A 44480-nucleotide genomic window follows, 5' to 3' on the forward strand; every position below is an offset into this window, starting at 1 on the left:
GCGTTCGTCGCGGGCAAACTCCACAACTACCGACAACGACTCCTGCGCGCCGCCCGCGACAACACCAGAACACGCCAAACCCGCCTGCGCGACACCACCGAACACCACGCCACCGCCCTCACCCGACTCGAACACACCCGCGGCCTCGACGAATTCCTCGGCATCGAAGGAAACGCCACCCGCGAGTACTTCCAAGCCCTCGACCACCTCGCCCCCGGCACCGCACCCGGCCGCTCCCGACGACCACCCACCGACCCAGTCAACTGCCTGCTGTCCTTCGGATACGGCATGCTCCGCGTCGCCGTCCACGGCGCCCTCGAACACGTCGGCCTCGACCCCTACCTCGACTACCTCCACGGCATCCGACCCGCCAAACCCGCCCTCGCACTCGACCTCATGGAAGAACTACGCCCCCTGCTCGTCGACCACCTCGTCCTCACCCTCCACAACCGAGGCCAACTCCTGCCCCGCCACACCGAACAACTCCCCGGCGGCGCCGTCCACCTCACCGACCACGGCCGCAAGTTCTTCCTCGAACACTGGTCCACAGCCAGAGAACGCACCTGGCACCACGCCACCCTCGACCGCGACATCCCCGCCGCCCTACTCCCCCTCATCCAAGCCCGCCTCCTCGCCCGACACCTCCGCGGCGACACCGACACCTACCAACCCTGGACGCTCACCTGATGGAACTCCTCGTCACCTACGACGTCGACACCACCACTCCCGCAGGCCAACGCCGACTCCGCAAAGTAGCCAAAGCTTGCGAAGGAATCGGACACCGAGTCCAACAATCCGTATTCGAAGTCGTCTGCGACCCCACCCAACGCCTCCGCCTCGAAGCCACCCTCACCGACCTCATCGACCCCCACCTCGACTCCATCCGCATCTACCAACTCACCAAAGGAACTTTCACCACAACAAGACACCTCGGCGCCGCAATCAACCCAGGCCACCATGACCCCCTCATCATCTGAGCAGCCACACGCACATCACGAAACCGGGCAGTTTCAAATCAGTTCATTGCCGCCAGCCTGCGCCCGACGCGGTTGTGGAGTCCCATCGTTGCGATCCTTGCTGGTCCCCGAGGGCCAGCGCTGCGTGCGCTCCGCAGATTCCGGCCACGGTCGGGTAGCCGTTGCGATCCTCGCTGGTCCCGGAGGGCCAGCGCCGCCCTGATTCCGCAGCCATCTCGACCTGTCACACGTAGTTGCGATCTTCGCCGGTCCCGGAGGGCCAGCGCTGCTCGCCCCGTGCTCGGGCGATGACGTAGTCCCAGGGGTTGCGATCCTCGCTGGTCCCGGAGGGCCAGCGCTGCCGCGGACAGCACCGCGGGCACGTCCATGCGCCCCTTGGGGTTGCGATCCTCGCTGGTCCCGGAGGGCCAGCGCTGCCCGGTCCACCACGTACGGCAGCTCGTGAGGGCGGACGAAGTTGCGATCCTCGCTGGTCCCGGAAGGCCAGCGCTGCCCGAAATGCTCGTACTCGAGGCGGACATCCAGAGGGTTGCGATCCTCGCTGGTCCCGGAGGGCCAGCGCTGCCTGGCCGGGCCGCATGTCCCCGCGGGTCATCAAGAAGTTGCGATCCTCGCTGGTCCCGGAGGGCCAGCGCTGCCCACGAGCCCTTCGCGTAAACGAGTCGGTTGCCGTAGTTGCGATCCTCGCTGGTCCCGGAGGGCCAGCGCTGCCGCCGCCCGGACCACCATGCCGCCGGGCTCGTACCCGTTGCGATCCTCGCTGGTCCCGGAGGGCCAGCGCTGCCCTGCTTGAACAGGCTATATGCGGTGACCAACAGCCGGGCACACCATCGGGTTCCCATTGGCTGGGACGACACGCAACCCCGAGGTTCGGAACGTCCCGGCGTGTCGTACGGCGCTGGGGGTTCCGAACCCGAGGACGACAGTGTCTCCAAGCCGTCAACACACCAGATGAGGTTGAAGTGAAGACGCACCAAGGAACGAACTGGGCTCCGCTAACAGCTACACGTGGTCATGATGAAACGAAGGTGAAAGATCACCTGCCGAGAGATCACCGATTCGAACTCTCCTGTGCCGCCGTGCGCTGCGATGACCGCGCTGGCCATCGACGAGGTCCCACCCCACCTGAGGAACATCGTGGCCTTCGGTGACTGCACCGGCTGATACGACCCGCGGCCGAACGAGGCCGGGCGTAAAACTGCACTTCTGACTACACGAGACCTGTCGCGAGGCGTTGACCGTCGCCGGGGTTAAGGGCGTGCTCCTCTGCCTCTGCAAGACCGCGTCGGTGGTTCATGAGGGCTGCGATACTGCGAACGTCGACGATTGGCCGGACTTTGACGGCCTTTGTGGGATCAAGGAGGGACTGCGTGGACAGGCGAGAACCTAATGGAAGCGACATAGACAGGGTCGCGTCGTTGATGATCGGCCCATGGGCGGGCTTCCTGCCGCCTGGGGCGTCGGAAATTCTCGGGACGTTCTGCTCGTTCCGCCGTCCAACGCAACTGGAGATCGTGCGCGGGGTAGACGAGGGCGCGTTCGAGTGGGGGCAGATCGAGTTGTTCACCGCCGAGGAGTATCAGGAGTTGCTCGATAGCTCGCCCCTCGACGCTGCGGCGGGACTCAGCCTGGATGAGATCAACGAGGAAACCACCGCACTGCACCACCAGCGGTTGGCGCGCGTGGCGAGCTACGCCCGCCAGCTGAACCTTCCCCCACCGGACACGATCATCGGGTGTCTCGACTACCTCGTCTCGGCCGGTCTGCTGGACCGCTCCGGCCTCGGCCCAGAAGCCTCGTACTGGCTTCACCCCGACCCGCTGAGCCCTCGCGCGGTCTTCGAACTCGACGAGCGCGACCAGACGTCACTGAAAGCCGCCGAGGTCCACCATCACTGGAGCCTCTCCGCTGCCATCATCGAGTTGACCTCCTACAGCGCGGAGCTGCACGGCGAACCCATCACGATCCCCGGCCTGGCCCGCCGCCTCCACACCGACGCGTCCTCCACGCGCGCCGCTCTCGAGATCCTTCGCCTCGACCCCGACCTGGCCCTCACCGAAGACCTAGACGCCGAGACGGTCCATGTCAAACACCTCAAGGTGCGGTCCTGGCCAAGCTCCTGACGACCTCAAGTGTGAGCTTCACGCGGACGAATCTTGACCGACGCCGGATACACGCCCAGCATGAGATGCAAGATCGCAATGTGCTTGGCCTCGACCGGCCGCGCCTGGGGCCTTCATCTACGTCCGCTGCGGGCGGTGAGCGCGCTGCAAAGGCCGAGGTGGGTGGTCCGTCGGCGAGAACGAGTTTGCCGTCGGCTTGGATATGGGCGGTGTGCTGGACGCCGGTGTGGGGGCCGGTTCCAGACGAACTCGCCTTAGATCCTCGGGCATCACCGACCTCCTCAACGTCTCGCTGCTCCACCCAGGGTGACGTCAACCCTGTCGATCGGGGTGATCTGCCGGTCGGGTTTGACGAGGGTTAGCACGACGTCACCGGTGTGGTGCTCGGCCGATGATTGTTGAGTAGCCAGGTTCCGGTGAACAGTGCCACGTCGTCGTTGGCTGGGTCGGGGTCGGTATAAAGGTCGGCCGCCTGTGAGTAGCGCCCAGGGGTTGTCAGGGGTGGACATCGGGGCGGGGATGGTCGCGAGGATGAGAATGATCGTGTCGGGGCAAAGGCCCCAGCGTGGGGTGGTGGTCGTGAGAGGGCGTGGTCGGCTTCCGCCAGGACGAAGGCGGGGTGGTCACATCTCGAAGGTATGGGCGAAGATCGCTGAGCCTTGGGCGGTGACGAGGGGGACGCCGTGGGTGGCGAGTTCGGTTTCGATCTCGAGTCGGCGTGGGGTGTGGCGGGGTAGGTAGGTGATGTCGGCGCAGGCGATGGCGTCGAAGTCGCGGGTGGGATCGGCTGCGCGTTCGACGAGGTCTGCCAGGCCGAGTTGGTGGCATGGTTGGCGGGAGGGTTGGCTGCGGTGTAGACGAGCACCATGTTGATGCCGAGGCTTTCCGGCAGGGTCTGCAAGGTGTTGCTGCGAGTCGGGATTCCGAACTCGTCTGATACCTGCTCGATCAGCGAGGCGGGCAGATCCGGGTAGTCCATGCTGAGCACGATCACGGTCGACTCGGTGGCGCGGACCGCCTTCACCATGTCGACCAGCCCACCGCTGACGGTGAACCCACTGATCAAGGGACATGTGGCGGGCGCGGGCAGCAGGTCGGCGTAGGCGTCGCCGATGTTGAACATCGACTGGCGAAGGCTGCGCAGCAGGGACCAGTGTTGTTCGAGTCTGGAGATGCCGTGGTCCGCTGTCATGTCGGCCCATCCGTAGAGGACACCCGGGAACCTGGATGTGGTCGTGTTGTTCATTGCCCGAACCCCGTTCGCTTTGATGATTGGTGGTTCCATGAACGCGTCAACCAGCTAGGAGAGCAAGGGGCGTCGGGAATCTGCCCCGATCGGGTCATGACGCGGGTGTGCCAGGCCAGGGCGAAACGCAGGCAGTTGGACTCGGTGCGGTGCCCGGGAGCGCAGCCGGGTTCGTAGCGTCCGGCGAGGCTCCACGCCACCGAGTCACTGGAACGATGACGTCGCGGTAGCGGGACAGGCCGAGGACCTTGGCGCCGAAGGTGTGCAGGCGCAGGCCGCGGTTGGTCAACGAGTGGACGACGTGGTCGACCTCGGTGGTGTGTGGGCGGCGGCAGACGCTGCCGATGCCCACCACAGGCAGCGACGGTTGCGATCCTCGCCGGCCCCGTAGGGCCAGCGCTGCCCAAGTCGCTGCAGCTCGGGTCGCGGGCCTACGAGGAGTTGCGATCCTCGCTGGCCCCGGAGGGCCAGCGCTGCCCCCGGCAAGCCGACCGACCCCGGAAGGCTCACGCAGTTGCGATCCTCGCTGGTCCCAGAGGGCCAGCGCTGCCCAGGTTGATGCGGTCCTGGGTGTCGATCATCGCGTGGTTGCGATCCTCGCTGGCCCCGGAGGGCCAGCGCTGCGCTCATCGGGAGTCCTGATCGTCGAGGTCGGACAGGGTTACGATCCTCGCTGGTCCCGGAGGGCCAGCGCTGCTCGTTGAGGGTGTTCGCGATCTGCCAGCCCACACGGTTGCGATCCTCGCTGGTCCCGGAGGGCCAGCGCTGCTGGGCCGCGGCGAACGCCTTCGCGCCACTGGGGGAGTTGCGATCCTCGCTGGTCCCGGAGGGCCAGCGCTGCGGTTGAACAGCGTGGCGGTGGTCTCGTCACCGCGCAGGTTGCGATCCTCGCTGGTCCCGGAGGGCCAGCGCTGCGTAGCCCGCCAGCGCGTCGGTGTAGTTGTCCGGGCGGTTGCGATCCTCGCTGGTCCCGGAGGGCCAGCGCTGCGAGGCTGCCACGTTCGGCAGCGGGTGCTTGCCGGCGTTGCGATCCTCGCTGGTCCCGGAGGGCCAGCGCTGCCACCGCCACGCCACGGCGCGTCCCGATCACTCGACAGTTGCGATCCTCGCTGGTCCCGGAGGGCCAGCGCTGCCCTGATCCGCACGCATACTGACCTCAGTAACTCAGTAGTTGCGATCCTCGCTGGTCCCGGAGGGCCAGCGCTGCCCTGCTTGAACAGGCTATATGCGATGACCGGTAGTCGATACGCCATCACATTCCCACTAACTGGGATGACACGCGCCCCCGAGGTTCGGAACGTCCCGGCGTGTCGTGCGACGCTGGGGGTTCCGAACCTGACGTTGACAACGGCTCCAAGCAGTCGACGCGCTGGGAGTGAGTCCAAGGCGCACTACAACGCGAACTCGGCCCCTAACAGCAGTGCGTGCATCCGTACCCAGATGAAGAATGACGAGTAAAAGCGTCAGATGAGGCAAACGTGGAGTAAGGACCTACGGAGAAGATAACCAACGAGGCCCAAACGCACTACAATGCGATTAACTGCACCCTTGGCCAGGATGTCCTCATTCCGCAGATCGATGCCTTGAATAGTTCGGGCTGGCGGTGCAAGCCAGTCCCCGCCCCACAAATTTAGCGCCTTTCAGGTTCTTTCGCTGCCCCGGCGGGGGTGACCGATCAACTCAAATTCGCGATCGTCGAGCAGGGCTGTTAGCCCAACCTGCGTACGGCACCGATGCGAGACAAGTGCCGGTCGAACTTGTCTGCGAGTTCGATCAGATGTGCGTCGGAGAAGTCTCCGCTGCTTCCATCGGTGCATGGCCGTATTGGTGAAGCCGGATGGTGGTTGCGACAGTTTTTGCCACAGCCAGGGGCCAGGTATTGGTCAGGTTCTGCCAGGTACCCGCGAGCTGCCATTGGCCGTCGTGGGCGACGAGCACCTCGATGTCGACGCCGTCGTGGAGCTGGGTGGGCCTCTTGGATTCGGTCAGCGTGATCACGGTGTCGCCGTCGTGGGCGGCGGCCGGGGGTTTTTCGGGTAGCCAGGTTCCGGCGAACAGGGCCACGTCTTGGTCTGGGGTGGCGTGGAGGTCAACGGCGAGCACGAGGAACGCCCAGGTGTTGTCGGGGGTCCTCATCGGGGTGGTGGTTGTCGAGGGAATGAGGATGATCGCGTCGGGGCTCAGACCCCAGTGCGATGGTGGGAGGTGGTGGTTGTCCGGGGTTGCGTTGAATGCGTAGTTCTTCATCGGTTTCAGTTCCTGTCGGTGCCGTGGGATGGTCGGGTGTAGAGGGTGTGGGCGAAGACTGCTGATCCGAGGGCGGTGACCACCGGTATGCCGTTGGTGGCCAGTTCGGTCTCGATCTTGAGGCGGTGCAGGGTGTTGGAGGACAGGTAGGTGATGTCGGCGCAGGCGATGGCGTCAAAATCGCGGTCAGGGTTGGTGGATTGGTCGATGAGGTGGGTGAGGCCGCCTGTGATGGTGTGGGGTCCGATGGGCAGGACTGCTTGGGGGGTGTTGTCGAGTTGGTTGTTGGCAAAGCAGCGGGTGATGGCGGCTTTGCGGTGGATGGCGTCGGCGACGAGGTCGTATTGCTGTCGCAGCAGGTGCATGGCGTGTTCGGTGCCTGGGCATGATCCGTAGAAGGCGATGCGGATGGCGGGGTTGGGGGCGGTGGGTGGGGAGAGGGCGGGCCAAGTGGTCAGGGGTGGGACTGTGCCGGTGCGTGCCTGCGCGAGGGCTTCGGTGATGGCGCATTCGGCGCACAGGGGCAGGCAGCGGTCGGGGATGGCGTGGGATGTGTCCGGATACTTGGGCAGCCGCCCTGCGCAGCGGGGACAGAGTCCTGTGGTCACCAAGGACGCCACGGCCTCGAAGCGGTGTTGTAGTTGGGCGTCGATGAGTGGGTTTGCGCCGTTCGCGAGGGCGGCCAGGACGCAATGGTCGTGCATGGTCCATCTCCTGGGGGGTGGTTAGCCGTCTGCTGGTTCGAAGGGCTGGTTCTCGTCGTTGCGGAACAGCCACACGCTGATCTGCAGGTCGTCCATCAGCGACTGCAATGTGGTGTCGCGGATCGTGACCCCGAACTCGTGCGCCACGTGGTCGAGCAAGGTGCGGGGGAGATCGGTGTAGTCGAGACTGCACACGACGGTGTGGCGTGGTCCCGGTCGGCGGGCGGCCTTCACCAGGTCGACCAGTCCCCCGGTGATGGTGCGGCCTGCGAGGGTCGCGGGGTTCCCGGCCTCGAGCGCGGGGCAGAAGTCTGCGTAGGCGTCGCCGACGTCGAGCAGGGAGTGCTGGACGGTCTCGAGCGACGACCAGTGCTGTTCCAATCGCAGAAGCGAGTGCTCGTCGGTGGCGTCAGCCCACCCGTAGGAGACCGCGGTGAACCTGACTTGGCTTTCCTCATGCATATGGCCCCTTGTTCCTCTCACTGGGTTCGGTCGACATGTTCATGGACCCGTCAATCCCCCCCAGAGAGCAAGGGATGGCCGGTGGTCTGGCCCCGATCGGGTCACGCCACGTCGAACAACCCCGGCGACGGCGCCGCTGCCGACCGGTCGATGCGAGGCAGAGGCGGTGTGGTGATGCGCTGGAGGACACGCCTGTGCCAGGCGAGGGCGAAGCGTAGGCAGTTGGACTCGGTGCGGTGTCCGGGCGCGCAGCCGGGTTCGTAGCGTCCGGCGTAACTCCAGGCGAGGGAATCGCTGGAGGTGATGACGTCGCCGTAACGGGACAGGCCGAGGATCTTGGCGCCGAAGGTGTGCAGTGCCAGGCCGCGTATGACCAGAGAGTGGACGATGCGGTCGACCTCGGTGGTGTGTTGGCGGCGACAGACGCTGCCGATGCCGACGACCGGCAAGGTGGTCAGGTCGACGTTGTGGTGTTCGTAGAGGTCTGCGCAGCGGTGGTAGTCGTCGAGGGTTTGGCCTTGTAGGACGGGGATGAAGGGTAGGTCGGGGGCGAGGTCGCGTAGGGCGAGGTAGTTGTGCACGGTGCGGTGTTGGTGGGTGCGCAGGGTCAGGCCGGTGCGGGCCAGGACGTGGTCCTCGGTCATCCAGTCCTGAGGTGCGGCGAACTCGGGGCGGCCGATCTCGTCGGTGTAGCGGCGGACGTGGGCGGCGTAGTGGGCTGGGGTGGTGGTCCAGGCGCCGTGGAGGGAGAGTTCGGTGAAGCCGCCGGAGTCCAGGGCCCAGGGGCTGGTGGCGCGGGGGAAGGTGCGGCGGTGGGCGAGGCGGCGATGGCTGACGAGCAGTGGGACTCGCAGGTTCTTGCCGAGCCAGGAGGGTTGGTGTGTGCCGAGGTAGAACCTCATCGCCGACCACTCCGCCCGAGCATGGGCAGGACGAGGACGGTCGCGGCCGTCTTGCCCAGGAGTTGTCCCGGAAGTAGCGCCCAGCTGCCGAAGGCGAGCGGGACGAAGACGAGGGTGTCGATGAGCGCGCCAACGAGGTTGGAGGCCGCAGCGGCGCAGATTCGGGTCCGGTGGCGCAGCCGGGTGTAGATGGCGGTGTCGGTGGTCTCGGCGAGGAGGAAGGCGAGCGTGCTGGCGAGGGCAATGCGCGGGGTGGCGGCGAACCAGCACAACACGGTGCCAATGCCGATGGCCGCGGCGATACCGCGTACGCCGAGGACCTCGTGCAGCACGTCGCGGACAGCCAGGGCCGCTCCGGCGAACACGGTCCCGGCCGGGACGAGGACCCCGAAGGCGACGAGCGGGGGCAGGTGGGCGGAGGCGGTGGCGGCGGTGACGACCGTCGCCNGTAGGCGGTCGTCACCGCCGCCCCTGCCATCGTGTGCCCGCTGGACGCGGGCGGGATCATGCCGCCTCGTCCCCGCTGACTGGTTCGCCGGAGCGGCACGACCACGGCGAGCACCCGTCGGGGTCGCCATCCTCGGTGGCGGTGACCAATCGCAGGTGGCGTTTGGTGCGCGGTGGGGTGTTGAGGTCGGCTTGGTCGAGTGGGACGCGGGAGCGGTGCAGGAAGTACTGCCCGCGCAGCGGAACGCCGTCGGTGGTGGCGCGCGGGTAGCCGTGGCGGATGGCTTTATCGAACTCGACGGCCTCGGCCCAGCCTTGGGGGTCGTTGTCACGGACCCAGCGCCATCCGGCGTTGCCGTGGAACGGGCAGCCGACACAGGCGGACTTGACGGTGTCGCCGTAGCCGCGCTCGGCCAGGTAGGTCTGGCAGGCGGCTCGGTCGAGGCCGAGGTCGAGCAGGGGGAAGACGTTGCGCAGGAAGCGTAGGCCGGAGTCCTTGGCGCGGGTGACCTCGTCGGTGCTGATGCCGATGGCCTGTTCGGCATAGACCCCGTTCGGGACCCGCTGGGGGTGGGGATAGCCGAGCATCTCCCGGGCGGCCCGTTTGAGTGGGACGAGCTTGTACTCCTTGGTGCACTGGCGGCGGGCGAGGCCGTGGGAACCGTCGGGGTTGAGGGTGTGCAGGGGCATGGACACGAACCGGTGGGCGGGGTCGAGGGCGTCGGTGCGGATGTTTCCGACGGAGACTCGGCGCACGGGGATACCAGCCTTGGCGGCGGTCGTGCGGAGGCGGTCGAGGTTGGCGTAGACGGCCTGGGGTTCCCAGCCGGTGTCGGCGAACAGGGCAGCGTCGAAGGGTGGGATCTCGCCCTCGCAGGCGAGCAACAGGACAGCGGTGCTCTGCACCCCAGCGCCCAGCGACAGCAGGCGCAGCGTCGGAGCGGGGTCGACGAGTGAGAGTCGGGTGGTCATGCGGCGTTCGCCTCCCGGGACGGTGTGGCGGTGGCGTGCAGGAGGGTGTTGAGGTCGTGCAGCAGCAGCGACACGGCGTGGGCGGCTTGCTGTGGGACGACGCCGTTGCCCAGGGCGCGCAGCTGTGCGGTGCGGGGCAGCGGGAGGTCGGTGACCCATCCGGCGGGCAGGCCCATGAGGTGCTCGACAAAGGCGGGGGCGAGCACCGGACGTCCGTGGGCACCGGGTTGCGTCGGGTACGGCACTGGGCGTCCGAGCACGCGCTCCCAGCGAGTGATGGCGGTCCGGTAGTCGCCCCAGTCGACCTCGGCGGCTATGCCGTGTCGTGGTTCGGCGGCAGCAGTCGGATCACCGCCGAGGGCAGCATCAGGTCGCCCTTGGTCCCGCGCTGTGCCGGGCAGCCCTTCGTCCCGTCGGTCGCTCGCGGTGTGGGCAGCAGTGTGCTTTGCCGGGTGACCAGCGGGATGACTTGCTGCGACAGCGGTGGCCAGAATCCCTCCCCCGCGTGCCTGCCCGGTGTGCCTGTGTCGGAGGCCCTGGGCGTTGGGAGCAGCGAGTCGGCGGGCGCGGGTGTGGCGGGGCCAGGCGAGCAGGAAGACGCGTTCGCGGCGGTGGGCGGCGCCGATGTCGCAGGCCCGCACGCAACGCCAGAGCGCGTCGTACCCTGCTTCGGCCAGGTCGCCGAGTACACGGTGGAGGCCGCCGTTGCGCCAGCGAAGCGCGGCGACGTTCTCCACGATGAGCAGCGCTGGTCGTAGTAGGCGAACGCCCGCCACGATGTCGGTCCACAGGCCACTGCGCGTCCCCTTCTCGATGCCCGCGCGCTTGCCCGCGGCGGAGATGTCCTGGCACGGGAACCCGGCGACGAGCACGTCCACCGGGTCGACTGCGGCCCAGTCCACGAAGCGCAGGTCGCCCAGGTTCGGTGTTCCGGGCAGGCGGGCGGCGAGCAGTTGGCGGATGTGTGGGTCGGGGTCGGCCACCCACGCGATCCGCCCGCCGCCGAGCGCGGTCAGCACGCCCATGTCGAGTCCGCCGGAGCCCGTGCACAGCGACCCGATCACCGGCGTCATGCCGCCTTCTTGGTCAGGGCGGTGCGGAAGACGAGGACGTCCTCGTGGGCAATCAGGTGCAGCGGGAGCCCGGCCTCGCGCTGCTTGCGGATGAAGTCGCGTTGGAAGAACGAACCGCGGGCCACGAGGTCGGTGTCGGCGGCGCGGGCGAGCAGGGCGACGTCACGTTCGACCGGGACCAGTCCGGCGGCGCGGCCGCAGGCCAGTACCTGGGAGGGCAGGTCGATGAGCTCGGAGTGCTCGCGCCAGGGGCGGATGGTGATGGCGATGTGCCCGCCGGGGCGCAGGAAGGTGCGCAGCCCGGCAAGGATGCGAGTGAACCCGGACAGCAGGCGGTGGTGACCGATGTTGGCGAGGTTGCCGCGATCGAGCACGTTGCCGTAGCGGTGGGAGTATTTCTGCACCCCCTCCCCCGGGACGGTCGACACCTGCCCATGCGTCGAGGGGCCGTAAGGCGGAGAGGTGACCACCAGCGCGGCTTGCCCGACGTACTGCGGTGGCAGCAGCGTCACCACCTGGCGGGCGTCACCCTCGTAGACGTTCGCGTCGATGTCGAGGCTGTCCTGGCGGGCGAGGTCCAGGTTCGCGCGGGCGACCTGCGCCCAGTGCGGCTCGTACTCGATGCCCACCGCGCGGCGCCCCAGGCGCACGGCCTCGACGAGGGTGGTGCCGATCCCGCACATCGGGTCGAGCACCAGTTCGCCCGGCGCCGTGTAGTGGGCGACGGCGTGGCGGACGACCTCGGGCAGCATCTTGGCTGGGTGCGCGGTGGACTCCGGCAAGTACCAGCCCTTGCGCTGCGCGACCGGGGACTTCTGCGCGGTCGTCCACACCGACGGGTCCTGGGGTGCGGGCGTGTTGGCGTCGGCGTTCATCGACGGCCTCCCTCGTGCGGCTGGGCGAAGACCTGGATGTCGGAGTGGATGCGCCGGTGCGGTGCGGGCAGGCCGCGCACGACCGCGCGGTGCCGTGTGCGGGCCTCGTCCTGGGAGCCGTCGTCGAGGGGGAACCGGCCGTCCTTGACCGGTGTGTGCACCGCGACGACGTGCTGCAGGTAGAGCAGGTCGGCGTTCTGCCCGGCGGCGACCACGGCACCGGTCGGGTCAACCAACTCACCACCGGACCAGTCACAGTGCGTGAACACCACGAGGATGCCGCCGACCCGCAGAAGACGTGCCGCGAACAACGCGACCTGGTCGGCGGCGCGGTCGCCGGAGACCAGCGGACGCAGGCTCGTGATGACCAGGTCCGCGTCACCAGCGATGTCGTCGGTATCGGCCGCGGGCGCGCGCTCGATGACCGCCGCGGGGATGGATCGAGGGTTGTCGACGAGGTCGGCCCAGAACGGTCGCGTGGTCGGCGCCGTGGTGTCGGGGTCGACCGCGAGGTGTTCGACGCGTGCTGTGCGGCCGAGCCGTTCGACCGTGTGCACGGCGTCGTCCAACTCCGGGCCGGGCTCGGCGCCGGGTGCGTGCTCGATGACCCCGTGAGCGCCGATCGGTGCGTGGGTGGGCGGGCTCGGCCAAGGCAGGAGCACCACCCGCGCGTCGGGTTCGCTGAACGAGGTGACGATCCGCTCGACGAACGCGCCCGGCCAGCTCGCGTCGAGGTCGACCGGTTCGTTGACCGTCCACACCGTCGCGGGTGTCGGCGTCGAGGCGGCGGGGCGCGGTCGGGTCTTGGCACCCGGCCTGGCGGGGCTGACCTTGGTGGTGGTCGGGGCGGTCGGCCACGGGCGGCGGTCGCCGCCGCGGCGCGTCTTGGGACGGGCGGTCCTCGCTGGCTGATGTGCGCGGGAGCGGCGTGCTCCGCGGTCGTCGGGCTGGGTCATGGAGTCCCCTTCGGGCAGACCGGGCGCGCCCTGTGCTGCGAGGCGCTGATGACGGCCCTGAACTCCGTTTCGACAGGCATCGGGGGACACACTCGGTTGAAATCGCAAAGCGAGTTGCGATGAATTCCCAGCCACCGGATTCGCCCCTGACGCTGCGGATCTTCAGCGCCGGTACTAGGCCCGTACCTGCACGGACACACTTCGGTACCAGCGCGGAAAGAGTCCGGTACCACCCGACGTGACTTCCTGGTCGAGCCGTTCACGACGTCTCACCAGGAGTGATCCCATGGGCTCACAACACGCATTCCCCAAGTCCGGTTTCGACCGCGGCTCCATGCCGCTGGACGCCGCGAGGTCGTCATTCCAGTGGCTGGTCACCGGGCCCGAGCCGCTGTCGGTCGACGGGCGGACGTTCCCCGGCCTCCCGGACCGGTCGGTGCCGCTGGACGAGGTGCGCGACCGCCTGCTTCGCCGTCAGACCTCCCAGGCCACGCGCGACCGGGTGTGGGCGCACCTGGTGTTGCGCAGCCGCACCGACGGTGGCGCGTGGACGGTCGGCGCGGTCGGTGTCGCGCTGCCCGCGCTGCTGTCCATCGCGTCCACGTTGACTGCCAGGTTCGCCAACGACCCGAGCGACATCCACGCCGCGGTGCTCACCGGTTTCGTCGCCGCGCTCGGCGAGGCCGACCTGCGTCGGCCGCGCATCATGCTGCGCCTGCGATGGGCCGCGTACCGAGCCGGGCACGCCGCGGTGCGCGAGGCGCTCGACGCCCCCGTGCCCACCGGACACGGCCTGCGCGCCTCGACCGCGCCGCCCCCGACTGGGCACCCGGACTTCGTCCTCGCCCGCGCGATCGCCGAGGGCGCCATCACCGCGACCGAGGCCGAACTCATCGGCGTTACCCGCCTCGAGGGCGCGTCCCTGGCGGCCGCCGCGGCCGACCGGAACCTGTCGTACGAGGCCGCGAAGAAGGCGCGTCAGCGCGCCGAGCACCGGCTCGTCGCCTACCTCCTCGACACCGACGACAGCGAAGCCGATGGGCACGACCTGTCCGCCCAGGTGGCCGACACGGTCACCGTCACCAACGCCGCGCACCTCCCATTTCTGTCACGCAGCGTCACTCCCCTGGTGGCGCGGAAGGGCAGCCGGCGTGTGTCCCCCACACCCCGGCTCGACGGAGTTCAGGGTCGCGGGCGGCGTTCTGCTCCCGCGTCCACCACCTCGTCGTCCCGGTCGCCGCGGCGGCCGACGGACTCGACCTCGGGAGAGTCGCGATGCGCTTGACCCACTCTGTCCACCACCGCGCCTTCGCCCGGTGCCTGACTTTCGCGGGCGTGCTCGCGTTGACACTGCTGTCGTCCGCGGCGATCGCGCACGCTGACACCGTGGTGCTCGCGATCGCGGGCAGCGTCGACGAAGTCCTCACCAACATCCGCAACTGGTTGATGGGCATCCTCGCCGCGTTGGCGACCGTGTTCCTGACCATCGGCGGCGTCCGCCGAGTGTTCGGCGGTGGTGACCCGGGCGAGCAGGAGAAGTCGAAGGAGGCGTTCAAGGCCTCCGGGATCGGCTACGCCCTCGCCGCGCTCGCGCCGCTCGTCGTCACCGTCCTCAAGGGCATCGTGGGGGCCTGACCCATGCGCACCCTCCTGGCCGTCATCCTGGGTCTCGCCATCCTGTCCGGTGGCGCGATCACCGCGGTGGCGCTCGCACCGTCCGCCGTGGCGCAACCACCAGCGCCCGCGCCTCCGCTGCCCACTGTCGAACCGGCGCCGTGCGCGCCGGGGTCGCCGCTGCCGATGTGTGGCCTGCCCACACCGATAACAACACCGCCGCCACCGCCGTGCTCCGGTGTCGGCTGCATCCCGCAGCCCGGCACGACCGCACCGGCACCGTCCACACCCGGCACGGGCACCCCCGGCGACGGGGAGGGGCCCGAGGCCGACGACTGCGGGATCACCGACATCGGCGCCTGTGTCACCGGGGCCATCGACACGTTCTTCCGAGGCATCGTCAGCGAAGCGCTCAACCCGCTGCTGGACCTGCTGTCCACCACGTTGCTAACCACACCGACACCGACCTCGCTGCCGCGGGTCGCCGAACTGTGGGACAACTCGTGGCAGATCCTGCTCGTCTCCTACGGGCTGCTCGTCGTCATCGCAGGTGTCATCGGCATGGGCTATCAGACACTGCAGACCCGCCACTCCATCAAGGAGCTCGCGCCCCGCCTGGTCGTCGGCTTCCTGGCGGGAGCGTTGTCGCTATGGGCGGCGACGATGGGCATCGAGATCGCCAACGCGCTCGTCACCGCGATCATGGACGGCGGCGTCGACGCCGACAGCGCGGGCCGGGCGTTGAGCGAGCTCACGCTGGGCAGCCTCAACGGCGGCATCTGGATCGCGATCGTCGGCCTCGTCCTCGCGGGAATGCTGGTCGCCCTGCTCGTGACCTACGTGGTGCGGGTCGCGGCGACCATCATCCTCGTCGCCGGGGCGCCGCTGGCGCTGATGTTCCACGCACTGCCGCAGACCGAGGGCATCGCCTACTGGTGGTGGAAGGCCTACGCCGGTTGCCTGGGCATCCAACTGGGCCAGTCGCTGACCCTGATCACCGCCCTGAAGGTGTTCCTGGCACCCGGTGGGTTCGGTCTCTTCGGCCCGACCATGCCCGGTCTGGTCAACCTGCTGGTCGCGATCGCGCTGATCTTCATCCTGCTGAAGATCCCGGGCTGGGTGCTGTCCTCCGTGCGCGGCGGCGGGGGTGGGCGGGGGATGGTCGGGTCCGTCGTGCGCGGGTTCATCGCCTACAAGACCCTCGGCATGCTCGGTGGCCGCGGCGGTGGCAAGGGCGCGGTCACGCCACCGGTGCTTGGCGCGAGCCCAGGTGCCGGGAACGCCACCAAGCCAGGCCCCCTTGCCGGAACACGTGCGTTGCCGGATGGCCAGTACATGCTGCCGCTGCCCGGCGTGCGGCGAACCCGCGCCTCGGCCAAGGCCGCGCCCAAGGCGGCGGCGCCGAAGGCCGGTCCGCAGGCGCGACAGCTGGCGCTCCCGTTGGGCGAGGACTGGCCGGAGAACAAGCCGGTCCTCGGCCGTGACGGGCAGTACCGGCTCCCGCTTGACGGAGTGCGGCGCGTGCCCCGCCCGGCCAACTCGACGCCACCGACACCCCGTCCGTCCGTGCGGCGCGCGACGCAACTCGAACTGCCGCTCGACCCGTACAAGGGCAACCGGGCAACCAGGGACGGGCAATACCCCCTGCCACTGGACGGACTCCGACGAACCCCGGCACCCGCTCCCCCGACGCCACCGGCAACACCGCCGCCGCGCCCGAGCAACCAACTGCGACTGCCGCTGGACCTGCCCAAGCGCACACCACCACCCGCACGACCGACACCGCGAGGAGTGAAGTCGTGACCGCACCCGTCCGCATCCCAGCCGACGTCGACATGCACGACCGCGTGCTCGGTCCGCTGACCGCGCGCCAGGTGGCGATCCTGGCCACCGCCGCCGCGCTGCTATACCTGCTCTGGCTCGGCACCCGTTCCTTCCTGCCGTTGCCGGTCTACCTCGTCGTGGCCGGGCCGTCCGGTGTCCTGTCGGCCGTGCTCGCCCTGGGCACCCGAGACGGCGTCCCCATGGACCGGCTCGCGCTGGCCGCCTTCCGCCAACGCCTCGCGCCGCGCCACCACGTCGCCGCACCCGAGGGTGTGCGCCCCGCACCCGCCTGGCTCACCACCGACGTCGACCAGCCCGACCAGCAGGCGGCGTCCGCGCTGCGACTGCCCGCCGAGGCGGTGACCGACACCGGGGTCGTGGACCTGGGCGAGGACGGTCTGGCGGTCATCGCGGCGGCGTCCACGGTGAACTTCGCGCTGCGCACACCGGCCGAGCAGGAGGCGCTGGTCGCGTCGTTCGGCCGCTACCTGCACTCGCTGACCGCGCCGGTGCAGGTGCTGGTGCGCACCGAGCAACTGGACCTCTCGACGCAGGTCGCGGAGCTGCGTAACCGGGCAGGCGGTCTGGCGCACCCCGCGCTGGAAGCCGCCGCGACCGAGCACGCCGACTTCCTCGTGCGGCTCGGCGAACAATCCGACCTGCTGCGCCGCCAGATCCTGCTCGTCCTGCGCGAGCCCACAGCGGTCGCCCCGCCCGACGGGCTCGGCGGAGCTGGTCCGCTCGCCCTGCTCAGGGGCAAGCGGGGGCGGCAAGCCGATCCAGGTGCCAGACGGGCAGCCGAAGCGCGGCTCGTGCGTCGCCTCGGTGAGGCGGTCGACCTGCTATCCCCGGCGGGCGTCGTCGTCACACCGCTCGACGCGGGCCAGGCCACGGCGGTGCTGTCGTCCGCGTGCGACCCCGACAGCCTCCTGCCGCCGTCGCCGGGGTTGGCCGGTGCGGACGAGGTCATCACCAGCGCCCTCGACCCCGGCTGGGGCGATCAGGACGAGAGGGACCTGTCATGAGCTCACGTCTGCGCCGCGACCACGACTCGACGGCGTTCACGCCCGACGCGCTGTCGGTGGGCATCCGGCACCTTGAGGTGGGTGGCGAGTGGGTCGCCTCGTTCGCGGTGGTGGGGTTCCCCCGCGAGGTGCACCCCGGCTGGCTGGCGCCGCTGCTGACCTACCCCGGCCGCCTCGACGTCTCCGTCCACGTCGAGCCGATCGACCCCGCCACCTCCGCGACCCGGCTCAAGAAGCAACTGGCCAAGCTGGAAGCCGGGCGCCGGCACACCGCCGCGCACGGCCGCCTGTTCGACCCCCAGGTCGAGGCCGCGACCGAGGACGCCTACGACCTGTCCTCCCGGGTGGCCCGCGGCGAGGGCAAGCTGTTCCGCACCGGCCTGTACCTGACCATCCACGCCGCGTCGGAGGAGGCGCTCGCCGACGAGGTCGCCGCCGTGCGGGCCCTGTGCGCGAGCCTGCTGCTCGACGCCAAGCCCACCACCTACCGCAGCCTGCAGGGCTGGGTGACCACGCTGCCGATGGGCCTGGACCTCATCGGCATGCGCCGCACCTTCGACACCAGCGCGCTCGCGGCGGCGTTCCCTTTCACCAGCCCCGACCTGCCCGCCCCCGACCCGACCAGTGTGGCGGCGCCGACCGGCGTCCTCTACGGCTACAACATCGGCTCGCAGGGCCTGGTGCACTGGGACCGGTTCGGCGAGGGGATGCACAACCACAACTCGGTCATCCTAGGCCGCTCCGGCGCGGGCAAGTCCTACCTGGCCAAGCTCGAACTGCTGCGCAACCTGTACCGGGGCATCGAGATCGCCGTCATCGACCCCGAGGACGAGTACGCCCGCCTGTCCGCCGCGGTCGGCGGCACCTATATCCACCTCGGTGCGAACGGCGTCCGGCTCAACCCGTTCGACCTGCCCATCCAGACCCGCGCCGACGGTCGGCGCAGCGCCCCGAAGGACGCCCTGATCCGCCGGTCGCTGTTCCTGCACACGGTCATCGCCGTCCTCATCGGCACAGAGTTGCATGCGGCCGAGCGGGCAGCCCTGGACCAGGCGATCGCCGCGACCTATCGCAGCGTGGGCATCACCGACGACGCCCGCACCTGGACCCGACCATCACCCACCCTCCGCACGCTGCGAGACCAGCTCGCGACCGCGGGCAAAGCGGGTGACCGGGCCGCGGGCGATCTCGCGGCGCGGCTGCACCCCTTCGTCGAGGGCGCGTTCTCTTCTCTGTTCGACGGGCCCAGCAGCATCCGCCCCGAGGGGCACCTGGTCGTGTTCAGCCTCCGCGACCTGCCCGACGAGCTCAAAGGGATCGGCACCCTACTGACCCTGGACTCGGTCTGGCGGCGAGTGTCCAACCCAGCGATCCGCCGCCCCCGCCTGGTCGTGGTCGACGAGGCCTGGCTGCTGATGAAAGAGAAGGCCGGGGCCGAGTTCCTGTTCCGCATGGCCAAGGCATCCCGCAAACACTGGGCCGGACTAACCGTCGCCACCCAGGACACCGCCGACGTCCTCGGCAGCAACCTGGGCAAGGCGGTCGTGGCCAACGCCGCGACCCAGGTGCTGCTGCGCCAGGCGTCTCAGGCCATCGACGAGATCACCCGGACCTTCGACCTGTCCGCCGGTGAGCGGGCGTTCCTGCTCTCGGCCGACCGGGGCCAAGGGCTGCTGTCCGCGGGCACCCAGCGAGTCGCGTTCCAAAGCATCGCCTCACCAACCGAGCACCAACTGGTCACCAGCGATCCGGAGTTCCTGGCGTCACTGCCGGATGTGGACGCGAGCCCCGAATGGGAAGACCTGCCATGACCACGCCAACCCCGGGAACACACATGAGGTCTGCCTCAGGACCCGGCTCCCCCGGGAACCCTGTCCGGCTCGGCGCCCAGAACGTCAGTCTGGTCGATCCACTCAATGGCAGCGACGATCTCGACGCGGGCCTGCACCTGCCGGGCCTCGCCGACCGCTCGGTCGCGCGCCTGCTCGACCAGCACAGGCCACGGCTGATCGAAGTCGAGCGTGGTGTCGTCAAGCGGCTGCCCCACCGCGAACATCGACCCATCGGACTCGACGCGCCACAGCTGGAAGTAGAGCGTCACCTGGTTGTGGTCGGCCAGGTCGTCGACGACGTCGAGGAGCCTGGTGGTCGGCCACACTGGCCAGCCGTTGGGAGCGCTGGTCTGGAGGCCGGCGGTCAGCGGTGGCACCACGGGGTGTCTGGCTCCGAGGTCGGTCAACGTCTGCCGCAGCACGACAGGCTCGGACCCGTCGGGCGGGTCACGGCGAGCGAGGCTGGCCCGGTAGGCGCGCGACACAGCAGGCACGGCCGAATGAACTCGTCGACGGCCGAGAACTCCGGCGGCCCACTCCCGCACGGTGTCGTGCTCGCTGTCGAGCAGGCCGACCAGGGGACGGTCGGCGCGGTGGTCGTCGAGCTCCTCGAGGATCTCGATGGCCAACAGCTGCCCGTACCGGCTCAGCGTGGCCAGGGCGCGCACCAGCGGCTCGACGACGTCGGTGTCGTGACCGCGGCGGATCAGTTCCACCTGGGCGTCCATGGCCGCGTCGGTCGAGTCGGCGTCGAGTTGGTCGATCAGCTGTCGAACCCCGTCGATGACCAGCCCCCGTTCTCTCCCTCCGCGGTCCACCGCGACCACGGCCCACATGCAGGAGCCATTGTCTGCCCGGTGACGACCAGGCACCACATGTTTTCACCGGGTGGTGAGGAGTTCGGCGGCGATCGGGTCGAACTCGACGCGATCGCCGCCGGGTGGATCGAGGACTACCTGCGCGATCCGGCGGGCGTCCTGGCCTCATCGCTCGGGCGCCTGCGGGACCTCGCGCTGGACTGGGCGCCAGTGGCGGTTCCGGCGGCGGTGGTCCTCGTCGCCGGGGTGCTGCTGGTCGGGCGATGGTGGGGGCGCCGTCGCCACGAGCTGCTGGTCGCCGATGCCCGACAGATCACCGTGCTCGCCCCGCCCACGGTCGACCCAGCGGGTGGGGCCGCGCTGTGGTCCAACCTCGTCGGCCTGCTGCGGCCGGGATGGCGCCGCAGGTTCACCGGCCAACCGCACATCGTGTGCGAGTACGTGTTCTCCGAGGCGGGCGTGGCGATCCGGCTCTGGGTGCCCGGTGTCATCCCGCCCGGCTTGGTCGAACGCGCCGTCGAGGCCGCCTGGCCGGGCTCGCACACCCGCGTCGGCCCCGCCGAGCCGCCGCTACCGCCACCTCGAGAGGGACGGCAGCGGGTGGTCGTCGGCGGTGAGCTGCGATTGGCCCGCCCGGAGGCGCTGCCGATCCGCAGCGCCTTCGACGCCGACCCCATCCGAGCGCTGATCGGGGCCCCGGTCGGGCTCGGCCGCGACGAGCACGCCTGCGTGCAGGTGCTGGCGCGCCCGGTGACCGGTCGCCGGGTACAGCGCGCTCGTCGAGCCGCCCGCCGGGTGCACGCCGGGTCAACGCGACTGGTCGGCGCAGTACTCGACCTACTGACACCCGGTCCGTCCACCAAGGCAAGGAAGCGGCCAGGGACCGGGACGTTGCACAGCGACCCGCAGACCTCGCTGGAGTTCTCGGCGCAGAACCGGGCCATCGTCGGCAAGCAGCGCGGCAGCCAGTTCGAGACGGTCATCCGCTACGCCGTGGCGACCCTGCTGCCCACCGAGGCCGACAAGGACGAGGTCCGCCAAGCCCGGGACATCGCCCGCGGCCGGGCCCACGCCCTGGCGGCGTCGTTCGCCTCCTACACCGAGCACAACCACTACACCCGGCGCCGCGTCCGCCACCCCGGCGCCGTGGTCGACTCCCGACGACTCGGCCGTGGGGACCTGCTCTCGGTGCCCGAGCTGGCGGCGATCGCCCACCTGCCCACCGACGAGGCCATCCCCGGCATCCAACGCGCCGGGGCCCGCGCCATCGCCCCACCACCCGGCATCGCCACCCCCGGCCCGGAGGCCAAGCCCCTCGGCGTCACCGACACCGGCCACCAACGCCCCATCGCGCTGCGGGTCCCCGACGCCCGCCACCACCTGCACGTCATCGGCGCGACCGGGTCCGGCAAGTCCACCCTGCTCGGCAACATGATCCTCGCCGACGCCGAAGCAGGCCGCGGCATCGTGCTGATCGACCCCAAGGGCGACCTCGTCACCGACGTCCTCTCCCGGCTGCCGCGCGACGCCGCGGACCGGGTGGTCCTCTTCGACGCCGACAGCAAATCACGACCGCCCTGTCTCAACCCCCTAGACGGAGGCCAGACCGACCTGACCGTCGACAACCTCGTCAGCGTCTTCCGCCGCGTCTACTCAGCCTTCTGGGGACCACGCACCGACGACGTCATGCGCGCCGCCTGCCTCACCCTGCGCACCCAGGAAGGCGTCGCCACCCTCGCCGACCTACCCAAACTCCTGGTCGACGGCCCCTTCCGCAACCGGGTCACCGCCGGGGTCACCGACCCGGTCCTGCGCGGCTTCTGGGACTGGTACGAGGACCTCACCGACTCGTCACGATCCCAGGTCATCAGCCCGCTGATGAACAAACTCCGCGCCTTCCTCCTACGCCCCTTCGTCCGCGACGCCATCGCGGGCGGAGCCTCCACCGTCGACATGCCCCACGTCCTCGACGGCGGCATCTGCCTCGTCCGCATCCCCAAGGGCTCCCTCGGCGAGGAGACCACCCGCCTGGTCGGCTCCCTGGTCGTCGCCCGCACCTGGCAAGCAACCACCGGCCGCGCCCGAACCCCCCAACGCCAACGCCGCGACGCCTCCCTCGTCATCGACGAGTGCCACAACTTCCTCAACCTGCCCTACCCCATCGAGGACATGCTCGCCGAAGCCCGCGGCTTCCGCGTCGCCATGACCCTCGCCCACCAACACCTCGGCCAACTCCCCCGCGAACTCCGCGAAGGCATGTCCACCAACGCCCGCTCCAAGATCTTCTTCAACGCCTCCCCCGAAGACTCCCGCGAACTGTCCCGCCACACCACCCCACGCCTGTCCGACCACGACCTCGCCCACCTCGGCGCCTACCACGCCGCCGCCCGCTTGGTCCTCAACGGCGAGGAAGCCCAACCCTTCACCATGCTCACCCAACCCCTGCCACCCGCGGTCCCAGGTCGAGCCCGCGAGATCCGGGCCGTCGCACGCCGATCCGCCACCCGCCGCGAGGTGCCGCTTGAGCCATCACCGGGCCCGCAGCGCTCCAGTGACCCCCGACGCAGCTGACTTCTGCCCGCACGCCCTCCGGGAGGCACCGACATGATCACCAACCCCACACGGCAACGAACCCTGCGAGGACACAAGGCTGCCCGGCCTGGCCTGCGGGCCGCGAACACCGCCGAGCACCAGGCCGTGCTCGCGTGGCGATTGACGCCGCGGGACAAGTGGATCGCCCGGATGCTGTGGGAGCACCGGGTGCTGACCTCCCACCAGATCACCGCCCTCGCCTTCCCGTCGGCCCGGTCCGCGCGGATGCGGCTGCGCGAGCTCTTCAGCTGGGGCGTCGTCGACCGCTTCCAGCCGTTCGTCACCGTGGGCACCTCGCCCATGCACTACGTCCTCGCCCCCGCGGGCGCCGCAGTCTTGGCCGCCGAGGACGGTGTGGACGTCAAGGCGATGGGTTACCGGCACGACCGGGCCTTCGGGATCGCCCACAGCCTGCGCCTGGCCCACACCGTCGGGGTCAACGAGTGGTTCACCGCCCTCGTCGCCCGCAAGGCCGACGTCTTGGAAGCGTGGTGGTCGGAGGCTCGCTGCGCCCGCCACTTCGGTGACCTGGTCAAGCCCGACGGCTACGGCCGCTGGCAGGGCGGTGCCCGGCGGATCGAGTGGTTCCTCGAGTACGACTTCGGCACCGAGGTCCTGGGCAAGGTCGCCGCGAAGCTGACCGGGTACGCCGCCCTCGCCCAGGCCACCGGAATCACGACCCCGCTGCTGGTCTGGTTGCCCACCTCGCGGCGCGAGGCCACCGCCCGCCAGCTGCTGACCCGAGCCTGGCGCGAGCTGGATGACCAGCGCTCGGTACCCGTCGCCACGGCAGCCGCCGAGATGCTCAACCCCGAGACGCCCCACCCCAGCCCGGCTGACGACGTCTGGCTTCCGTTGGACACTGCCAGCGGGCCTCGCCGAGGCCTATCGACCCTGCTGGACGCCTGGCCGCACATCCCGCCCCCGGCCGCGCCCACCAGCGAGGCCGACACGGCACAGCCGACCTCACCACCACCCTCGCCGATGCCACCCACGGCGCCGCGCGGGCCAGCAGGAGCGTGAGGCCGTGATCGTCAAGGTCGCCGTGGGGGCCGCCGCGGTCGCGCTGGTCATCCCCGTCGTGATCGGCCAAGGCGTCAGCGGCGTCGTGGACGCGCTGCTCGGCAGCTCCCCGACCAGCACCGTCGCCTGCGCGAGTTTCGTCGCCGACATCCCGAGCGAGTACTGCCACCTCTACGTCACCGCCGCCGCGGACTGCCCCGGCCTCGACTGGACCGTCCTCGCCGCCATCGGCAAGGTCGAGACCAACCACGGCCGCCTCCAAGCCCCCGGCGTGACCGACGGCGAGAACTCCGCCGGAGCTGGCGGGCCGATGCAATTCCTCGCCCCCACCTTCACCTCGGTCATCACCACCCACCAGCTACCCCCAGGCGGCGCATCACCGCCCTCCCGCTACAACCCCCACAACGCCATCCACGCCGCAGCCTTCCTCCTCTGCGACGAAGGCGTCCGCCGAGGCGACCTCCGAGCAGCGATCTTCGCCTACAACCACGCCGACTGGTACGTCACCAAAATTCTCAACCAAGCCGCCGAGTACACCCAAGCCGCCACAACCACCCCCGGCACCGGCGACTGCAACAACCTCGAGGCCCCCAACCCCGCCGCGCTCGTCGCCCTCAACTACGCCTGCGGCCAACGAGGTCTCCCCTACGTCTGGGGTGGCAACGGTCCCGCCCAGGGCGACGCGGGCTTCGACTGCTCCGGCCTCACCACAGCCGCCTACGCGGCCGCCGGACTCGCTCTCCCCCGCACCGCCCACACCCAATTCCACGCAGGCCCACACGTACCCCCAGGCCACCCCCTCCAACCCGGCGACCTCGTCTTCTACGGCACCCCAGCTCGAATTCACCATGTCGGCCTTTACATCGGACACAACCTCATGATCAACGCCCCCACCTTCGGCCAACCAGTTCAGACCGCCCCCTACCGCTACCCCGGTGACGACTACGCAGGTGCCACGCGGCCGGTCGCAGACGAGCGTTGATCACCACTGATGCAGGTCCGCTGCTGAGATCGTCTCGCCCGATCTCGCAGGGAAACCCCCTGGGCGGAGGAACTTGTCGACATCGCTTGACTTTGCCAGCCGAAGGAAGCGTCCATATACCTGTGGCCCGATGAAACCGGACGCGCACCGGGGGCTGCATCGCTCCGGCCGGGGCATGACCACTCAGGAACGTCACCACTGTGAGGTAGTCATGTCCACGAACACCAGCACTTGCGAACCAACTGCCGACGCCCCGACGACACGCACAGCAGCCGAGAACGCGTTGTGGCAGGCCCTGGCAACCCGGGGCGACAGCACCACCAACACGTTGGCTGTCGCAGCGGAGATCGGGAAGTCGACCGCTCAGAAGATCTTGGCGCGGTGGGGAGCGGACGGCGTTGTCGTTCGGACGTCCGGGGAAGCTGACGGCGGGCGGTGTGCCGCCGATCGGTGGTCGATCCCGGACGATGCCAGCACCGTTGACAACCAGCCCGAAACCCCGGATGACGACGACCAAACCGCCGCCGCGCCGACCAGCGACCGATCGGTGGATGACCAACCCGCACCCGCAGACGGGGCGACGACGGACTACGCCGGGAAGCGTGACCGGTTGGCACCGGGGGCGTTGCGCGGGCTAGTCGAGGATTTTCTGCGTGACAACACCGGGGAATTCAGCCCGAACACGATCGGCAAGGCGTTGAACCGGTCGTCGGGTGCGGTCCACAACGCGCTGGAGAAGTTGGTCGCGAGCGGCTACGCGACGCGCACCAGCGACAAGCCGAAGAAGTACGCGATTGCCACCGATCCCACTGGGAACTAGCCGATCAACGCGTAGGGGGTGTGCCCCACGGTGGACCGTGGGGCACACCCGCTATCGGCTTGCCGGTCCCGCGTTCGGCGCAACAGCACGAACGGCCATGACCCCGGCAGCGGTGCTGCCGGGGTCATGGCCGTGTCGGTCAGGGTGTTGCCGGTGCCGTCCAACGGTGGTTCTGGGCGTCCCATACGCCGTGGGTGTACAGCCTTAGCATGTCCGGGAAGCCGGGCCCGATCATCCATCCGAGACGTTCGCAATCCTGGTGGCCGGGTGACCAACCGGTCCACGCGTCGCGTCCACAGTCGTGATCGAGATCGCACATCAACCGTTGCCGACCAGTCACCAGGCATTGGGCGACATCACACCCGCCGTCATACTCATCGTATTCGTGTTCGCCACCAACCCCCACGTCACAGTCGGGGCATCGGTCGCGGAAGTCCATCAGCGTGAGCGGTTGCGGCGGGGGTGGGTTCGGTTCGTCAGGCGTCACGTCGGTTCCCCAATCTGTCCGGTGATGTTTGCGGGCTGCCCATGGACTAGCGGGCGGTGGCGCGCAGCGCGGCGGTAGCGGCGCGCCCGATGGCTTGGGCGGTGTTGGTGGGGTCGCTCAACTGGTGGACCGTCGCACCGCGCATGGGGTTGTCGGTGGGGTCGGTGGTCAGCCACAGGATCGCGCACCCTGCCGCACGCAACCGGTCGAGTTGCTTTTGCCCGGCGTCGGTTTCGCTGCCGAGATAGTGCCCATCTGAAACGATGACCAGCAGGCGCGCGGCACCGGGTTGGGATAGCCCGAGTGCGCCGTCCAGCGCTGCGGCGGCAGTGGCGACGTCGTGTGCGCCGTCGTTTGCGGCGAACTCGGTCACCTGATGGGGCACGGTTCCGGGGTGGGTGACCGGTCGGACTTGTGCGCCGTAGATGACGGTGGCGGTGGTAACGGGCACGCTGGCACGATGTCCGGCGTATGCCAGGATCCACGCGGTGGATGCGACCGGCCCACTCAGGTACCCCATTGATCCGGACACGTCGCACGCCACACCCAACCGCAGCGGCGGGGCTGGCGCGGTGTGCCGGGTAATCCGGGCGAAGGGTTCGGCCGTGACCATGGCACCGGCGGCCCGTTGCGCGTCTGCGGCGAGTGCGCCGCGCATCCGCAGCCGCCCGGGTGGCACCGGTGACGTCGACTTGACCGCCACCCGGTCGCGGACCCCGGCGGTGGACAGCGCGCGCGCAAGCACTTGGGCGGCGGCGTATTCATCGGGTGTGGGCTTGCGCTTACCCGTGATCGTGGTTCCCCCTTGACCGTGGGGACTTAGATGCGCGCCCGAGAAAACTGTCCGTGCGGTGGCGCGGTTGGCCGCGTCGGCGGCGTCACTCGCTGCCCGTTGTGCTGCCGCCGCATCGGCGGGGTCCTGTGGCGGCGGATCGTCCGCGACCGCTTGGGCGACGTTCGCCAGGGCTTCCCCGATGGCTTGCGTCAACACCGACGGCGGGGGTGGACCCCCGGACCCGTTCGGCTGTCCCGGGTCCCCGGAAGTGCCCGCATCGGGGTCGTCCGGATCGATGCCAACCGCCTGACACCAGCGTTGCCCTAGGTCGATCATCGCGTCGACGTCGTCGTCAGCGGTGCGCAGCGCTTCCCGCCACAGGTCGCACAAGTCGTTCAGTAGGTCCGCGCCGAGAACGCTTTCGACCACCCGCGCGACCGGTTCGGTTTCGGCGGCGGTCAGGATGCCGCTGTCCACCCGTGCCAACAACAACGCGGCGGTCTGGGCGGCATCTACTTTGGTCATCTGCGGTGCGCGGGCGGGGTCGGTGGCGTCGGTGTCTGCGAGAATCAACTGTGTCGCGGACGCGCGCAACCAGTGCCGGTCATCGGGGCGGCGGCGAATCTGGGCGGCTTCCATGCGTGGTTCTTCCAGCAACAACGCCGCTTGGACCACACCGGGTGGCGTGTTGTCGGGGGGTTCCCACGCAGTGTGCTTGGCATGTCCGCACTCGTGGGTGAGCAACCCCCAAACGATCTCGTAGCGGGCGCGGTCGGCTAGCTTGGCGGGATCCACGGTGGCCGGATCAACGCCTAGGTGCTTCCCATCGACTTCGATCAGTGCGCGGGCGGGGAAGAAACACGCCGGGGCACCACCACCCGCGCCGGGTGCGATCGTGACCAACAGGTCGTCGCGATCGGCGATGATCTCGACTTCATCGGCGAGTGCCGCCGACAGCGTGAGCCAACCGGGGCGGGCGGGGAACACTGCCGCACCGGTCGCGTTCGGGTCGGCTACTAGGTGGGTCGTCATCGGTCATGTCCTTTCGGGTGGCGGTTGTCAGATGCGCGCGCCGAGCGCAAGCGGTTGCACGGTCGTGCCGAACACGGACTTGACGGTTGCGGCGACCACTTCCCGATCTTCTTCCGGCGCGACGCCCACCAGGTTTCCGGCGGCGGCTTCCGCACCCAGAACGCCCGCGATCTTCTGGTAGGCGATCAGTTCGCGCAGTTGTGGTGCCCATCCGATTTCGCCCCGCGCTTGACGGGTGGCCAGGTTGCGCGCGACTTTGACCGCCCGCTTGTCGATCTTGAGTTGCGCGGCTAGGTCGTAGTCCGTGGACACGTGGACTTGCAGGGCGAACCGTGATGACAGCGCATCGGTCAGGATCGCGCCGTGCACCCCCGGGTTATGGCCGGCCACGACGTAGAACCCCGGCGCGGCGTCGACAACTTCCCCGGCGTTGGCTTTGACGATGATTTGACGCCGTCCGTCCATGGCGGGGTAGACGACCGCCAACACGGTCGGCGGGATCAACGTGGCATCGTCGATGAACAGCGGCACGCCGTCGCGCATGGCGCGCACTAGTGGACCGTGCACGAACACGTAACGGCCATCGTCTGTCTGCGTGTACTCGCCCACGAAGTCAGCGACTGTGGTGTCACCGTCGCCCTGGACCGTCAGCATGTCGGGGAATGCCGCTTCCACAACGGATGTTTTGCCCGTGCCGGGTGGTCCGTACATCAGCGCGGCGACACCGGCATCGCGCAATCGTTGCAACGCGGTCACGTCCGGCATGCCGGACAACGTCCGGGGGTGGTAGTCCATGCCGTTCGGGCGTTTGACCGGACCGGTGACGGTGACCGCCGATCCGGTCGGGGGTGCGCTTGACCCGGGTGGCGCGGGGTTGGCGGCAGGGGGCGCGGGGGCGGTCGCGCGTGGGGTCGGCGGCGGGGCGGGGGTGATCACCGATGCGGCGGCGTTCGCTGTCGTCGCGGTCGCGGTGTAGGTCAGCGGCGCGGTGGACACCGTCGCGGCTTCCCCCCGGTCCTGCAACGTCTGGCATGCGTTGCCGACCGCACCCGACGACCTGTTCAGGATGTGCGCGATGCCGCGCGGGGTCATGCCTGTGCCCGTGTTGTCGGCTAGCACCTTGGCCACCATGGCGCGTAGTTCGCCTGACCGAAGTCGGGATGGCGTGACTGCGGGCGGCATGGGCGTGGTCATCGCGCGTTCCTTCCGGATGTGCGGGTTTCCGCATTTCGATATGACTAGCGCCGGGTGTGCTATCCGTTGGCTTTCCGGTTCCCCTGGCGACAAATCAATTATTACTCTACGCCGCACGTCGCGCAATACTTTCGGCAGCTGATTTTCAAGACTCTTTAGGGCGATTCGGATTGGTCAATTCTAGAAACGGCAAAGAAATCACGAATTGCACAGACCGAGAATGGCAAAGAATCCCAAGGCGGGTAATCGAAAGGTGAGACACGAACAAGGCGGGAGTTGGCCACCCAGACTGGACCACAGGGAAAGGGCTTGAGAGCCAGCAGGCCACACGAGCCCGCCCGATGTGTTCACCGGCTTGTGGCCAAGCGAGTCTGGGATACCAGCGGATCCCTCTCCGCCTGCCCTGACCTGCGTCTCTACTGGACCGCAGAGGTGGTGGTCTAACCGGACCCCCGAGTGGACCCCCAGTTGGATCCCCCATCGGAACCCCCGACGGAGGGGGCTGACTCCGCATCGGCAGCGGGCGGACCGTCCCTGACCGTAGAGATGGGCAGACAACTTCAGTCGCCAATCCGACGCGCAAGCAAACAAGTCTTTCACCACCACGAGAACGCATCCAGACGGCATCACAACCCTGGGTTTCACGATAGCATCGTGCGACAGATTCAAACCAGTTCGATCGAACGACGCACGAGTCTTTCCAGAAGACTCTCACTGCGATTTGAGTTGATTGGCGGCGTCACGGCGACGGCGCAACTGGGCGACCAAGGCAAGGGACTCAGGAGAGGGCGAATCGCCGATCTCGGCGAGACTGGCTTTCAGGAGGGCAAGCGTGCGAGGGATGGCATCCGCCTGGCCCACCCGGTCCTGCAATCGGATGATGTCGCGGTACACGAACTCGTTGTGCGGGTCGAACGACCGCGCGATCTCGAGCAGGTCGAGCGTCTGCTGGGGGTCGTGATCGACCAGTGCGCGAGCGAGCGCCGCCACCGCGTCGACGGCGTCGCGGCGCGCGGCCTCACGTGCGGTCTCGATCCACTCGGTGCTCATGCCGTCGGCCAGTGGCCCCGTGTAGGCGTTGACGATGTCGCGGTAGGCATGGGCCCGTTCCTGGTCACTCATGGCCGCGCGTCGACTGGCCACGGCAGCGGCAAAGCGGTGGTAGTCGACTTCGACCAGGTCTGGGTCCAGCTGAAAACGTCCGTCGCCCGTGAGGACCGCGTTCGCCAGGCTGTCGCCGACCGCCAACGTCAATGCGCGGCGCAGCCTGCTCACACCGGTGTTCAGCGCGTTGGTCGTGCGCTCCGGCGGGCTGGTCGGCCACAGCGCCGCGATCAGCGCCTCACGGCTCGCTCCTTCGGGATGCAGGGCGAGGAAGAGCAGCAGTTCGCGGGCGCGGGGTTGCAGTGTGGAGGTGATCTCCTGTTCGCCTTGGTCATGTCGCCACCACACCCGCAGGTGCCCGAGCAGAGTGATCCGCAACCCCGCCTTAGCGGCCCTGTTCGTGCCGGTCTCGACTGGCGGTTCTTCTGCATGGACCTCGGGCTCGGGGGATGCGCGAAGCAGGTCCTCGAGGTCGACGTCGGAACGGACGAGTGATGTACCGCGCAGAGGTTCTCCCTCACCGGGGGTGGTGGTGGAGACGGCACCGTCGTTCCCCACGTAGGCGGTCACTCCACCCGGCCAATGCCCGATAACGACCACGGTCAGACCTAGTGGCGAACCGCGCTGCAGGAGTTCGCGCAAACGCGTGTCACCGGCTCCGGGTGTCTTCGCCACGAGCAGGAGTGGCGGCCAACCAGTTGAGGGTTCCACCTCGTCGGTCCGCGACCGAAGCTCTGCGGCCACGAGTTGCAGTGCCGCGTCAAGATCCGTGACGACCTGGATGTTGAGCCGCGCGACATCCAGGTCGAACACCGGCGCGGCAGTAGCAGTGACGAGCACGCGGGCGTGGATTCGTGCGGCGGGCGAGCTGCGGGTCAGAAGGGCCGCCAGAAGCGTGTGGACCGCGCTGGCAGTTCCATCGCCGATCAGACCCAGGCCGTGGCCAGCGGCCAGGGCCAAGGCGGTGTCGACGCCGTCGATCCGAGGTGCGGGTGGACTCTGCTCGGCCGGTGGGTCGATGCGTAGGAGTGCGTAGACCCTCAGCGCCCCGGCGGGTGGGTGGTGCTCTCTGCGGTTGCGCTGGCGGCGAGCCAGCACCATGCCAGCGCTGGCGGCGGCGACCAGCCCCACGCCGACCAGCTCCGGCGCCCAATCGAGAACTCCCGCTGAGGGAGCTACCGCAGGCGAGTCGTTCGAGAGGGGTGGCTGCGGAACCGGGGTGACAGCGCTCGGCAAGTCGACGGGTGGCTGGATCGTGGGTGCACGCGGCGGCGGCGCGAGCGGTTCCACGATGGGGGCGTCGACCGGGAGAGCGAACGTCTGACCCGGGAAGATCAAGTCGGGGCGGGTGAGGGTGCCGTGGGGTTGTGGCTTGTCGCGGTTGAGCTCGAACACCTCGGTCCAACGCTTGCCGTCCCCCAACGTGCGCGCGGCGATACGCCACAGCGAGTCGTGGGCACCTGTGACGGGGTCGGGGGGCCGCACTACGGCGAGAGGAGTGTCCGGCGGCCGTACTGGCGGGGCGGTGGCTGCCTGAGTGGTCGCGGCGGGGGTCGCGCCTCCGACGCGCTGTCCGAGCAGCGAGATGACGAAGGCTCCGACGAACGCGGCCATGATGCGGTGGATCGGTCCTGTCCGCTGGCGGTCGATCACCACCGCGTGCCGGACGACATCGGACAGGCACCGGACGAGCTCGGTGACGATCAGCGCCCATGTCACCCAGCCCGCGCAGGTGAGCAGGTCGATCACAACGCCGGAGGTCATTGGGTCGCGCAGCGTGGTCTGAATCTCGACCAGGTCGGGCACGTGGTCGGGCAGCGGCCAACCGATGCGTGTCAGCAGCCAAGGCGGGCCGCCGACAACACCGACGAGGACGGCGGCAGCTGGCCCGCCGCGGAGCGGCCTTGCCAGGGCGCCGTGCTGTCTAGCGCGCGATGTCACGGCACGCGATCAGCGGGTGGGCCTTCCGCTTCGGCCGCTGGACTCGAGGCGGGAGGGACTGCGGACTTCCTACGTCGCCGCGTCGGCTTGCGGTCGCCTCGCCACTGGCTCAGGTCGGCGGCCTTCACATCGATGAATTCGGCCAGCTCGTCCACGGTGATGACGTCCTGGGCGTCGTCGAGGACGCTGGCGAGGGTCTGGTCGCACTCGCGGAGCTGCTCGACGAGGGTGGTACGGCGCTGGACGAGCTGACCGGCCTGCTGAGCCGCGGCTGCCCGGCGGGCGCTGCGCTTGTTGTCGTTCTCCTGCACCCGCTGGCGGATCTCATCGGAGGTGACCATGTCCTGCCTTTCTGCTGGGTCGCCGTTCAGCCTTGGCGAGGTTGCGCTGTGGCCTCGCCGTGCACGTGGAGGGAGCTGATCCCGACGAGGCCGAGCAGTTGCGTGGGGTGGGTCGCTGTGACGACGACGGTGACGCCGCCGCTGGTGGCGGTCGCGGTGCCGGTGAGCCCCTCGGTGGCGAGGTAGGTGCGGGCCGCGGCCACGGCGTCGGCTGGGACGAGGTGGAGGGTGCCAGTCGCCCGGAATCCGGCGAGGTCGAGTTTCTGGGCGCCTGCGCGTGCGGCGGCCTCGGCTTGGCCGTTGGCGCGCACCGTCGCGGCCAAGGCGAGGCCGCCGTCGAGGACGAGTCCGGTCACGACGAGCAGGGCGGCGGTGAGCGCGGTGACAAAGGCCGTCACGCTGCCGCGGTCGTTTGCGAGTTGCGTCATCCGTCCTCCCCGTGAGTGGCTCGCCAGGTGTCGATCGGTTCGACCGCTCGGGAGTACAAGCGTTTGCGGCCGAGCGGGCCGGTCAGGTCGACCTCGCAGGAGACAGTGACGGTGACGGTCCCACCGGGACGGAACCGGCCGACGTCGAGGGAGACGCGCAGACCAGCGCAGGCCGCGTCCACTGCGTCGGCCGCTGCCGCTTGGGCTGCGGCTTCGGCGGCATGGTGGGTGCGTTGGATGCTGGCGGCCCGTGCGGCTTGGTGGGCGACGTCGTCGAGTTGGATGCGGGCTTGGGCGCCTCGTGCGGTGACGACGCCTGCCAGGACCAGGATTACGATCAGGATGGGCGCGACCAGGGTGGCCTCGACCGAGGCTGACCCGCGCTCGTCGTGCTCGACCACGGTGTCACCCGCCCGCGACGCCGGGGGCGATCATCTCGACCGCTCCCCTCGCCTCTGCGCGTACGGAGAGCTCGATCAACGGGATGACCGGCACAACCGCGCCCAAGACCCGCACCGCCGCGGTGTCGGCTGCGCGGTCGGCTTCGACGGTGTCCACGCGCAGCGGCCCTGCGCCCAGTCGGTCAAGCAGTCGGCGCGCGCTGGCTTCGCCTGCGGCCGGGGTGCCGCCGTGGACGCGTACCGAGGCGAGGCCCTGTGATGCCGCTGCCTGTGCGACGTGGTTGGCGTGCGCCCACAGTGCGGCTTGGACGATGAGCAGGATCAGCGTCAGCACCAAGGGGACGACGATGACCAACTCAACGGTCACAGCGCCTCGTTCGCGGTCGTCGACCTGGTCAGAAGGTGATTCCATTGGCCTTCTCCATGACTTTGCCGATGATGATCGCCACCACGGCGAGCGCGGCGGCGACTAGGAGGGCGGTCACCACGACCGTCTCGGTGGCGTAGCCCCGGTCATCGGTGGTGTCGCGTAGCAGGGCCCGGATCATGGCGCGGGCCAGCGCCCAGTAGTCACTGAGGTGCTTGAGCATTGCTTCTCCTTGGGGATCACAGTCCTGTGAGGACTTGGTTGATGGCCGGGTAGCCGATGAGGGCGAGGAAGCCGAGGAACAGGATGGCCACCGGCAACGACATGCGTTCGGTTGCTGCCTGGGCGCGCTGCTCAGCCTCGGTGGTCTGGCGGGTGCGCATGGCGCGGGTCCGGGCTGCGAGGGAGGCGCGGATGCGGGCGCCCTCGCAGCCTGCGAGGCTGACCGATGCCGCCAGCTCGGCGAGGTCGCCGATGTCCAGGCGGTCGCCCAGGTCGCGCAGGGCTGACCAAGGCGAGGCGCGGGTGAGCCGGGCGGTGTCCAGCGCTCGGCGAATCTGCTCGGCGGCCCAGCCGTGGCCGTTGGTCGCGGCGCCGGTGAGGGCGCTGTCGATGCCCGCGCCTCCCGCCACCGCGATCCAGACCAGGTCGAGGTAGGCGGCGAGGGTTTGCCGGAACTCGTTCCGCAGCCTTGCGGCGTTCGCGCGTAGGAGGATGTCCGGGAGCACAAACCCTGCGACGCCCAGCGCGGCCGCGGCGACCAATGGCGCGCCGATCCCGAGGGGAAGGCCAAGCGCGAACAGGGCGGTGGCGGCCGCTCCTGGACCGAACACACCGGCGGCGGCCAGAGCGAGCTTGCGGGCGTGGTGGTCGGAGGGCTGGCGGTTGACCAGGGCGAGGTCATGCGCGAGTCGGCCGTGGCTCTTGCCGAGTGCGAGCGACTGTGGAGGAAGGGAGTTCGCCGCCATGGCCCAGAGGCCGGCGCCGACTCCTGAGCCAAGTAGGAGTTGCAGGATCATCGTGCTTCCCCACTGACTGGTCGGGCTCGGACCGTGTGCGCCAGCCAGGCGAAGCCGGTTGCGAACAGCGCGACGACCGCTGCGAGAACCAACTGCCCCTGGGCGCCGTTGAAGGCGTCGAGGTAGGGGCGGTTGAGGATCATCAGGGCGATGGTGAATCCCAAGGTCGTCCCGACGATGACCCGCACTGTCGTCCGTGTCCGGGCCCGCCCCGCGGCCACGCGCATCCGCATCGCGGCGTGGTCGCGAGCTGCCTCGGCGAGGGAGCCCAGCAGTTCGGCCAGACGGCGGGCCTGCTGCTCGGCCGCGACCGCCAGCGCGGTGGCGACGAGGTCGCCCACAGGGTCATCGAGGCGCTGGCCCAGCTCGCGCAGCGCGGGCGCCAGGCGGCCGCCTCGCTCGATGCCCGCGGCGACCTCGCCCAACTCGGAGCGGATGGCCTGCGGAGCGAGCGGGGTGGTGGCGAGGACCGCCTGCTCCAACCCGGCCGCCGAGGACAGCGTGTCGCGCAGCATCTCGGCCCAGGTGGCGATCGCCGCGGTGCGGGTGACGCGCCGGTCGTGCTCGCGGTCGGGCCCCAGGAGGTCGGGGAGGAACCACGCGCCGAGGGCAGCCGCGACGGCACCCGCCAGCCAGCCGGTGGACCACCAGACACCCGCGGCCACGACAACCGCCGCACCGGCCTTGAGAAACGCGCCTCGGCTGGCACGAGGTTGTCGAGGCTCCCCGGTGCCGTGCCAGGCTCGGGCGAGCACGACCAAGCCGGTACCGGCTCCTGCGCCCACGAGCGCGGAGACGACGGTGGTCATGAGGTCCACCAGCCCATCGGGTTCTCCAGCATGTCGGGGTCGAACCCGACGTCGGCGAGGTCGTCGAGGGTGGCGCCGTGCAGGCTGCCCGCGACCGGGCGGGCCCGGTTGTCCGGTCCGGGTCGGTAAACCTCGTTGGTGACGACGTGGGCACCGTCGGCGGCCACGACCTCCCGAATCGAGGAGACGACCCGGCTGGCCCGGTCCTTGGTTCTGGCGAGGTGGACGACGAAGTGCAGGCCGGTGGAGACGAGCAGGTTGGTGACCTCGACGGGGAGGCGCTCGTCGCCTTGGGCGGCGTAGGCGGCGAGCCTGGCGAACGCCGCCCCGGAGGACGAGGCGTGCAGGGTCGCCAGCGAGCCGTCGTTGCCCTGGGACATGGCGTTGCACATCGGGATGACCTCGGGGCCGCGGATCTCGCCGACGATCACGCGGTCCGGGGACATGCGCAATGCCCAGCGGAGCAGCTCGGCCTGGGAGATGGCGCCCTCGCCCTCGATGTTGGCGTCTCGCGCCTGCAGGGCGATGACGTCGATGCGGGTCGGGTCGTGCTCGAGGCCGAGTTCGAGGGTGTCCTCGATGGTGATGAGGCGCTCCGCGGCGTCGATGTCGGCGGCCATGGCGCGCAGCAGCGTGGTCTTGCCCGCGCTGGTGCCGCCGGTGATCAGGACGTTCTTCCTCGCCCGGGTGAGCGCGCTGAGGAAGGACTCCAGGCCGATGTCGACGCTGCCCCGCCTGCGCAGTTGGTGCAGGGTGGCGGTGACGTAGCCGTGGCGGCGGATGGTGAGCGCGGTCGAGCCGTCGCTGGTCAGCCCGAGAACGGCGAAGAGCCGCTGGCCGCCGGGCAGTTGGAGGTTGAGCGCGGGGGAGCCTTGGTCGAGGCGCCGCTCGTGGGTGGCTGAGCGGGCCAGGTCCCGCACGAGTTCGGTCAGTTCGTCGTTCGAGGACGCCACCGGGGCGACGCGGACCCTGCGGCCGTCGGCGTGGTGGACGACGACGTCGTCCCACCGGTTGACCGCGATGGTCTCGACGGTCGGGTCGTCCAGCCAACGCTGGAGCCCTCCCGCGCCGATGAACTCCTTCACGATGTCCCCGACGATGCGATGCGCTGTGCCGTCTTCGACAGGTGGCCGTCCCGCGGCCAGTTCGGCCTCGGTGTGCGTGCGCAGTGCGCTGTCGGCGATGCTGCGGGCGATAGTGCCCCGAACCTCGCCGATCGACCCGGTGTCGACGGCACCCACCTCGGCTGCGACGCGCTGCGGCAGTTCGACGGCCACCTCGTGGCGGATGGCCTGCCTGAGCCGGGTCTGCGCGGCGCTCATCGCGAGGCGATCGCGTTCATGAGGCCGTCGGCGACCGCGCAGGGATCGACGGACGGGAAGCGCGCGTTGGCGACGATGACGCCGCCGGTGCCGTTGGCGAGGGTGACCAGCCCGAGGCACTGCTTGCCGAACTTGGGGTCCTCGGGACGGGGGTGGAGGAGCCCTGGCTTGCCCGCCCACTGCTTGGCGACCGAGCCAGGTTCCCTGGCCGGGTCGGCGTCGAGCTTGTCGCTCCAGAGGATGTTGGCCTGGAAGCGGCCGCCCTTCTCGGTGGGTCGGGCGCCGGGCTGAATCTCGATCTGGCCGCTGTTGCTCCAGGAGCAGCGGACCTTGATGGAGCCGCTTGCCTCTGATTGGACGGGCGGGTGGGGCTTGCCGTCGGTGGGGCGTACCGGTTCCGGGAAGTCGTCCCAGGTGACAACGGTGCACGGGTCGAACGGCGCGCCCACCTCGGAGGCGCTCTTGGGACCGTTGAGATCACCGAGGCGGAGCGAGCCCTCGGCGCGTCCGGCACGGCGGTCGACGCTGGCGGCATCGTCCTGCGCCGGGGTGCTGAACCCTGCCCCCGCGGGTCCGAGGGCGGTCTGGGTCTCGTCGTTGGTGCAGGCGGTCGCCACCGCGATCAGCGCGGCAGTCGGGATCAGGACGCGGATTTTCATTGGTTCCTCACTGGGGTTCAGCGCTGGGTAAACAGACCTTCGATTGCCTTGGTCGCGAGGTCGCAGTCGTAGGACCACGCCTTGATCAGCTGGACCGCTTCGGTCTGGGCCGGGTCGGTGAGGTCCCTGCGGACCTTGACCTCGTCGTCGGCGACCACGGTCAGGTAGCAGGTGCCAGTGCCCGCGGGGCCGCCGCCGACGTTGAGGACGGTGGACACGCCGGGGCGGCCCGCGACCGTGATCGGCTCGTACTTGTCGGACCCGACCTCTGAGGTGTCGCCTGTCGGGTCGTCGTCGAGGCCCACGGTGACCGTCAGGAGCCCGCCGAGCGGGTCGCCGGGTGCGGGGGTCTGCGGGTACATGGTGCAGCTGTGCGGGCCGTCGTAGCGGAACCGCACCGGCCTGCCGAAGTGCTCCACAGCGGCGTCGAGCTTGCCGCAGGGGTCGATCGCGCCGGTGCTCAACATCGGACTGGTGACCTTGTCTGACCAGGTGGCCGGGTTCTTCCAGTAGCGGGCGACGGCGCCGAGGTAGGTGGCGGCGACCTCGCACGAGTCCTTGCGCTGCTGACCGGTCGGGCGCTGACGAACACGCAGCTCCAATCCCTCGGTCTCCGACAGCGGGTACAGGTAGCCGCACGCGTCGGCGTCCCCGGCGTCGTCGTTGAGCTTGAGCACGTCGACCCCGCCGATCGACAGCGGCGTGGCCTTCGAGCGCGTTCGCTCGTCGACCTCCCGGGCGGTGGCGTTGAGCCGCCACACGGGCAGGTCCCCTGCCTTCGGGGCGAGTTGGAGGGTGCAGGTGCTCAGATCGTCCGAGGGCATGAGGTCCTCGGCCTGCATCCCGGTCGCCTCTGCGGCGGCCGCGGGATCGTGCAGGGCGCAGGTGTCGACCATGCGCAACCGCCCCATGTCAGGCGCGACCTGATCGTCCACAGGGGTTGGGAGAGTCGCGGTGAAGGGCCCGGCCTGGACTACGTGGTTGTCAAACCAGGGTGGTTCGGGCGCGGGGTCGGCGAAGCCTGTGACCGCGGCGGCGAGCAGCATGCAGACCCTCGGCGCGAGGATGATGAACGGCTTGAACACTGGCTCTCCTTCGGTTTCATCAAGCTGTGGCAAGAGGACGGTCGGCGATGGCTGAGGCGACCGGCCCGACCGCGCGGCAGAGCGGGTGCGAGGACAGGTCGGCAGGGACTGATCCCGTCGCCACGGCGCGGGCGATCGCCCGCGCCCCGGTCGGGTCGAAAGGGATGCGGGCCAGTGCGGGCTGTCCTGTCGACCGTCCTGGTCCGTCGCCGACCACGAGAAGCAAGGAGCCAGGCGCCACCGTGCTGACCTCGGCGCCGCCGGGTGCGACAGCGAGGCAGACCTCGGCGCGGTTCACGACCTCATGCGCGACCGAGCCGGGGAGGGGTTGACCGCAATCAGCCAGGATGACGAGGTCAGGGGCCTCTGCCGCGGCGACGAGGACGTCTGCGGCACGGTGGGCCGGGCACGCCTCCCAGTCGTCCGTGAGGATCACGGCCCGCCTGGCCGGTGTGGGCCAGGTGAGCGCGAGTGCGCCGGTGATGGTGCTGACCCCAGGAGATCGTCCCAGCGAGTAGAGCGCGACCAACATTATTGGTCCTTAGTGGATAGGAGGATTAGGGAGACGCGTTCTGCGGGCAACGTCGCTACGTCGCGGGCGTCCAGCTCCGGCAGTTGCAAGGAGACGACGGTCGACTCCGAGGACAGCCGCGCCGTGTCGGCGATCGTGGCCGTCCACGCCGACGCGGGCCTGCCGGATTCGACATCGGCGAGGACGACTGAGACATTGGCCCCGGCAGTCGCGCCGGGCGGGATCCGCCCTGGCCCGAGGGCCATGGCCACCACAGCGGCGCCGTACGGAACGCGAGCCTGGCCCACCGCCGAGGCCGGGAGGATGGCACCTGCGGGCAGGCTCGTCGTAAGTGGTCGCCCGAGGACCGAGGAGATCTCGTCAGCGGGCACGATCGAAACGCCGTGCGCGTCGACGACTTCGACCTGCTTCAAATCCTCGACGTCCAGGGTATGCCCGACCGGAACGGGGTTGGACAGAGCAGCCACCAGCACCGTTCCGGGCTCCCTGGCCAACACGACGGAACCGGTCGCGCACACGACCACCAGGAGGATTCCCACAAGAGCAAGGGGGATGTTGCGTGGTCGCAAGTCAGCGAGCCTGGAGCGAGTTCGGGCGCTCATGCGGCCCGCTCCACCCTGTTCCTGACTGCCTTGGCGATGGGAACGAGGCCAAGGCCCTCCAGGTCCTCGGCGGGCATCCCGACGAGGGCGCGCACCGCCGGACCACCGGGGTCCGTGAGCCGTGTGCGAACGGAGTGGAGTCGACGGCGAACGGTTGTCCTGGACACGCCCGTCGCAGAGGCGATCTCCCGCTCGGTCATGCCACGCGCCGCCAACGCCAGCACGTGCGCCTCCGCAGGCTGGACCGCAGCTTCGCGCAAGAGGACGAGCCAACCCTCGGGGCCGCGATGGACATCCGCCGTGAGCCGTTCGGAGCCCGGGTCCTCGATCTCGGGCGTGAGCGGAACCGCGGGCCGACGAGACCCCCTGGTCCAGCGCTCGTCATCCAGGTCCTGCTGGCTCAGGAGCGGGACCCGCGCGCGCACCTGCTCGTCGGTGGGTTCGCGGCCGAGTTCGGACAGCAGCACCGCCCGCGCAGCGGCGATGCGCGCGAAGCGGACCCGCGTCCGCGCGGGCACGCTGACAGGCGCCGAAACGCCGCCGAGTTGCCTTTTGACGTGCTCGGCGATCCAGAGCCGCAAGTAACCTGGCCCCGAGGGGCGCGTCGGGTCATACGCCCAAACACCGTGGACGACAGCGGCACGTGCCACCGCCAGCAGGTCGTCGGTGTCCACAACGGGAGTCCGTGTCCACCACGACGCCCGAAGGGCGGCAACGGTGGCCCGAGTCAGCGGCTCGGCGAGTTCGACGAGCCTGGTCGTCGCCAGGCGGCCCGCTTCATCGCGCAGGTCCAACTCAGGCGAACCGCGACGGCCTTCGAGCCGCATCGTGGCGTGCGCACGGTGGCCATCGGCGGCTATCGGGGCCAGCGCCCGAAGCGCGGTCCTATCGAGCCGCTGGTGTCGGGAGCACTCCTCAGCGACATCGCACAAAGACAGCATGATTTGGTCCTTTCCCTTGGGGCCCACCTTGATGAGGGCAGGGCTGATCGCCGCTGGACCCGTTCGGCGGGTGAAGCGGGGTTGGTGTTCGGTGGGGAGTGGGCTAGCGGTGGCTCATCCGCCGGTGTTCAGGGCTCCGACCTCGATGACCCGGGAGTTCAGGGCCGCGGTTGTGGTGAGGTCGGGCAGGGCGCCGGAGCCGGGGTCCCCTGACCAGGTGACCTGCCAGCGCACACTGACCCGGATGGTGACCTCGCCGGGCCGGGTGAACGTGTGACCGCAGGTCGGAGGCGCGACGGGGTCATCGTCGCGGTACGCCATGCCGAGGTCGGGGCAGGACACGACGACGCCGTCGAGATGCCACGTCGCCGCGATCGGTCGAGCGCTGACCGACAGCGTCATCCCCGGCACGGACGCTGACGCCGTCGTCGGGGTCTGCGACTCGACCCAGAGCCACGTCGGCAGGCCGACGAGCAGGTCGGACCGCGGGCTGGTGCGGATCACCGGAGCGGGCAGGCGCATGCTGGCGCGCGCAGTCGCCGCAAGCACGGCCGGGTCGTGGGCCGGGCCCGTGATGACCCCGTTCGCTGTCCCGAGCACGCCGCACGAACTCGCGTCCGACACGCAGTCGGACTGGGTGGCTGCCGATGACGGAGGCCGGTCTGCAGGAACTGCTCCGGGGGCGGGTGCGGGACGGTTGTCGCTTCCCACTCCGACTTCAACCTGGCAAAGGGGCGTGGGCGCGGCATCGCACCCCGCCGAGCCCCAACCGTCGTCGGCAGTGGCAGTACCGGCAGTCAGCAGGAGGCTGACCACGGTCAGGACGATGTGAGGTCGCCTTCTCGACCTCTGCTGCGGCGCGAGGTCGATCTGGCGGCTACAGGCGCGGCTACAACTGGCAACAGGCGCATTCGTCGGCGCGAGGTCGTGCTCGCGCGTACTCGCAGGCTTCGCGAGAAGCTCACAACTAGGAGACGAACAAGCCTGGATCGCTGCCCGTCGCCGCTTTCCCGTCAGCATGTCCCCACCGCCTGAACAGCAAAGTCGCTACCCCCACGCATCTTGATCCAGTTCTCTGACTGTCCACAGTCGCCTACCAGAAGCTGCCGGTTGAGACCGTCGAGGCGTTCACTCATGGCTTCGAGGTTTCACCACTGGGGCGACCGGTGAGAAGGGGTCCGCTGTCTTCCGTTGAGGTGAAGACAGCAGAAGACAGCAGGGGCTGACGCGAGGGCCAAGCCCTGGCACAGTTGGTGAGGCAGTGTCGCGAACAAGGGGGTGTCGCATGTCCAGCGAACCGATCACCGACGGGCCGGTCTTCGACGCCGCGTCCGACGACTTCGGCCACCACGTCCACCACGTCCCACGCGGGGTGTTGACCCCCACCACGGTCGACGAGCTCGCCGACGCCGTCGCCTACGCCTGCAACAGGGGCTTGCCGCTGTTGGCCCGCGGCCAGGGCCACTCCACGGCCGGGCAGTCGCAGGTGGCGGACGGCATCGTCATCGACATGCGGAACCGGACCAGGGTCCTGGAGGTCACCGACCAGGAGGTGACCGTCGAGGCAGGCGCCACCTGGTACCAGGTCCTCGACGCCACGATCGCCCACGGCCTGACCCCACCCGTGCTCACCGACTACCTCGGCCTCTCCGTCGGCGGCACCCTCTCCGTCGGCGGCGTCGGCGGCGCCAGCCACCGCCACGGCGCCCAAACCGACAACGTGCTCGCCCTCAACGCCGTCACCGACCAGGGCCTGACCACTTGCTCGCCCACCACCGACACCACCCTGTTCGACCAGATCCGCGCCGGACGAGGCCGCCACGGCATCATCGCCACCGCCCGCATCCCCCTCGTCCCCGCACCCACCACCGCCCGCGTCCACACCCTCCACTACACCTCGCTCGACACCTTCCTCGACGACCAACGCCACGCCATGACCCTCCCCGACGCCGACTACCTCGAAGGTCAAGCAAAGTGGACCGGCACCGGCTGGCGCTACGAACTCGAACTCGTCCAGTACGTCAACAACGACCACCCGCCCGCCGACCTGAACGACCTGCAGTACAACGACCACGAATTCGCCGAACGCGACTACTACGACTTCGCCACCCGCCTCCGCGCAGGCGAAGAACTCCTGCGCCAACTCGGCGACTGGCTCCAACCCCACCCCTGGGTCAACTACCTCGTCCCCGCCCCCAAGGCAGAACAAGTCATCGACCACGTCCTCGCCACCACCACCCTCGACGACATCGGCGTGCGCGGCACCGTCCTGACCTACCCCTACCCCCGCGCCCGCATGCGCACCCCCGCCATGCCCCTGCCCGCCGGAGACGACGACTTCCACATCATCGCCCTCCTGCGCACCGCCCTCCCCGACGCGCCGGTCAGCCACCACCAGATGCTCGAAGCCAACAACCGCCTCGACCACCACGTCACCACCAACGGCGGCACCATCTACCTAGGCCGCCTGACCTAACAGGGGCCCACCACAGCCACAACGCGTTATACGACAAGGAATGAATCTCCTCATCCCCACCTGGGGACTCCTCGGCGCAACCCTCGGCGCCGTCATCAACACCCACATCCGCCCCCTGCTTCAACACAACCCCACAGGCCCCTGGAAAACCCCGCTGACAGCCGCCCTGACCGGCATCCTGTTCACCGCCACAGCAGCCCTTACCCCCACCACCGAAGCCCGAACCGCCATCAGCGCCGTCATCACCGTCGGCGTCCCCCTCGCCGCGATCGACCTCACCGAACTACGACTCCCCACCCCCCTCATCACCGCCGGACTCACCACAACCATCACCGCGACCCTCGCCACCGGCACCTGGACCGCCCCCACCCGAGCAATCACCGCCGCCTTCCTCGTCACCGCCCTCTACCTCACCCTCGCCCACACCACAGGCGGCCTCGGCCCAGGCGACATCCGCCTCGGAGCCCTCCTAGCCACCCTCACCGCCTGGACCACCTGGACAGCCCTCGCCACCAGCCTCATCCTCAGCTGGACCACCCTCGCCCTCCAACACACCACCCACCACGACAACACCCCCATCCCCGCAGGCCCAGCCCTCATCCTCGGCACCATCATCACCACCCTCAGCACATAGACCACACGAGCTGCCCTCACCGCAGACCTTTGAAAGTGGATGAGGAACACCCGACCGACCAGAAGACCCGCAGGTCAAGAAGGGCCTTGCCCGCGCGAGCGGGGCAGCCCGTGGGACAGGTAGGTCATGGCGCGGCGGTGGGGGTTGTCTTCTCGCGCGTGCGGGCTCGCCTCGGCTACAGCTGGCATCCTGTAGCTGGACGAGCACACGATCGTTCGAGCGCACATGCTCACCCACAGGCTCACAATCGCGCTAAAACGGCCCCGCGACCACGGCCGATCTCTAGGACCGTGTCCTGCATGGTGATCAGTTGGCGTCCAGCTCGCTCCGCCAGCGGGCGAGGTTGTGGCGGGTGGTGAGGGTGGTGGGGTGGTCGGGACCCAACACCCGCAACGCATCGGTGAGCAGGCCCTCGAACGCCGCCACAGCACCAGCGGGATCACCCGCCAGTCCACGCCAGTAGGCGAGGTTGTGGCGGGTGGCGAGGGTGTCGGGGTGGTCAGGGCCCAACACCCGCAACCGGTCGGCGAGCACACCCTCAAACGCCGTCACGGCACCAGCGGGATCACCCGCCGCACCACGCCAGCGGGCGAGGTTGTCGCGGGTGGCGAGAGTGTCGGGGTGGTCGGGACCCAACACCCGCAACCGGTCTGCGAGCAGGCCCTCGAACGCCGCTACAGCACCAGCGGGATCACCCGCCTCACCACGCCAGCGGGTGAGGTTGTGGCGGGTGGTGAGGGTGCCGGGGTGGTCCGGACCCAACACCCGCAACGCATCGGTGAGCAGGCCCTCGAACGCCGCCACAGCACCAGCGGAA

Annotated in this window: 44 protein-coding genes and 2 CRISPR repeat arrays; of the genes, 14 read left to right on the forward strand and 30 right to left on the reverse strand. The window is 69.4% G+C overall.

What is annotated here, in order from left to right:
* The 3 genes from cas1 to GCL84_RS13735 all read left to right on the forward strand — a co-directional run.
* Positions 1 to 687, forward strand: a 687-nt coding sequence (cas1, locus tag GCL84_RS13725) for a CRISPR-associated endonuclease Cas1 (RefSeq protein WP_156755846.1), incomplete at its 5' end; no start/stop codon positions are given.
* A complete protein-coding gene (gene cas2 / locus GCL84_RS13730) occupies positions 687 to 977 on the forward strand; it encodes a CRISPR-associated endonuclease Cas2 (RefSeq protein ID WP_197523228.1) in 291 nt (96 codons plus the stop codon). The genes cas1 and cas2, both read left to right, overlap by 1 nt.
* An 87-nt stretch (positions 978 to 1064) precedes the next feature.
* Positions 1065 to 1762: a CRISPR direct-repeat array (repeat unit 38 nt; unit sequence GTTGCGATCCTCGCTGGTCCCGGAGGGCCAGCGCTGCC).
* A gap of 636 nt (positions 1763 to 2398) precedes the next feature.
* Positions 2399 to 3100 (forward strand): DUF6042 family protein, encoded by a 702-nt coding sequence (locus tag GCL84_RS13735; RefSeq protein WP_156755847.1) that lies wholly within the window; start codon positions 2399 to 2401, stop codon positions 3098 to 3100.
* A 358-nt stretch (positions 3101 to 3458) separates the two neighbouring features.
* Here GCL84_RS13735 and GCL84_RS13740 read toward each other — a convergent pair whose 3' ends face one another.
* From GCL84_RS13740 to GCL84_RS13785, 11 genes are all read right to left on the reverse strand, one after another.
* Positions 3459 to 4346, reverse strand: a complete 888-nt coding sequence (locus GCL84_RS13740; RefSeq protein WP_156755848.1) for a hypothetical protein — start codon at positions 4344 to 4346, stop codon at positions 3459 to 3461.
* A 94-nt stretch (positions 4347 to 4440) separates the two neighbouring features.
* Positions 4441 to 4701, reverse strand: a complete 261-nt coding sequence (locus GCL84_RS31120) for a deazapurine DNA modification protein DpdA family protein (protein ID WP_456236900.1) — start codon at positions 4699 to 4701, stop codon at positions 4441 to 4443.
* A gap of 11 nt (positions 4702 to 4712) precedes the next feature.
* A CRISPR array of direct repeats spans positions 4713 to 5554; the repeat unit is 38 nt; unit sequence GTTGCGATCCTCGCTGGTCCCGGAGGGCCAGCGCTGCC.
* A gap of 565 nt (positions 5555 to 6119) precedes the next feature.
* The gene (locus GCL84_RS13745; RefSeq protein ID WP_156755849.1) at positions 6120 to 6593 is read right to left on the reverse strand and encodes a hypothetical protein; all 474 of its coding nucleotides are present in this window, start codon (positions 6591 to 6593) and stop codon (positions 6120 to 6122) included.
* Positions 6594 to 6598: 5 nt separating this feature from the next.
* Positions 6599 to 7297, reverse strand: a complete 699-nt coding sequence (locus tag GCL84_RS13750) for a hypothetical protein (RefSeq protein WP_156755850.1) — start codon at positions 7295 to 7297, stop codon at positions 6599 to 6601.
* A 21-nt stretch (positions 7298 to 7318) separates the two neighbouring features.
* Positions 7319 to 7759 carry a hypothetical protein gene (locus tag GCL84_RS13755; protein WP_156755851.1) on the reverse strand — a complete coding sequence of 147 codons (441 nt, stop codon included), beginning with the start codon at positions 7757 to 7759 and terminating at the stop codon, positions 7319 to 7321.
* 101 nt (positions 7760 to 7860) lie between these two features.
* Positions 7861 to 8661: a deazapurine DNA modification protein DpdA family protein gene (locus tag GCL84_RS13760; RefSeq protein ID WP_235926228.1), complete on the reverse strand. Its 801-nt coding sequence runs from the start codon at positions 8659 to 8661 to the stop codon at positions 7861 to 7863.
* The gene (locus tag GCL84_RS29265; RefSeq protein ID WP_197523229.1) at positions 8658 to 8993 is read right to left on the reverse strand and encodes a VUT family protein; all 336 of its coding nucleotides are present in this window, start codon (positions 8991 to 8993) and stop codon (positions 8658 to 8660) included. Before GCL84_RS29265 ends, GCL84_RS13760 begins: the two co-directional genes overlap by 4 nt.
* Before the next feature lie 172 nt (positions 8994 to 9165).
* Positions 9166 to 10080 carry an adenine nucleotide alpha hydrolase family protein gene (locus tag GCL84_RS13770; protein WP_156755853.1) on the reverse strand — a complete coding sequence of 305 codons (915 nt, stop codon included), beginning with the start codon at positions 10078 to 10080 and terminating at the stop codon, positions 9166 to 9168.
* Positions 10077 to 11153, reverse strand: coding sequence for a DNA cytosine methyltransferase (locus GCL84_RS13775; protein ID WP_156755854.1), 1077 nt, complete (start codon positions 11151 to 11153; stop codon positions 10077 to 10079). The genes GCL84_RS13770 and GCL84_RS13775 overlap by 4 nt, the downstream gene beginning before the upstream one ends.
* Complete coding sequence (locus GCL84_RS13780) at positions 11150 to 12028, reverse strand: TRM11 family SAM-dependent methyltransferase (protein WP_156755855.1); 879 nt, start codon at positions 12026 to 12028, stop codon at positions 11150 to 11152. Before GCL84_RS13780 ends, GCL84_RS13775 begins: the two co-directional genes overlap by 4 nt.
* A complete protein-coding gene (locus GCL84_RS13785; protein WP_156755856.1) occupies positions 12025 to 12984 on the reverse strand; it encodes a hypothetical protein in 960 nt (319 codons plus the stop codon). The genes GCL84_RS13780 and GCL84_RS13785 overlap by 4 nt, the downstream gene beginning before the upstream one ends.
* A gap of 286 nt (positions 12985 to 13270) precedes the next feature.
* Here GCL84_RS13785 and GCL84_RS13790 point away from each other — a divergent pair, with 286 nt between their 5' ends.
* The 5 genes from GCL84_RS13790 to GCL84_RS13810 are packed head-to-tail and all read left to right on the forward strand — an operon-like array spanning position 13271 to position 19258.
* Positions 13271 to 14269 carry a hypothetical protein gene (locus GCL84_RS13790; protein WP_156755857.1) on the forward strand — a complete coding sequence of 333 codons (999 nt, stop codon included), beginning with the start codon at positions 13271 to 13273 and terminating at the stop codon, positions 14267 to 14269.
* A 50-nt stretch (positions 14270 to 14319) separates the two neighbouring features.
* Positions 14320 to 14619 carry a pilin gene (locus tag GCL84_RS13795; protein ID WP_235926229.1) on the forward strand — a complete coding sequence of 100 codons (300 nt, stop codon included), beginning with the start codon at positions 14320 to 14322 and terminating at the stop codon, positions 14617 to 14619.
* 3 nt (positions 14620 to 14622) lie between these two features.
* On the forward strand, positions 14623 to 16401 hold the full coding sequence (locus tag GCL84_RS13800; RefSeq protein ID WP_156755859.1) for a hypothetical protein: 1779 nt from the start codon (positions 14623 to 14625) through the stop codon (positions 16399 to 16401).
* Positions 16398 to 17447 (forward strand): PrgI family protein, encoded by a 1050-nt coding sequence (locus tag GCL84_RS13805; RefSeq protein WP_156755860.1) that lies wholly within the window; start codon positions 16398 to 16400, stop codon positions 17445 to 17447. The genes GCL84_RS13800 and GCL84_RS13805 overlap by 4 nt, the downstream gene beginning before the upstream one ends.
* Positions 17444 to 19258 carry a VirB4 family type IV secretion system protein gene (locus GCL84_RS13810; protein ID WP_156755861.1) on the forward strand — a complete coding sequence of 605 codons (1815 nt, stop codon included), beginning with the start codon at positions 17444 to 17446 and terminating at the stop codon, positions 19256 to 19258. Before GCL84_RS13805 ends, GCL84_RS13810 begins: the two co-directional genes overlap by 4 nt.
* A gap of 35 nt (positions 19259 to 19293) precedes the next feature.
* On the opposite strand, the gene GCL84_RS13815 is transcribed toward GCL84_RS13810, so the two are convergent.
* Positions 19294 to 20106 (reverse strand): HEAT repeat domain-containing protein, encoded by an 813-nt coding sequence (locus tag GCL84_RS13815; protein ID WP_156755862.1) that lies wholly within the window; start codon positions 20104 to 20106, stop codon positions 19294 to 19296.
* 48 nt (positions 20107 to 20154) lie between these two features.
* Between GCL84_RS13815 and GCL84_RS13820 the strand changes: the two genes are divergently transcribed.
* The 4 genes from GCL84_RS13820 to GCL84_RS13835 all read left to right on the forward strand — a co-directional run bounded on the left by GCL84_RS13820 (position 20155) and on the right by GCL84_RS13835 (position 25514).
* Positions 20155 to 22668 (forward strand): type IV secretory system conjugative DNA transfer family protein, encoded by a 2514-nt coding sequence (locus GCL84_RS13820; RefSeq protein ID WP_156755887.1) that lies wholly within the window; start codon positions 20155 to 20157, stop codon positions 22666 to 22668.
* A gap of 33 nt (positions 22669 to 22701) precedes the next feature.
* Positions 22702 to 23712, forward strand: coding sequence for a replication-relaxation family protein (locus GCL84_RS13825; RefSeq protein WP_156755863.1), 1011 nt, complete (start codon positions 22702 to 22704; stop codon positions 23710 to 23712).
* A 4-nt stretch (positions 23713 to 23716) separates the two neighbouring features.
* Positions 23717 to 24694: a C40 family peptidase gene (locus GCL84_RS13830; RefSeq protein ID WP_156755864.1), complete on the forward strand. Its 978-nt coding sequence runs from the start codon at positions 23717 to 23719 to the stop codon at positions 24692 to 24694.
* A gap of 211 nt (positions 24695 to 24905) precedes the next feature.
* Positions 24906 to 25514 (forward strand): MarR family transcriptional regulator, encoded by a 609-nt coding sequence (locus tag GCL84_RS13835; RefSeq protein ID WP_156755865.1) that lies wholly within the window; start codon positions 24906 to 24908, stop codon positions 25512 to 25514.
* 533 nt (positions 25515 to 26047) lie between these two features.
* On the opposite strand, the gene GCL84_RS13840 is transcribed toward GCL84_RS13835, so the two are convergent.
* The 17 genes from GCL84_RS13840 to GCL84_RS13920 form a co-directional block, all read right to left on the reverse strand.
* Positions 26048 to 27808 carry a VWA domain-containing protein gene (locus GCL84_RS13840; protein ID WP_156755866.1) on the reverse strand — a complete coding sequence of 587 codons (1761 nt, stop codon included), beginning with the start codon at positions 27806 to 27808 and terminating at the stop codon, positions 26048 to 26050.
* 27 nt (positions 27809 to 27835) lie between these two features.
* The gene (locus GCL84_RS13845; RefSeq protein WP_156755867.1) at positions 27836 to 29002 is read right to left on the reverse strand and encodes an AAA family ATPase; all 1167 of its coding nucleotides are present in this window, start codon (positions 29000 to 29002) and stop codon (positions 27836 to 27838) included.
* A 711-nt stretch (positions 29003 to 29713) separates the two neighbouring features.
* Positions 29714 to 31912, reverse strand: coding sequence for a winged helix-turn-helix domain-containing protein (locus GCL84_RS13850; RefSeq protein WP_156755868.1), 2199 nt, complete (start codon positions 31910 to 31912; stop codon positions 29714 to 29716).
* Positions 31913 to 32043: 131 nt separating this feature from the next.
* Positions 32044 to 32388: a hypothetical protein gene (locus GCL84_RS13855; protein ID WP_156755869.1), complete on the reverse strand. Its 345-nt coding sequence runs from the start codon at positions 32386 to 32388 to the stop codon at positions 32044 to 32046.
* Positions 32389 to 32414: 26 nt separating this feature from the next.
* The gene (locus tag GCL84_RS13860; protein ID WP_156755870.1) at positions 32415 to 32816 is read right to left on the reverse strand and encodes a pilus assembly protein TadG-related protein; all 402 of its coding nucleotides are present in this window, start codon (positions 32814 to 32816) and stop codon (positions 32415 to 32417) included.
* Entirely contained in the window at positions 32813 to 33217 is a 405-nt protein-coding gene (locus GCL84_RS13865; protein WP_156755871.1) for a TadE/TadG family type IV pilus assembly protein, read from the reverse strand. Before GCL84_RS13865 ends, GCL84_RS13860 begins: the two co-directional genes overlap by 4 nt.
* A 4-nt stretch (positions 33218 to 33221) precedes the next feature.
* Complete coding sequence (locus GCL84_RS13870) at positions 33222 to 33584, reverse strand: TadE/TadG family type IV pilus assembly protein (RefSeq protein WP_235926230.1); 363 nt, start codon at positions 33582 to 33584, stop codon at positions 33222 to 33224.
* 28 nt (positions 33585 to 33612) lie between these two features.
* Positions 33613 to 33807: a hypothetical protein gene (locus GCL84_RS13875; RefSeq protein ID WP_156755873.1), complete on the reverse strand. Its 195-nt coding sequence runs from the start codon at positions 33805 to 33807 to the stop codon at positions 33613 to 33615.
* A gap of 16 nt (positions 33808 to 33823) precedes the next feature.
* Positions 33824 to 34552 (reverse strand): type II secretion system F family protein, encoded by a 729-nt coding sequence (locus tag GCL84_RS13880; RefSeq protein WP_235926231.1) that lies wholly within the window; start codon positions 34550 to 34552, stop codon positions 33824 to 33826.
* 47 nt (positions 34553 to 34599) lie between these two features.
* A complete protein-coding gene (locus tag GCL84_RS13885; protein WP_235926232.1) occupies positions 34600 to 35268 on the reverse strand; it encodes a type II secretion system F family protein in 669 nt (222 codons plus the stop codon).
* A gap of 140 nt (positions 35269 to 35408) precedes the next feature.
* Positions 35409 to 36734 carry a CpaF family protein gene (locus GCL84_RS13890; RefSeq protein ID WP_156755876.1) on the reverse strand — a complete coding sequence of 442 codons (1326 nt, stop codon included), beginning with the start codon at positions 36732 to 36734 and terminating at the stop codon, positions 35409 to 35411.
* Complete coding sequence (locus tag GCL84_RS13895; protein WP_156755877.1) at positions 36731 to 37393, reverse strand: DUF3558 family protein; 663 nt, start codon at positions 37391 to 37393, stop codon at positions 36731 to 36733. The genes GCL84_RS13890 and GCL84_RS13895 overlap by 4 nt, the downstream gene beginning before the upstream one ends.
* 17 nt (positions 37394 to 37410) lie before the next feature.
* Positions 37411 to 38304 (reverse strand): hypothetical protein, encoded by an 894-nt coding sequence (locus GCL84_RS13900; protein WP_197523230.1) that lies wholly within the window; start codon positions 38302 to 38304, stop codon positions 37411 to 37413.
* A gap of 193 nt (positions 38305 to 38497) precedes the next feature.
* Positions 38498 to 39010, reverse strand: coding sequence for a hypothetical protein (locus tag GCL84_RS13905; RefSeq protein WP_156755879.1), 513 nt, complete (start codon positions 39008 to 39010; stop codon positions 38498 to 38500).
* Positions 39010 to 39549 (reverse strand): SAF domain-containing protein, encoded by a 540-nt coding sequence (locus GCL84_RS13910; RefSeq protein ID WP_197523231.1) that lies wholly within the window; start codon positions 39547 to 39549, stop codon positions 39010 to 39012. The genes GCL84_RS13905 and GCL84_RS13910 overlap by 1 nt, the downstream gene beginning before the upstream one ends.
* A 59-nt stretch (positions 39550 to 39608) precedes the next feature.
* The gene (locus tag GCL84_RS13915; RefSeq protein ID WP_197523232.1) at positions 39609 to 40439 is read right to left on the reverse strand and encodes a helix-turn-helix transcriptional regulator; all 831 of its coding nucleotides are present in this window, start codon (positions 40437 to 40439) and stop codon (positions 39609 to 39611) included.
* Between the two features lie 228 nt (positions 40440 to 40667).
* A complete protein-coding gene (locus GCL84_RS13920; protein WP_156755882.1) occupies positions 40668 to 41102 on the reverse strand; it encodes a hypothetical protein in 435 nt (144 codons plus the stop codon).
* A gap of 736 nt (positions 41103 to 41838) precedes the next feature.
* Between GCL84_RS13920 and GCL84_RS13925 the strand changes: the two genes are divergently transcribed.
* Together GCL84_RS13925 and GCL84_RS30635 are read left to right on the forward strand one after the other, a co-directional pair.
* The gene (locus tag GCL84_RS13925) at positions 41839 to 43029 is read left to right on the forward strand and encodes an FAD-binding protein (RefSeq protein ID WP_156755883.1); all 1191 of its coding nucleotides are present in this window, start codon (positions 41839 to 41841) and stop codon (positions 43027 to 43029) included.
* 40 nt (positions 43030 to 43069) lie between these two features.
* On the forward strand, positions 43070 to 43663 hold the full coding sequence (locus GCL84_RS30635) for a prepilin peptidase (RefSeq protein ID WP_156755884.1): 594 nt from the start codon (positions 43070 to 43072) through the stop codon (positions 43661 to 43663).
* A gap of 306 nt (positions 43664 to 43969) precedes the next feature.
* On the opposite strand, the gene GCL84_RS13935 is transcribed toward GCL84_RS30635, so the two are convergent.
* A partial coding sequence (locus tag GCL84_RS13935) for a tetratricopeptide repeat protein (RefSeq protein WP_156755885.1) occupies positions 43970 to 44480 on the reverse strand: 511 nt, incomplete at its 5' end.

The sequence above is a fragment of the Actinokineospora pegani genome (assembly GCF_009745975.1).
GTDB classification, from domain to species: Bacteria; Actinomycetota; Actinomycetes; order Mycobacteriales; family Pseudonocardiaceae; genus Actinokineospora; species Actinokineospora pegani.

What these genes read in the sequence shown, in the direction of transcription:
- GCL84_RS13855 (WP_156755869.1), bottom strand. Translation starts at nt 32,388, where the DNA reads ATGGTCACCTCCGATGAGATCCGCCAGCGGGTGCAGGAGAACGACAAC.
- GCL84_RS13840 (WP_156755866.1), bottom strand. Translation starts at nt 27,808, where the DNA reads ATGACGACCCACCTAGTAGCCGACCCGAACGCGACCGGTGCGGCAGTG.
- GCL84_RS13810 (WP_156755861.1), top strand. Translation starts at nt 17,444, where the DNA reads ATGAGCTCACGTCTGCGCCGCGACCACGACTCGACGGCGTTCACGCCC.
- GCL84_RS13790 (WP_156755857.1), top strand. Translation starts at nt 13,271, where the DNA reads ATGGGCTCACAACACGCATTCCCCAAGTCCGGTTTCGACCGCGGCTCC.
- GCL84_RS13875 (WP_156755873.1), bottom strand. Translation starts at nt 33,807, where the DNA reads ATGCTCAAGCACCTCAGTGACTACTGGGCGCTGGCCCGCGCCATGATC.
- GCL84_RS13915 (WP_197523232.1), bottom strand. Translation starts at nt 40,439, where the DNA reads ATGCGGCTCGAAGGCCGTCGCGGTTCGCCTGAGTTGGACCTGCGCGAT.
- GCL84_RS13780 (WP_156755855.1), bottom strand. Translation starts at nt 12,028, where the DNA reads ATGAACGCCGACGCCAACACGCCCGCACCCCAGGACCCGTCGGTGTGG.
- GCL84_RS13770 (WP_156755853.1), bottom strand. Translation starts at nt 10,080, where the DNA reads ATGACCACCCGACTCTCACTCGTCGACCCCGCTCCGACGCTGCGCCTG.
- cas2 (WP_197523228.1), top strand. Translation starts at nt 687, where the DNA reads ATGGAACTCCTCGTCACCTACGACGTCGACACCACCACTCCCGCAGGC.
- GCL84_RS13835 (WP_156755865.1), top strand. Translation starts at nt 24,906, where the DNA reads ATGTCCACGAACACCAGCACTTGCGAACCAACTGCCGACGCCCCGACG.
- GCL84_RS13925 (WP_156755883.1), top strand. Translation starts at nt 41,839, where the DNA reads ATGTCCAGCGAACCGATCACCGACGGGCCGGTCTTCGACGCCGCGTCC.
- GCL84_RS13820 (WP_156755887.1), top strand. Translation starts at nt 20,155, where the DNA reads ATGTTTTCACCGGGTGGTGAGGAGTTCGGCGGCGATCGGGTCGAACTC.
- GCL84_RS13755 (WP_156755851.1), bottom strand. Translation starts at nt 7,759, where the DNA reads ATGCATGAGGAAAGCCAAGTCAGGTTCACCGCGGTCTCCTACGGGTGG.
- GCL84_RS30635 (WP_156755884.1), top strand. Translation starts at nt 43,070, where the DNA reads ATGAATCTCCTCATCCCCACCTGGGGACTCCTCGGCGCAACCCTCGGC.
- GCL84_RS13800 (WP_156755859.1), top strand. Translation starts at nt 14,623, where the DNA reads ATGCGCACCCTCCTGGCCGTCATCCTGGGTCTCGCCATCCTGTCCGGT.
- GCL84_RS13785 (WP_156755856.1), bottom strand. Translation starts at nt 12,984, where the DNA reads ATGACCCAGCCCGACGACCGCGGAGCACGCCGCTCCCGCGCACATCAG.
- GCL84_RS13750 (WP_156755850.1), bottom strand. Translation starts at nt 7,297, where the DNA reads ATGCACGACCATTGCGTCCTGGCCGCCCTCGCGAACGGCGCAAACCCA.
- GCL84_RS13905 (WP_156755879.1), bottom strand. Translation starts at nt 39,010, where the DNA reads ATGTTGGTCGCGCTCTACTCGCTGGGACGATCTCCTGGGGTCAGCACC.
- GCL84_RS13760 (WP_235926228.1), bottom strand. Translation starts at nt 8,661, where the DNA reads ATGAGGTTCTACCTCGGCACACACCAACCCTCCTGGCTCGGCAAGAAC.
- GCL84_RS13735 (WP_156755847.1), top strand. Translation starts at nt 2,399, where the DNA reads ATGATCGGCCCATGGGCGGGCTTCCTGCCGCCTGGGGCGTCGGAAATT.
- GCL84_RS13740 (WP_156755848.1), bottom strand. Translation starts at nt 4,346, where the DNA reads ATGAACAACACGACCACATCCAGGTTCCCGGGTGTCCTCTACGGATGG.
- GCL84_RS13845 (WP_156755867.1), bottom strand. Translation starts at nt 29,002, where the DNA reads ATGACCACGCCCATGCCGCCCGCAGTCACGCCATCCCGACTTCGGTCA.
- GCL84_RS13880 (WP_235926231.1), bottom strand. Translation starts at nt 34,552, where the DNA reads ATGGCGGCGAACTCCCTTCCTCCACAGTCGCTCGCACTCGGCAAGAGC.
- GCL84_RS13825 (WP_156755863.1), top strand. Translation starts at nt 22,702, where the DNA reads ATGATCACCAACCCCACACGGCAACGAACCCTGCGAGGACACAAGGCT.
- GCL84_RS13860 (WP_156755870.1), bottom strand. Translation starts at nt 32,816, where the DNA reads ATGACGCAACTCGCAAACGACCGCGGCAGCGTGACGGCCTTTGTCACC.
- GCL84_RS13890 (WP_156755876.1), bottom strand. Translation starts at nt 36,734, where the DNA reads ATGAGCGCCGCGCAGACCCGGCTCAGGCAGGCCATCCGCCACGAGGTG.
- GCL84_RS13775 (WP_156755854.1), bottom strand. Translation starts at nt 11,153, where the DNA reads ATGACGCCGGTGATCGGGTCGCTGTGCACGGGCTCCGGCGGACTCGAC.
- GCL84_RS13895 (WP_156755877.1), bottom strand. Translation starts at nt 37,393, where the DNA reads ATGAAAATCCGCGTCCTGATCCCGACTGCCGCGCTGATCGCGGTGGCG.
- GCL84_RS13745 (WP_156755849.1), bottom strand. Translation starts at nt 6,593, where the DNA reads ATGAAGAACTACGCATTCAACGCAACCCCGGACAACCACCACCTCCCA.
- GCL84_RS13900 (WP_197523230.1), bottom strand. Translation starts at nt 38,304, where the DNA reads ATGGGGCGGTTGCGCATGGTCGACACCTGCGCCCTGCACGATCCCGCG.